General features: G+C 57.1%; 47 protein-coding genes and 2 tRNA genes (1 of these 49 running past the window's edge). 22 read left to right on the top strand and 27 right to left on the bottom strand.

Translation table 11 applies throughout. The annotated features are described in order from the left end of the window. The 6 genes from dnaE to G502_RS0101480 all read right to left on the bottom strand — a co-directional run. Positions 1–407: the start of a DNA polymerase III subunit alpha gene (gene dnaE, locus G502_RS0101505; RefSeq protein WP_022726892.1), read on the bottom strand. 3,067 nt of this gene lie to the left of the window's left edge; the window shows 407 of its 3,474 coding nt (coding positions 1–407); the start codon lies at positions 405–407; its stop codon lies beyond the left edge, outside the window. A gap of 66 nt (positions 408–473) precedes the next feature. Further along, complete coding sequence (locus G502_RS0101500; RefSeq protein WP_022726891.1) at positions 474–1,163, bottom strand: ABC transporter ATP-binding protein; 690 nt, start codon at positions 1,161–1,163, stop codon at positions 474–476. Next, positions 1,156–2,403 carry a lipoprotein-releasing ABC transporter permease subunit gene (locus G502_RS0101495; RefSeq protein ID WP_022726890.1) on the bottom strand — a complete coding sequence of 416 codons (1,248 nt, stop codon included), beginning with the start codon at positions 2,401–2,403 and terminating at the stop codon, positions 1,156–1,158. Before G502_RS0101495 ends, G502_RS0101500 begins: the two co-directional genes overlap by 8 nt. A 3-nt stretch (positions 2,404–2,406) precedes the next feature. Next, the gene (proS, locus tag G502_RS0101490) at positions 2,407–3,732 is read right to left on the bottom strand and encodes a proline--tRNA ligase (RefSeq protein ID WP_022726889.1); all 1,326 of its coding nucleotides are present in this window, start codon (positions 3,730–3,732) and stop codon (positions 2,407–2,409) included. Positions 3,733–3,848: 116 nt separating this feature from the next. After that, complete coding sequence (gene mfd / locus G502_RS0101485) at positions 3,849–7,352, bottom strand: transcription-repair coupling factor (RefSeq protein WP_022726888.1); 3,504 nt, start codon at positions 7,350–7,352, stop codon at positions 3,849–3,851. Next, entirely contained in the window at positions 7,349–7,627 is a 279-nt protein-coding gene (locus G502_RS0101480; RefSeq protein WP_022726887.1) for an FAD assembly factor SdhE, read from the bottom strand. The genes mfd and G502_RS0101480 overlap by 4 nt, the downstream gene beginning before the upstream one ends. A gap of 82 nt (positions 7,628–7,709) precedes the next feature. Between G502_RS0101480 and recG the strand changes: the two genes are divergently transcribed. After that, positions 7,710–9,791, top strand: coding sequence for an ATP-dependent DNA helicase RecG (gene recG, locus G502_RS0101475; RefSeq protein ID WP_022726886.1), 2,082 nt, complete (start codon positions 7,710–7,712; stop codon positions 9,789–9,791). A 5-nt stretch (positions 9,792–9,796) separates the two neighbouring features. On the opposite strand, the gene G502_RS22605 is transcribed toward recG, so the two are convergent. The 3 genes from G502_RS22605 to G502_RS0101455 form a co-directional block, all read right to left on the bottom strand. After that, a complete protein-coding gene (locus tag G502_RS22605) occupies positions 9,797–11,227 on the bottom strand; it encodes a DUF502 domain-containing protein (RefSeq protein WP_022726885.1) in 1,431 nt (476 codons plus the stop codon). Between the two features lie 268 nt (positions 11,228–11,495). Then, positions 11,496–11,582 (bottom strand) — tRNA-Leu (locus G502_RS0101460). 118 nt (positions 11,583–11,700) lie between these two features. Then, positions 11,701–11,787 (bottom strand) — tRNA-Leu (locus G502_RS0101455). Positions 11,788–11,933: 146 nt separating this feature from the next. On the opposite strand from G502_RS0101455, the gene G502_RS18130 reads away from it, so the two are divergent. The 4 genes from G502_RS18130 (at position 11,934) to G502_RS18125 (ending at position 16,097) form a co-directional block, all read left to right on the top strand. Next, positions 11,934–12,215: a hypothetical protein gene (locus G502_RS18130; protein WP_211217783.1), complete on the top strand. Its 282-nt coding sequence runs from the start codon at positions 11,934–11,936 to the stop codon at positions 12,213–12,215. A gap of 279 nt (positions 12,216–12,494) precedes the next feature. Next, positions 12,495–13,892, top strand: a complete 1,398-nt coding sequence (locus G502_RS0101445) for a hypothetical protein (RefSeq protein WP_022726883.1) — start codon at positions 12,495–12,497, stop codon at positions 13,890–13,892. Positions 13,893–13,920: 28 nt separating this feature from the next. Beyond that, positions 13,921–14,880, top strand: a complete 960-nt coding sequence (locus G502_RS0101440) for a ketopantoate reductase family protein (RefSeq protein WP_022726882.1) — start codon at positions 13,921–13,923, stop codon at positions 14,878–14,880. A gap of 14 nt (positions 14,881–14,894) precedes the next feature. Then, positions 14,895–16,097, top strand: coding sequence for an MFS transporter (locus tag G502_RS18125; RefSeq protein ID WP_022726881.1), 1,203 nt, complete (start codon positions 14,895–14,897; stop codon positions 16,095–16,097). Between the two features lie 81 nt (positions 16,098–16,178). Here G502_RS18125 and G502_RS0101430 read toward each other — a convergent pair whose 3' ends face one another. Next, positions 16,179–17,264 (bottom strand): class I SAM-dependent methyltransferase, encoded by a 1,086-nt coding sequence (locus G502_RS0101430; protein WP_026988942.1) that lies wholly within the window; start codon positions 17,262–17,264, stop codon positions 16,179–16,181. Positions 17,265–17,355: 91 nt separating this feature from the next. Between G502_RS0101430 and G502_RS0101425 the strand changes: the two genes are divergently transcribed. The 4 genes from G502_RS0101425 to G502_RS0101410 all read left to right on the top strand — a co-directional run bounded on the left by G502_RS0101425 (position 17,356) and on the right by G502_RS0101410 (position 24,511). Continuing rightward, complete coding sequence (locus tag G502_RS0101425) at positions 17,356–18,408, top strand: GlxA family transcriptional regulator (RefSeq protein ID WP_211217782.1); 1,053 nt, start codon at positions 17,356–17,358, stop codon at positions 18,406–18,408. A gap of 99 nt (positions 18,409–18,507) precedes the next feature. After that, a complete protein-coding gene (locus G502_RS18120) occupies positions 18,508–19,971 on the top strand; it encodes a glycosyltransferase (protein ID WP_022726878.1) in 1,464 nt (487 codons plus the stop codon). Then, positions 19,968–23,417 (top strand): tetratricopeptide repeat protein, encoded by a 3,450-nt coding sequence (locus tag G502_RS0101415; RefSeq protein WP_022726877.1) that lies wholly within the window; start codon positions 19,968–19,970, stop codon positions 23,415–23,417. The genes G502_RS18120 and G502_RS0101415 overlap by 4 nt, the downstream gene beginning before the upstream one ends. Beyond that, positions 23,417–24,511 (top strand): DUF4434 domain-containing protein, encoded by a 1,095-nt coding sequence (locus tag G502_RS0101410; protein ID WP_022726876.1) that lies wholly within the window; start codon positions 23,417–23,419, stop codon positions 24,509–24,511. Before G502_RS0101415 ends, G502_RS0101410 begins: the two co-directional genes overlap by 1 nt. Here G502_RS0101410 and G502_RS0101405 read toward each other — a convergent pair. After that, the gene (locus G502_RS0101405; RefSeq protein WP_022726875.1) at positions 24,426–25,808 is read right to left on the bottom strand and encodes an ABC1 kinase family protein; all 1,383 of its coding nucleotides are present in this window, start codon (positions 25,806–25,808) and stop codon (positions 24,426–24,428) included. The two genes, G502_RS0101410 and G502_RS0101405, sit on opposite strands and share 86 nt — an antisense overlap. A gap of 54 nt (positions 25,809–25,862) precedes the next feature. Next, entirely contained in the window at positions 25,863–27,671 is a 1,809-nt protein-coding gene (locus G502_RS0101400) for a M3 family oligoendopeptidase (protein ID WP_022726874.1), read from the bottom strand. Between the two features lie 161 nt (positions 27,672–27,832). Between G502_RS0101400 and G502_RS0101395 the strand changes: the two genes are divergently transcribed. Beyond that, the gene (locus G502_RS0101395; protein ID WP_022726873.1) at positions 27,833–29,593 is read left to right on the top strand and encodes an AMP-dependent synthetase/ligase; all 1,761 of its coding nucleotides are present in this window, start codon (positions 27,833–27,835) and stop codon (positions 29,591–29,593) included. 84 nt (positions 29,594–29,677) lie between these two features. Here the strand turns inward: G502_RS0101395 and G502_RS18115 are convergent, their stop codons facing one another. The 4 genes from G502_RS18115 to G502_RS18110 all read right to left on the bottom strand — a co-directional run bounded on the left by G502_RS18115 (position 29,678) and on the right by G502_RS18110 (position 33,307). Then, positions 29,678–31,288, bottom strand: a complete 1,611-nt coding sequence (locus G502_RS18115; RefSeq protein WP_022726872.1) for a BCCT family transporter — start codon at positions 31,286–31,288, stop codon at positions 29,678–29,680. 349 nt (positions 31,289–31,637) lie between these two features. Continuing rightward, on the bottom strand, positions 31,638–31,886 hold the full coding sequence (locus tag G502_RS0101385; protein WP_022726871.1) for a DUF2312 domain-containing protein: 249 nt from the start codon (positions 31,884–31,886) through the stop codon (positions 31,638–31,640). A 141-nt stretch (positions 31,887–32,027) separates the two neighbouring features. Beyond that, on the bottom strand, positions 32,028–32,336 hold the full coding sequence (locus G502_RS0101380) for a DUF1244 domain-containing protein (protein ID WP_022726870.1): 309 nt from the start codon (positions 32,334–32,336) through the stop codon (positions 32,028–32,030). A gap of 92 nt (positions 32,337–32,428) precedes the next feature. Further along, entirely contained in the window at positions 32,429–33,307 is an 879-nt protein-coding gene (locus tag G502_RS18110) for an N-formylglutamate amidohydrolase (RefSeq protein ID WP_081649633.1), read from the bottom strand. A 78-nt stretch (positions 33,308–33,385) separates the two neighbouring features. On the opposite strand from G502_RS18110, the gene G502_RS0101370 reads away from it, so the two are divergent. Together G502_RS0101370 and G502_RS0101365 are read left to right on the top strand one after the other, a co-directional pair. Then, positions 33,386–34,396, top strand: a complete 1,011-nt coding sequence (locus tag G502_RS0101370) for a 4-hydroxyproline epimerase (RefSeq protein ID WP_022726868.1) — start codon at positions 33,386–33,388, stop codon at positions 34,394–34,396. A 93-nt stretch (positions 34,397–34,489) separates the two neighbouring features. Beyond that, positions 34,490–35,647 carry a GNAT family N-acetyltransferase gene (locus G502_RS0101365; protein ID WP_022726867.1) on the top strand — a complete coding sequence of 386 codons (1,158 nt, stop codon included), beginning with the start codon at positions 34,490–34,492 and terminating at the stop codon, positions 35,645–35,647. 21 nt (positions 35,648–35,668) lie between these two features. Here the strand turns inward: G502_RS0101365 and G502_RS0101360 are convergent, their stop codons facing one another. Together G502_RS0101360 and G502_RS18105 are read right to left on the bottom strand one after the other, a co-directional pair. Further along, positions 35,669–36,547, bottom strand: coding sequence for a 50S ribosomal protein L11 methyltransferase (locus G502_RS0101360; protein ID WP_022726866.1), 879 nt, complete (start codon positions 36,545–36,547; stop codon positions 35,669–35,671). Between the two features lie 52 nt (positions 36,548–36,599). Then, positions 36,600–38,897, bottom strand: coding sequence for an ATP-dependent helicase (locus tag G502_RS18105; protein ID WP_022726865.1), 2,298 nt, complete (start codon positions 38,895–38,897; stop codon positions 36,600–36,602). 129 nt (positions 38,898–39,026) lie between these two features. Between G502_RS18105 and G502_RS0101350 the strand changes: the two genes are divergently transcribed. The 3 genes from G502_RS0101350 to G502_RS0101340 are packed head-to-tail and all read left to right on the top strand — an operon-like array spanning position 39,027 to position 41,180. After that, complete coding sequence (locus tag G502_RS0101350; protein WP_022726864.1) at positions 39,027–40,169, top strand: succinylglutamate desuccinylase/aspartoacylase family protein; 1,143 nt, start codon at positions 39,027–39,029, stop codon at positions 40,167–40,169. Further along, positions 40,162–40,674 carry a GNAT family N-acetyltransferase gene (locus G502_RS0101345; protein ID WP_162140931.1) on the top strand — a complete coding sequence of 171 codons (513 nt, stop codon included), beginning with the start codon at positions 40,162–40,164 and terminating at the stop codon, positions 40,672–40,674. Before G502_RS0101350 ends, G502_RS0101345 begins: the two co-directional genes overlap by 8 nt. Next, positions 40,671–41,180 carry a GNAT family N-acetyltransferase gene (locus tag G502_RS0101340; protein WP_022726862.1) on the top strand — a complete coding sequence of 170 codons (510 nt, stop codon included), beginning with the start codon at positions 40,671–40,673 and terminating at the stop codon, positions 41,178–41,180. Before G502_RS0101345 ends, G502_RS0101340 begins: the two co-directional genes overlap by 4 nt. 4 nt (positions 41,181–41,184) lie before the next feature. Here G502_RS0101340 and G502_RS22940 read toward each other — a convergent pair whose 3' ends face one another. Then, on the bottom strand, positions 41,185–41,421 hold the full coding sequence (locus tag G502_RS22940) for a metallothionein (protein WP_026988939.1): 237 nt from the start codon (positions 41,419–41,421) through the stop codon (positions 41,185–41,187). A gap of 292 nt (positions 41,422–41,713) precedes the next feature. Here G502_RS22940 and G502_RS0101330 point away from each other — a divergent pair, with 292 nt between their 5' ends. Then, the gene (locus G502_RS0101330; protein ID WP_022726860.1) at positions 41,714–42,232 is read left to right on the top strand and encodes a superoxide dismutase family protein; all 519 of its coding nucleotides are present in this window, start codon (positions 41,714–41,716) and stop codon (positions 42,230–42,232) included. Between the two features lie 67 nt (positions 42,233–42,299). Here the strand turns inward: G502_RS0101330 and G502_RS0101325 are convergent, their stop codons facing one another. Beyond that, the gene (locus tag G502_RS0101325; RefSeq protein WP_022726859.1) at positions 42,300–42,800 is read right to left on the bottom strand and encodes a pentapeptide repeat-containing protein; all 501 of its coding nucleotides are present in this window, start codon (positions 42,798–42,800) and stop codon (positions 42,300–42,302) included. A gap of 215 nt (positions 42,801–43,015) precedes the next feature. Between G502_RS0101325 and G502_RS0101320 the strand changes: the two genes are divergently transcribed. The 3 genes from G502_RS0101320 (at position 43,016) to G502_RS0101310 (ending at position 45,795) form a co-directional block, all read left to right on the top strand. Beyond that, positions 43,016–43,960, top strand: a complete 945-nt coding sequence (locus G502_RS0101320) for a hypothetical protein (protein WP_026988938.1) — start codon at positions 43,016–43,018, stop codon at positions 43,958–43,960. A gap of 411 nt (positions 43,961–44,371) precedes the next feature. Beyond that, a complete protein-coding gene (locus tag G502_RS18100) occupies positions 44,372–45,115 on the top strand; it encodes an MlaA family lipoprotein (protein ID WP_022726857.1) in 744 nt (247 codons plus the stop codon). A 65-nt stretch (positions 45,116–45,180) separates the two neighbouring features. Beyond that, complete coding sequence (locus G502_RS0101310; protein WP_081649630.1) at positions 45,181–45,795, top strand: MlaC/ttg2D family ABC transporter substrate-binding protein; 615 nt, start codon at positions 45,181–45,183, stop codon at positions 45,793–45,795. A 50-nt stretch (positions 45,796–45,845) separates the two neighbouring features. Here the strand turns inward: G502_RS0101310 and G502_RS0101305 are convergent, their stop codons facing one another. After that, positions 45,846–46,160 carry a Rieske (2Fe-2S) protein gene (locus tag G502_RS0101305; RefSeq protein ID WP_022726855.1) on the bottom strand — a complete coding sequence of 105 codons (315 nt, stop codon included), beginning with the start codon at positions 46,158–46,160 and terminating at the stop codon, positions 45,846–45,848. A 375-nt stretch (positions 46,161–46,535) separates the two neighbouring features. Between G502_RS0101305 and G502_RS22850 the strand changes: the two genes are divergently transcribed. Beyond that, positions 46,536–46,754: a CAP domain-containing protein gene (locus G502_RS22850; RefSeq protein WP_367401673.1), complete on the top strand. Its 219-nt coding sequence runs from the start codon at positions 46,536–46,538 to the stop codon at positions 46,752–46,754. A 17-nt stretch (positions 46,755–46,771) separates the two neighbouring features. Here G502_RS22850 and G502_RS0101295 read toward each other — a convergent pair whose 3' ends face one another. Together G502_RS0101295 and G502_RS0101290 are read right to left on the bottom strand one after the other, a co-directional pair. Then, entirely contained in the window at positions 46,772–48,121 is a 1,350-nt protein-coding gene (locus tag G502_RS0101295) for a dihydroorotase (RefSeq protein ID WP_022726853.1), read from the bottom strand. A 23-nt stretch (positions 48,122–48,144) separates the two neighbouring features. Next, a complete protein-coding gene (locus G502_RS0101290) occupies positions 48,145–49,254 on the bottom strand; it encodes a glycosyltransferase (protein WP_026988937.1) in 1,110 nt (369 codons plus the stop codon). Positions 49,255–49,351: 97 nt separating this feature from the next. Here G502_RS0101290 and ygfZ point away from each other — a divergent pair, with 97 nt between their 5' ends. Then, on the top strand, positions 49,352–50,260 hold the full coding sequence (gene ygfZ / locus G502_RS0101285; RefSeq protein ID WP_022726851.1) for a CAF17-like 4Fe-4S cluster assembly/insertion protein YgfZ: 909 nt from the start codon (positions 49,352–49,354) through the stop codon (positions 50,258–50,260). Here the strand turns inward: ygfZ and G502_RS0101280 are convergent. From G502_RS0101280 to G502_RS18095, 4 genes are all read right to left on the bottom strand, one after another. Next, on the bottom strand, positions 50,211–51,158 hold the full coding sequence (locus G502_RS0101280) for an ArgK/MeaB family GTPase (RefSeq protein ID WP_022726850.1): 948 nt from the start codon (positions 51,156–51,158) through the stop codon (positions 50,211–50,213). The genes ygfZ and G502_RS0101280 overlap by 50 nt on opposite strands. A gap of 187 nt (positions 51,159–51,345) precedes the next feature. After that, positions 51,346–54,018 carry a pyruvate, phosphate dikinase gene (ppdK, locus tag G502_RS0101275; protein ID WP_026988936.1) on the bottom strand — a complete coding sequence of 891 codons (2,673 nt, stop codon included), beginning with the start codon at positions 54,016–54,018 and terminating at the stop codon, positions 51,346–51,348. Positions 54,019–54,061: 43 nt separating this feature from the next. Continuing rightward, positions 54,062–56,149: a glycine--tRNA ligase subunit beta gene (gene glyS, locus G502_RS0101270; RefSeq protein WP_022726848.1), complete on the bottom strand. Its 2,088-nt coding sequence runs from the start codon at positions 56,147–56,149 to the stop codon at positions 54,062–54,064. After that, entirely contained in the window at positions 56,142–57,065 is a 924-nt protein-coding gene (locus G502_RS18095) for a glycine--tRNA ligase subunit alpha (RefSeq protein ID WP_022726847.1), read from the bottom strand. Before G502_RS18095 ends, glyS begins: the two co-directional genes overlap by 8 nt. A 345-nt stretch (positions 57,066–57,410) precedes the next feature. On the opposite strand from G502_RS18095, the gene G502_RS0101260 reads away from it, so the two are divergent. Further along, a partial coding sequence (locus tag G502_RS0101260) for a transposase (RefSeq protein ID WP_155957766.1) occupies positions 57,411–57,671 on the top strand: 261 nt, incomplete at its 3' end.

Genomic DNA, 57,671 nt, shown 5'->3' with positions numbered 1-57,671 from the left:
AGGATCAGCCCGGAATTATGCTTTATCAGGGTATCAAGCAGAACGTGCGGATGGTCACCATCCGGTGTTTCCAGGAAAGACTTGCTGATCAGCTTGAGAAGATTGCGATACCCCTGCTCGTCACGGACAAGCAGCACAACTTTATAGGGCGCACCACTCGGCTCGCCAAAGGGGCCAGCGGCTTCAAGCCTTACGCCCATGACGGTTCCCACGATAGGCTGCACACCCTGATCGGTTGCCGCCATGGAGAACTCGAGGGCACCAAACAGGTTGCCGGTATCAGTCATGGCAACGGCAGGCATGGCATGATCTCGACAAAGCGAGATCAATTGCTTCAGCCGAATGGCACCTTCAGAAAGGGAATAGGCGCTGTGAACGCGCAGGTGTACAAAATCTGAATGAGCCATGCTACCTGGACTCCGTTCATGGGCAGTAGGATCCGCAGTTTATTCCTGCCGATCTTTGATAATAAGTCAGCCTTCGACCAGCTGACCGTCCTCGACAAGCAATATCCTGTCCATGCTTCGGGCCAACTCCAGATTGTGGGTGGCTATCATGGCAGCGACACCCGTGCCCCGAACCAGTTTCTGAAGCAGGTCGAATACGCTGTCGGCGGTTTCCGGATCAAGATTGCCTGTGGGTTCATCAGCCAGCACAAGCGATGGACGATTGATTATTGCCCGTGCCAGTGCCACACGCTGCTGCTCACCTCCGGACAGCCGCGCTGGTCTGTGTTCGATACGCTCGCCCAGGCCAACCAGCTTCAGCAGCTCCCGCGCGTGCTCGGCTGCCTTGCGTTTGTTCAGTCCAGCAATCATCTGGGGAACAATCAGGTTTTCCAGGGCCGTGAACTCCGGCAGCAAATGATGATACTGATAGACAAACCCGATACGGCGTCGACGAATCGCCGTTCGTTCACGATCCGAAAGTGTCTGTGTTTCCTGACCGGCAATCTCTATACGGCCCTCGTCAGGCTTTTCCAGGAGACCGGCGATGTGCAGGAGTGTCGATTTTCCAGACCCAGACGGTCCGACCAAGGCGACGATCTCGCCGCTGTACAGGGTCATTGACGCACCCTTCAGCACTTCAAGGCCGCGGTCACCTTGCTTGTAGCGTTTGACGACCTTATCCAGCTTCAGGCGTTCAATCGTTTGCTCACTCATAGCGCAGCGCCTCCACGGGATCCAGGCGGGCGGCCTGCCATGCCGGCAACAATGGCGCCAGGAAGGATATGCCAAGCGCCATGAGCACCACCTGCAGAACTTCCGCCGGATCCCGTTCAGCCGGCAACTTGCTCAGGAAATAGACTTCCGGATTGAACACAGCAGTTCCGAACAGCTGCTCAACCCAACTCTGTATCGCCTGAATATTGTCCGTGAACAGAATGCCTATGATGACTCCGGCTAGAGTACCGAGTAGACCGATGGAAGCACCAGACATGAAGAAAATGCGCAATATCATGCCACTTGTCGCACCCATGGTACGCAGTATGGCAATATCGCGCCCCTTGCCTTTCACGAGCATGTACTGACCGGACAGGATGTTGAAGGCAGCCACCAGGATAATCAGGGACAGGATGATGAACATTACATTTCGTTCAACCTGGATGGCGTTGAAAAAGCTGGAGTTGGCCTGCTGCCAATCCACATAGCGATAGTCGTTGCCCAGCACAGAGGCGATCTCTTGACGCACCTTCCAGACTTGGTCTGGATCATTCACGAACACCTCTATGGCATTCACGGCATCAGGATGGCGAAAGAATGTCTGTGCCAGCTCCAGCGGCATGTAGATGAAACTGCTGTCATATTCGTACATCCCCACCTCGAAGGTACCCGATATCGGATAACCCTTCATGCGCGGCACGGTCCCCACAACAGTCTCGGACCCTTGAGGGGACAGCAGGGTAAGCGTATCTCCAGGCTGCTTGTGAAGATTCTGCGCCATCCTGCTGCCAACCAGAATCCCTGACTGCTCGCTGTACTGCTCCATCGAGCCCTGCATAACATTGTCGGCTATAACGCTGCGTTCTTGCAGATCCTCGGTGGACAAACCGCGGACGGCGGCCCCTATGGCACGATCTCCTGACGTGACGATGACCTGTCCCTGTATCTGCGGTGTGACGAGTTCCACCCCTTCCACACTGCGGATTTTATCGGCCAGGGACTCATAATCGGTCATCTGCTCCTGGTTGCTATAGACTGTCAGGTGGCCATTGACCCCAAGAATGCGGCTAAGCAGTTCTTCGCGGAAACCATTCATGACCGCCATGACAATGATCAGGGTTGCCACCCCCAGAGCGATACCCAACAGGGAGAAGACGGCAATGACCGATATGAACCCCTCCTGCCGCCTGGACCGCAGATAGCGCAGGGCAAGAAGGCGCTCGAAGGATCCGAATACCATGGATCAGCCCGCTAGCTGCGCAAGCGCTGAATCGAGTGAAAGCTCCTGACGCTCGCCAGTTGCCCGGTTCTTCAACTCCACGACACCCTTCTTCACCCCCCTGGGCCCCACGGTCAGTTGCCATGGCAAGCCAATCAGGTCCATGTCCGCAAACTTGGCGCCTGCCCGTTCGTCACGGTCATCGTAAAGAACATCCAGTCCCGCATCATTCAGGCGTGCATAGGCGTCTTCACAAGCTTTCGTGCAATCCTCGTTATCCACTTGCAGGTTGATCAACCCGACATCAAAGGGAGCGACAGATGCCGGCCAGATTATGCCATCATCGTCGTGGCTAGCCTCGATGATACCGCCAACCAGGCGTGAGACTCCGATGCCGTATGAGCCCATGTGAACAGGGGCTTCCTCCCCGTCGCGCGTGGTGTAAAAGGCTCCCAGTGGCTCGGAATACTTTGTCCCGAAATAGAATATATGTCCCACCTCGATACCCCGTCCTTCATAACGGCGTTCCGCGGGAACGTCCGCTTCAAAGGCGGCGACATCGTGCTTTTCGTCCGTGCGTGCATAAAGGCGTGTGAAATAATCCACCACTTCGGCCGCCTGCTTGGCACTTCCGGCATCAACGTCGGTGCCGAGGACATCATAATCCACAAAGTTCCTGTCACAGAAAACCTGGCTTTCACCGGTATCGGCCAGGATGATGAACTCGTGACTGAGGTTGCCGCCAATCGGCCCCGTATCCGCTTCCATGGGAATGGCCTTAAGGCCCATACGCGCAAATGTCCTGAGATAGGCGACGAAAAACCTGTTATAAGATTCCGATGCAGCTTCATGGTCCACGTCAAAGGAATAGGCGTCCTTCATCAGGAACTCCCGACCGCGCATCACTCCAAATCGCGGACGCACCTCGTCTCGGAATTTCCACTGGATGTGATAAAGTAGTTTTGGCAGTTCACGATAGCTGCGAACCGAATGCGCAAAGATATCGGTGATCAATTCCTCGTTGGTCGGGCCATAGAGCATATCCCGATCGTGGCGATCACGAATGCGCAGCATTTCGGGGCCATAATCATCGTAGCGCCCCGACTTGACCCAGAGATCGGAAGACTGAATGGTCGGCATTAGCATTTCCTGGCAGCCTGCGCGATCCTGCTCCTCGCGGACGATCTTCTCAATATTTCGCAGAACACGATACCCAAGCGGCAACCATGAATAGATACCAGCAGCGGATTGCCGGATCATGCCGGCACGAAGCATCAGCCGGTGGGAGACAACCTCCGCTTCCTTGGGAGTATCTTTCATTGTCGGCAGAAAATAAGCTGAACGGCGCATGAATTGCCTCGGTAAGAAGTGAGCCGGAGTTTGGAGATCATGGACTGATTGCAGCGGAGAGTAGGCAAAGCCCAAGGCCTTGTCCATGACTTCGCCGGGTCAGGAAAGTAACAAATTCAGGCTGCTTGCTTCATCGCGGCTTGCGCCAACTTGTCGAGTAATTGGCGCACACCTTTCATCCTGTCTCTGGGCTGATCCCAAACGCGTCGGTAGACGAGCTTGTGATCCGGGCGCAACTGAATCTTTCCAGGATTGCGTTCGATGAAATTCACCAATGCACCTGGGTTGGCAAAGCTGTCCCCGCGAAACGAAAGAACGGCCCCCTTGGGTCCTGCATCCAGTTTCTCGACCCCGGCATCACGACAAAGCTGCTTGATGGCTATGATTTCAAGCAGGTTCTCCACTTCTTCGGGTAGAGGTCCGAAGCGATCGATCAACTCGGCTGCAAAGGATTCTATTTCACTGCGGTCCACAAGGGTCGATAGTCTGCGATAAAGCCCCATACGCACATGCAGGTCGCTGACGTAGCTCTCGGGTATCAGGACCGACGTGCCCAGATTGATCTGTGGTGTCCAACTGTCCCCCTCCGCTGTGTCCGGCTGTATATCTTCCTGCCGTGACCTTGCTGTCGCCACCGCTTCTTCCAGAAGCTGCTGATACAGTTCGACCCCAACTTCACGCACATGCCCGGACTGCTCTTCCCCCAAAAGGTTGCCGGCGCCCCGGATGTCCATATCGTGACTGGCAAGTGTGAAACCCGCCCCCAGGGTATTCAGAGTTTGCATCACCTCCAGGCGCTTTTCCGCGCTCTTGGTCAAAATCCGACCCTGCGGCAATGTCAGGTAGGCATAGCCGCGCTGTTTCGAGCGACCGACGCGCCCCCGAAGCTGATAAAGCTGCGCCAGACCGAACATGTCTGCCCTGTGAATGATCAAGGTATTCGCTGCCGGTATATCCAGGCCAGATTCCACAATGTTGGTCGACAGCAAAACGTCATACCGGTGATCGACAAAGGCGGACATCACCTCTTCCAGTTGCGTGCCCGGCAACTGCCCATGAGCAACTCCGATACGTACCTCGGGCACCAGCTTCCTCAGCTTTTCCTCGACCCCAGCTATGTCCTCAAGTCGGGGACAGACATAGAAACTCTGCCCCCCACGGAAGTGCTCACGCAGTATGGCCTCTCGAATGACAACGGAATCATAGGGCAGAACAAAGGTTCTCACCGCCAGACGATCGACCGGCGGAGTAGCGATCAGGCTCATCTCCTTCACACCAGACATGGCCAGCTGCAGGGTTCGTGGGATTGGAGTAGCTGTCAGGGTGAGAACGTGAACCTCGGCCCTCAACTCCTTCAGGCGTTCTTTCTGTTTCACGCCGAAATGCTGCTCCTCATCGATGATCAGCAGCCCCAGATCCTTGAACCCGACGGATTTGCCCAGTAAGGCATGTGTCCCAACAACGATATCCAGGGTGCCGTCCTTCAGATTCTGGCGGACCTGCGCTGCCTCCTTGCTGCTGGTCAGCCGTGAGAGCTGGCCAATTCGTATCGGCAAACCTGCGAAGCGCTCCTTCAGAGTTTCATAATGCTGTCGCGCCAAAAGCGTCGTTGGAACGACAACAGCCACCTGCTTGCCCGACATGGCAACAATGAAGGCGGCGCGCAGTGCAACCTCGGTCTTGCCGAACCCCACATCACCACAAATCAGACGATCCATGGGCTTGCCGCTGCCCAGATCGTTCAACAGGTCTTCGATAGCACGCAACTGGTCATCTGTTTCAGGATAGGGAAAACGGGCACAGAATTCCTCATAGAGGCCTTCGGGTGGATTCAAGCTTTCTGACTGCTTCAATTCCCTTTCGGCAGCCACTGCAATGAGATGATCCGCGGTTTCCTTCAGGCGCTCCTTGACCTTGGCTTTGCGCGCTTGCCAGTTGCCATGTCCCAGGCGATCCAACTCGGCCACAGTGTCAGCCGAACCATAACGGGAAAGCACCTCGATCGATTCAACAGGGACAAACAGCTTGTCGCCACCGTGATAGATGACTTTCACGCAGTCGTGCGGCGCTCCGCCCACATCCAGTGTTTCCAAGCCCTCATACCGGCCTATACCGTGATCCACGTGCACCACGAAATCGTCAGCATGCAGGGTTGAAACTTCGGTCAGGAAATTGTCGGAACGCCGTTTGCGCGCTTTCGATCGCACAATCCGCTCGCCCAGGATATCGGCTTCGGAGATAATCGTCAGGTCCCCAAAACCGAACCCCTTTTCCACCCCCAAGGCAACAAGACCGGCCTGCTGCGATGGCAGTGCCTGGGCATCCTGCCAATCAGAGACGGGCGCCACACGTGTCAGCCCGTGTTCCTTGAGAACCGTATGCAGACGATCCCGGGAGCCCTCGCTGAAACCAGCGATGAGAACCTTTCGACCTGCCTTCTGCTCCTGGCTGATGAACTGAGCCAAGGCCTTGTAGAGAGTCCCCTCTGAATCCTTGCGTTCGCTTGTGAAATCAGCTGGCCGCCGCCCCCCTGCATCAGCAACCCGCCGGCCTTCATCGGATGGCTGGTCAAAAGGCGTAAAGAACAGGCTGGGCCGCGCTTCGACCATCTGGTCCCATTCAGTGGCGGTCAGGTAGAGCCTGTCAGGCAGCAAGGGATGGTAGGGTGCACCATCCAGTTGCTCCTGGCCTTCCATCTGCCGGCGTGCATCGTAGAAATCCTGTATGGATTCAAGGCGCGCGTCCCGCGCTTCCTCCGCCTGGTGGTCAAAGGACAGTGGAGCATCCGACAAGTAGTCCGTCAGGCATGCCAGCTTTTCATAAAAAAGAGGCAGCCAATGCTCCATGCCAGGATGACGGCGTTGCGCGCTGATTGCCTGATAGAGAGGATCCTCGCTGACTCTTGCGCCAAAGGCGGCCCGGTAGCCGCTGCGAAAACGCTCGGCCGTCTCCTCGTCAAGAACAACCTCGTTGACCGGCAACAGTGTCAGAAGTTCAGCCTTACCTGTTGTCCGCTGGGACAGCGGATCGAATACACGAATGCTTTCCAGTTCATCGCCAAAGAAATCCAGGCGCAGTGGATTTTCCTCTCCGGCCGGATACAGGTCGATGATGCCGCCGCGCATGGCATATTCACCGGGCTCCGCCACGGTTTCGACGCGCTGAAAACCGTTTTCGTTGAGGAAGGCTGTCAATTGCTCGGGAGGCAGAGTTTCACTGGGCCGCGCCGACAGAGTGCGGCCTGCGAACAACTCACGCGGCGGAAGCCGCTGCAGCAGCGCGTTGACTGTCGTCAGCACGATTGCAGGAGGCTTGTCAGAGATCAAACGGCTCAAACCGGCTATTCTCTGGGAAACGATGTCCCTGTGAGGGCTGACTCTGTCATAAGGCAGGCAATCCCATGCGGGCATAGACAGGATATCCAGGTTGGGCGCGAAGAAGGAAAGCACTTCGGCCAAACGCGCCATCCGCGCATCATCCCTGCAGACATGAACCAGCGGCACCTGCTTGCTTACGGCATTGTCCAAAAGCTGAAGCAGAACACAGGCGTCCACGCCTTCGGGCACATTGCCCAGCGTACTGCGCCCGGGCGTTTTCAGAAGATCGTCTCTCAATTTCAATCCAGTTGCGGCTTGTACTCGAATTGGCGCATCATCTGCATGACATCGTGGTTCAGTTCCTCCGGAGGCTCGGCGCGGCCGGTCATCCAGGCATAGAGGTCCGGATCACTTTCCAGCAACAACTCTTCGTAACGTGAAAGCTGCTCTGCATCCAGTTCCGCAAGTCGACTATCCGCAAAGCTTCCAACCAGCAGGTCCATTTCACGGATGCCGCGATGCCAGCTGCGAAATCGCAAACGCTTGCGCTTCGCTTCAAGGTCCTCAGTGTCTTTCATTTTGCGCTTCCCTTTGCTCCGGCTAGGATATAGGCCGTCAGAACCGCAATGTCAGTGATCAATCAAGCACCATATCAGCATCGTGCGCCCGGATATCCTCAATCCCCTCTTCGCGGAAACGGAAACGCTGCCCGGTGTTGGCAGCCGACTGGCCAAGCTTTTCTCCAAACTGGCCGGTCACAAACTGATCGATCTCTGCTGGCTTTTGCCGGTCAATGTCATCGACCGTCGCTATCGCCCTAAGCTCAATCAAGCCGAGCCCGGGCACGTTGCAACCCTGAAGGTTACCGTTGCAGCCCATCGTCCCGGTGCCAATTCCAGACACCCCTATCGCATCGACTGCCATGACGATTCAGGTGAGCTGGAACTGGTCTTTTTCCATGCCAGGGAAGATTATCTCAAGCGCATCCTGCCGCCCGGAGAAATCCGGCTTATCAGCGGCAGTCTGGACAGCTTCCATGGACGCCTGCAAATGGCTCATCCGGATTTCATCCTGCCACCCTCTGATGAGGCGCGCTTGCCCCTCGTCGAGGCAATCTATCCCCTGACTGCAGGCTTGAAGCCGCGTGTTGCGGCCAATGCCATCCGGGAGGCCATTCAGCGAGCCCCGGATCTTCCGGAATGGCAAGATCCCGCCTATCTGCAACGTCAGGGCTGGAAAACCTGGAAAGCTTCACTGGAAAAGGCACATAATCCGGAGAGCAAAGATGATCTCTCTCCGCTGTCACTTGAACGATCCAGGCTGGCCTATGATGAACTGCTTTCAAACCAATTGGCGCTAGGCATTATTCGCCTGAATCAGCGGAAATTGGCTGGTGTCAGTAGAAAGGTGCCAGGCCGATTGGCTGAACTGGCGGTTTCAAGTTTGCCGTTTTCCCTGACTCAAAGCCAACAGACGGCTCTCGCGGAGATTCGCACAGACCTGGCTGACGAAAGCCGCATGCTTCGCCTGCTCCAGGGCGATGTGGGAAGCGGTAAGACCCTTGTGGCCCTGTTGGCTATGCTGGACGTTATCGAATCTGGCCACCAGGCCGCTCTTATGGCCCCAACGGAAATACTGGCGCGACAGCATTACAAGACCATACAGCCTTTGGCAGATGTCATGGGAATCTCGACAGTCATTCTGACGGGACGTGACAAGGGCAAGACCCGCACCGCACTGCTTGAACAGATCGAGCACGGGGAAGCACAGCTTGTGATTGGTACGCACGCCCTGTTCCAGGAGTCGATCAAATTCCACCGTCTGGGGGTGGCGGTCATCGATGAACAGCATCGTTTCGGGGTGCACCAACGTCTGTCCCTGGCAAGCAAGGGGAAGGCCATCGATACCCTGGTCATGACAGCAACGCCCATACCCCGCACATTGCTGCTGACCAGCTATGGCGACATGGAATCCTCGCGGCTGACAGAAAAGCCGCCCGGACGCCAAGCGGTGGATACGCGCACATTGCCCCTGGAACGCCTGCCCGAGGTGGTACAGGCCGTTGGGCGGGCATTGAGCAATGGCGCGCGCGTTTACTGGCTTTGCCCCCTTGTAGAAGAATCCGAGAACAGTGATCTGGCCGCAGCCGAACAGCGATTCCAAGCACTGGACCAGGCATTCCCCGGCAAGGTAGGGCTGGTTCACGGGAAAATGAAAGCCACAGCAAAAGACGACGTCATGCAGGCTTTTGCAGAGGGGCGCCTTCTCGTCCTTGTCGCCACGACCGTAATCGAGGTTGGCGTTGACGTACCCGAAGCCACGGTAATGGTGATAGAACATGCGGAACGTTTTGGCTTGGCCCAATTGCATCAGCTAAGGGGGCGTGTGGGACGCGGCTCCGGGAAATCCGCGTGCCTCCTGCTGTATCAAACACCCTTGGGCGAAGTTGCCAGCGAACGATTGCGCGTCTTGCGAGAGAGTGACGACGGCTTCCGCATAGCAGAAGAAGATTTGAAGCTTCGAGGTTCAGGCGAACTTCTTGGCACGCGCCAAAGCGGCTTCCCCGAATTTCGCCTGGCTGACCCGGTTGCTCATTCAGATTTTTTGCTGGCAGCACGCGACGATGCCAGCTTGATACTTCAACGCGACCCACAGCTAGAGACTGAACGGGGCAAGGCTCTGCGTGTGCTTCTTTATCTTTTCGAACGCGACAGCGCCGTACGCTATCTTCGATCAGGCTAGCTGCATCAGCTTGCTGCCTGCGGGCTGCCTTCCGTAAGCTCCTCTTCCGTTTCGGCGGCACCACGATCCGGCGGCACCACCAAACCGCCAGACACCACCATCTTCAATCCTTCTTCCACCGTCATGGTCAATGGCCTAACCTCATCCTTCGGCACGAACATGAGAAAGCCTGAAGTGGGATTCGGCGTTGTCGGCATGAAAACATTTACGACGTTGGCATCGGTCAGTCCCTGCACCTGCCCTTCCGTCTTGCCCGTCAGGAACCCGATGACCCAGGACCCTCGGCGAGGGTACTGGAACAATACGCATTCGCGGAAAGCATCCGATTGGCTGGCCAGAATGGTTTCAACAATCTGACGCAATGCCCCATAAATACTGCGTATTACAGGAAGACGCCCGAACACCCATGAAGAGGTTCGCAGCACCGCACGCCCGATGATTCCTGCCCCGAACATGCCGATGACGATCAGCCCGGCAATAGCCACCACAAGACCGATGCCAGGTATTTCGGGAAATCCTACAGGCAGGTAATGGGTTGGTTGTAACTCCAAAGGAATCATCGGCTTTACCCTGCCGTCGACAAAGGTGATGATTTCCCAAACCAGCCAGAAGGTGATCACGACAGGCGAAGTCACAAGCACGCCTGTCAGGAAGTAATTTCGCAAGCGAGACGTAAAGCCCAGTCCCCCGCTCTTGACTGTCTTCTGTTGCCTGAACATTTCCGGCAAAGAGCGTGGCTCTCCCCGAGGAGGAACAACAATTCCGCCGGAAATCACGAGCTTGAGGCCCTGCTCGACCGTCATGTCCAGGTGATGCACCTCGTCTTTCGGAAGGAACAGCAGAAAACCTGTTGTCGGATTGGGCGTGGCCGGCACGAATACGGAAACGACCCTGCCCTCCGTCAAACGCTGAACCTCACCTGTCGTTTCGGAGGTGACAAACCCGATGGCCCAAACCCCCTGATAGGGATACTCCACCAGAACGACATCCCGAAATGCGCGAGAATTCTGCGCAAGAACTGTCTCGAAAACCTGCTTCAGGGAGCCGTAGATGCTGCGAACGACAGGAACCCTGGCCAACAGTCGCTCGCCACTGTCCATCAGGGCACGCCCAACCAGGCCCGCAGTGAACATTCCGATAAACGTCAAGAACACCAGGACCAGCAAGAGTCCCAGTCCAGGCACCGAGAAAGGCAGATAGGTTTCGGGATTCCAATCCGCAGGCACAAGCGGGCGCACACGGGTGTCAAAGAAGTCTATAACGCCCCAGGCAATCCATATCGTAATTGCGATTGGAGCCGTAATGAGGACTCCGACCAGAAAATAATTGCGCAACCGCCCTACGAATCCGCTATGAGGCGCAATCTTGGACAGTGGGTCATCTTCAGTATGGGAATCGGACTTGTGAGATTCTTTTGGACCGGGCTTTTGCGCCATTCTTCTTCCCAGTTCAAAGCAGATGCCTAGCTCCCTGAGCTATCGCAGGGAAACTGAAAGTGTTACAGGAAATCCTTGCCTGTGTCTTCCTTTTCGCAAGACACACGAGAAGCTAAGCCCGTGTTTCCAACTCCAGGAAACCAAGGAAGAATTCATTAATTAGCTAGGCTGACATTAAGGCAGGGGAATGGCAACCTGGCTAAGCAGTGTATGCGTGTCAGGCAGCCTTACTAAACATGGATCCTTGCAAATGCTGCCTCGCAAGGATTGGTGCGGCTGAGTGGACTCGAACCACCACGGTGTCTCCACCACAGGTACCTGAAACCTGCGCGTCTACCAATTCCGCCACAGCCGCGACGATCAAGGCTCCGAGCAAAGGCTCGGAGGGTAGGTCCTTCTTTCACTCCATCGACCCCGGCTCTGTCAAACCCTTTTTGCGGGGTTGGAACAAAACCTGTACCGAGGCAAATGCTTGGTGCGGCTGAGAGGATTTGAACCTCCACGGGGTCTCCCCCACAGCGACCTCAACGCTGCGCGTCTACCAGTTCCGCCACAGCCGCACGCTCATTTTTCATCAACCGGCAAGCCGTTCGATGGTGGCGCCTAATTAGCGATCTTGGCGCCAAAGTACAAGAGCAAGAAAAGCTTTTTTGCATCCGGAAAGGAGTGTCTGGCTGCATCTCCCTTCAGATGCTATTCAAACATCATGAAGAACATCCTTCTCTATCTTGTCCTGGGCTTCATACTGGTTCTGGCCTGCATTGGCGGCATAACCACATGGAGCAATCTGGGAGACGTGAGCTTGGGCGCCCACGGGTGGATCGCGCTTTCAGGCGGTGTTATCCTGACGCTCCTAGTTGGCGGCGGTCTCATGGCTCTGGTGTTCTACAGCAATCGCAGCGGGCATGATACGCGTCATCATGAACAGGCGCGCGAGAACAATCCCGAACCCGAGCCGGAACCGGATGGCAAGCGCCACAACGACTAGTAGCGCCAAGTCTATAATCTCCAGGGTCAAGCAAACCTGACAGAGCGCCCCGCGTTGCGCGAAGATCCGTTATGCAAGCTTGTGTGGGCTCAGGCAATTGCAGACAAGCGGCTACCTCTCTAGCAATAGGAGGCGCAAAAGGGTTCCTAAACCACTATAACAAGGCAGTTGACTGCCTCATTACGGGAAAGACCGATCGTCAACCCAAACACACCAGCCATCGGAAGGCTTCGCCGCGTCGTTCTCAGCGCTGCTGGCCTTTCCTGCGTACTGGCAACCGTGGCGGATGGTCTCTTCAACCTAGCCAACGCCGAAACCCTGGCGGCTATCTCCTTCTTGGTTTTTGTAGTGACGGCCTTGCCCGGCAGTCGCAAAGCCCCGTACATCTATATTGTTGCCAGCGGTTGCCTGATTGCCTTTGGCTGGCTGCAGGATCAGGACTTTTGGACCTGGGCCATTGAAGCTGGAGCGCGCGGAGCACTTATTGCCTCGCTGTTTGCTGTCATGGCCCTGCTGAGTGCCGTGGCCGAGTATTCCCGACTGATCGCGAACTGCGGAGATGTCATTGTTCATCAGCCGCCAGGGCGGCGATACATCGTGCTTTCCGCCGGCGGCCATCTGATTTCCCTGCTCCTCAGCATCGGAGCCATGAGCCTGCTGGGAGAACTGGTTCATCGAGCCCTGGCATCACATGAGGATAAAGGCACTCCGGAGGAAATTGAGCGACGCCGCCTCATCCGGAGGCGGCGCATGATTACGGCGGTCCAACGCGGCTTCGCCACAATCTCCATCTGGTCCCCGCTTTCGGTTTCCTTCGCCGTGGTCATGGCAAGCTTGCCGCAAACCGATACCACAGCTTTCATCCTGGCCGGCTTTGGCTTGGCCATGCTGACCTTGCTTTGGGGCTGGGTCCTGGACCGCCTGACCAGTCCTCGCCCTCGGCCCGGTTCCCGGCCCGGCGCACCTAAAGAAGGGCGCTGGATCGATTTCCTGCCCCTACTGGGTCTTGTTGCAGCGATTTTCATTATGGCCTTCGGCCTATCAGAAATCTTCAACTCCGCAATCATCGTGGGCGTTATCTCTTCTATTCCCTTCCTGGCTCTGGCCTGGCTTATACGACAGTCGCGCGCCAAAACCCATATATCCTTGAAACGGCAAGAAGATCCCGAGCACTCCCATAATTATACGCTCAGTACCCTGCACCGCTATCTGGCCCGCATCCTGCCAAGTCAGCGGTCCGAGATCGGCGTCAGCGGCAACACGGCTGCACTAGGCGTGCTCTTGGCTTTTGCCATTCCAAACGACTGGCTCGTAAGTGTTGTCGATCTGCTGCCTCGCCCCCTCACTCTGTCCGCTTCGATCTGGCTGGTGATCCTCATGGGACAGTTAGGACTGAATCCCATTATCACGACGACTCTTATCGGTACGGCCCTGGCCGAAACCACACTGCCTGGCGCCAGCACCCTGCCCGCCGCCCTGGCCCTGTCATCCGGCTGGTGCATGGCCGTTGCCAGTTCCCCTTTTACCGCAGGAGTACTGGTCGCCGCACGCTATGGAAACGTTGGCCCCTGGGTCATTGGACATCGCTGGAATCTATTGTTCTGGATTACGGCTGGCACTGGTCTTGGCCTGATCGTCGGGGTGCTGGAGATGGCCATAAATGGGAACACTCCATAAAGCGAAACAAGGGATAGGAGGCAGTAGCATGAAAATCGCCATACTTGGCGCAGGTGCCATGGGATCCATTTACGGAGCATTGTTGGCCCGCAATGGAAACGATATCTGGCTTATCGATAGATGGGCTGAGCATATGGATGCTGTGCGTAACTCCGGGTTGCGGGTCTCCGGCGCCACAGGCAACTGGATTGCGCACCCACAGGCGACAACGACGACAGCAGAGGTTGGCCCCTGTGATCTCGTGATAGTCGCCACGAAAACGCGCGACCTGGCCTCGGCCCTGGAGGTTATTGATCCCTTGCTGGACGACGATACGGCGGTGCTTTGCGTGCAGAATGGTCTCAATGCACCGCGCATCGCTGAAGAAATGGTTGGACGCGACCGTGTGCTTCTGGGGATTGCAGGGGGATTTGGAGCTTCCATTCCAGCGCCTGGGTATGTCGATCACACCGGCTGGGAGATCGTGCGCGTAGCGGCGCGGAATTCAGAGAAGTTCGCATTGGCCCAAAAGGTGGCCGAAGTCTGGAGGGACGCAGATTTCAATGCCGAAGCAGCTCCCGACGCAGATCACATGATCTGGACCAAACTGGTCTGCAATTCCGCTTACAGTGCTGTCTGTTGCGTGACGGGCCTACTAATAGGTGAAGTCGCCGAAGACCCCCATGCCCGGCAGATCTCGGCTGCCTGCGCAGAGGAAGCCTGGCAGGTTGCGCAGGCTTCGGGCGTGAAACTCGACTTTGACGACCCGGCTGAATATGTGCGCGCCTTCGGCCGCAAGATTCCCGGTGCCCGCCCCTCCATGCTTCTGGACCGTCTGGCAGGTAAGCCCAGCGAAGTGGACGATATCAATGGCTCTGTCGTTGAGGAAGGCAAGCGCCTAGGCGTTGCCACGCCTGTGAATGCGACCCTGGTAAACAGCATCCATGCCATGGAAACACATGACCTTCGTCCGTCCCGCCAGGTTAAACAGCCCGTATTCCAGGGCTGAAGGCACGACCTGATATGCGCGGGCTCGGCGTGATAGCTGGAACCATTGGGGTCCAGACCATCAGCACCATGGCAACAATGATCCTTCCTGCCATCGCGCCCCTGGCCGCACGCGCACTGGATGTGGATGCTGCCCTGATTGGGCTGCAGGTCAGTCTCGTCTATGGCATTGCCATGATCGCAAGCCTGTACGGAGGTCCGATGGTGCGAAGTCTCGGTGCCTGCCGCACCAGCCAGATTGGCCTTCTATTGGTAACTTTGGGCTGCCTTGCTGCTTTCCTGGCAACCATTCCCTCCTTTACCCTGCCTGCCTTGGCTATTGCCTCTATTCTGCTGGGCATGGCCTACGGTTTGCCGAACCCTGCAGCGGCACACCTGCTGATGCGTTTTACGGATCCGGAAAAACGCAACATGATTTTCTCCCTCAAACAGACTGGAGTCCCACTGGGGGGCATGCTGGCCGGTCTGATCGGACCTGGCATGGCCGAGTGGATGGGCTGGCAGGCGCCCGTCCTTCTCAGTGCTCTGCTGGCATTTGTCCTGGCTGTCGCACTCCAGCCCTGGCGCAGCTCATGGGACAGCGACCGAGCAAGCACGGGCAAGGCCCCCAAACTGCCTGTCGAGGCCATCCGCCTGGTCTTCGGACAACCCGCCTTGCGCCTGCTATCGCTCTCTGCCTTCCTGCTTGCGGGCATTCAACTCTGTATCGTTACCTTTCTGGTCGTAATCCTGGTCGAGGATTTGGGGTTCAGCCCGATTCTTGCCGGTATCCTGCTGGCTTCGGTGCAGGTGACAGGTGCCATCGGCCGCATCGGTTGGGGTATGCTGGCAGACCGCATCGGAAATGGGGCCGGAACCCTGTTGATCCTGCTGACCATACTGGCCGTAACGGCCCTTGCCGTAACCCAGATCACGCTAGACACGCCAATCAGCCTAACGACAGGTATCTTCCTGCTGCTAGGCGCAACGGGGATCAGCTGGAACGGAATTTTCCTGGCAGAGGTTGCCCGGCGCGCTCCGGAAGGACGCGCCGGGGACGTGACCTCTGCCGCCCTCTTTCTGACCTACATGGGTGTGCTGGTTGGGCCTGCACTTTTCTCGGCTGCTGGCCGCCAACTCGACAGTTTCCTGCCCCTGTATGGTGCGCTCGCCTGTGCCGCCGTCCTCGCCCTCGCAATGGTCCACTCCGCTCAACGGAGAGGCGCGGGAAAGAACTGAGCTACCGTCCTTGTGCTGCTTGAGGCAGGCTGATCCCTATCCATTCATCATGGACCGCAGCAGACTTTTCCCGGCCGCACATCATGCACGGCTGACGAACCAAACGTTCATTGGGTCATGCGGCAGGACATGGCGCTGAACTTCGCGGAATCCGGCAGCTTTCAACATCGCTTCTGCGGTTTCCCACCCCCACATGGTGCCCAGCCCCTTGCCACCCTGCCCCAGCGAGACCGGCATGCAGTGCACACAGGAAACCGCATAGAGCAGCGAGGCCATCGGAAAATCCAGGTTATTCTCCAACCGGGCCGATCCGCCAATGTCCTGCATCAGGTAGATACCGCCAGGTTTGAGCGCATCATGCAGGCTCTGGATCAGGGCTTGCGGATCTTTCTGGTCGTGCACAGCATCGAAGGAAGTGATGAAGTCAAATCTGTTCTTTTCGTCATACCCTGTCAGGTCGCGAACTTCGAAGCGAATGTTCGCCAACCCCTCTTGCTCCACTACGAAGCTGGCATGGTCAATGGCATCCGGGCAGAGGTCGTAGCCCAGGAAACGACTGCGGGGGAACTGTCTTGCCATGGCGATCAGGGCCGAGCCGCGGCCACAGCCGGCATCCAAGACGTCGATTCCTTCTTCCAGGCGCGCGTCCACACCTTCGGCCAGCGGCAGAATCGTATCGAACAGCTGCCCCGTAACGGTCTGGTTGCTGTCCTCTGCCATGATCTGATGAAAGCAGGGGTAATCCCCATAGACCGCACCTTCACCGCTGTGGAACCTGTCTAGGATTTCCTCCTGCATTGCGCCCATGATGGCCACATGCTGCCCATAGACCGCCAGATTGCCCAGAATTGCATCCCGCGTCAGGCAAGCGGCATGCTCTGGTGGCAGGTGATAGTACTGGATTTTGGTATCATAGGCTACCAAGCCGCCGGTCACCATGACCGCCAACCATTCGCGAACATAGCGTTCGGCCAGGCCGGCACGTTCTGCGATTACCGCGCTGCTTGTTGGCGGCAAGCCGGCCATGACATCGAACAGGCTGGCGCGATGACCAATCGAGATCATGACGGACACAGCCCCTGCGTTGAGCAGGCCCATGACCTGTTCGGCAAAAGCCTCTGCCTGCGCCTGGTCCGGTGCAATGGAGTGAAGTTCTGCGGAAGACATTCTCTTTCCTTTCGTTTCATGAAGACAGCGCGTGACATACGCCCGATGTCCTCCATGCACGAGGGGCTCAATGGACAGGAACAGGGCCTTTGTGCCACTATTTTCCATGCATGCGCGCAAGACTCTTCCACCGCTGAGCGTCAGTCTTCTGGCTCTGCCGGAGACGACACCAACTGTCCTCTACAGCCTCTATGAGGTCTTTCTATCGGTGGGTGTCACCTGGAGCGAACTGACAGGCGAGCGAAATGACGTGCGACGCATGGCGCCCCGGATCGTGGCCGCCACGAAAGAACCCTTCACCTCTGCCATTGGCCTACCGGTTACTCCTCAGGCAACGCTCGACGAGATTGGCGTGAGCGACCTTGTCGTCGTGACAGATCTGGTGATCCCGCCAGGACAGTCACCCATGGGTCGCTGGCCGCTGGAAACGGCGTGGGTCCGAGATCAGTTCCGGAATGATGCCATGGTGACTTCCGTATGTACTGGTTCCCTCTTCCTAGCCGAGAGCGGCCTTCTGGACGGGCAACCGGCAACCACGCACTGGAGTGCCGTGGAAACATTTCGCGCGTGCTATCCCGACGTAGGACTGACGGCCGAACGCATTCTCTGCCCGGCTGGCACGGAACATCGCCTCGTCACCAGTGGAGGGGCGGCTGCCTGGGAGGATCTGGCACTCTACCTGATCGCACGCTTCTGCGGTGAGGCAGAAGCCTTGCATATCGCCAAGATTTTCCTTTTTGGCGACCGCAGCGAAGGTCAACTCTCCTATGCGGCAATGACCCAGCCACGCAAGCATTCGGATGCCGTGATTGCCCACTGCCAATCCTGGATCGCGCAGAACTATGCGGAATCACATCCCGTCAGCTGCATGATTGAACGTTCCGGTTTGGCACAGCGCACCTTCAAGCGCCGCTTCCAGGCGGCCACAGGCTATTCTCCGGTAGACTACGTTCAGGCCCTGCGGATCGAAGAGGCAAAGCAGTTACTGGAGACCGGCAACCTCTCAACCGAGGAAGTTGCACACGCTGTTGGGTATGAAGATCCCGTCTATTTTCGCCGCCTCTTCAAGCGGCGAACTTGTACAACGCCGGCCAGATATCGGAAACGATTCCAAAGGCTTGTACGCGGTAATGGTTCTGCCTGATATGATTTAAAGATTTTTATTGATTTTTTCCTTAAATTGCATGCTACTAATAACTGTATAGTTATTATCTCGCTATGAAAAGCTGTTCAGGGCTGCGCCATGGACCCCTTCTTGAGCTATGATCTCTATTTCACGGCGCAGGCCTGGATACTCGCGCTCTTTGTGCTGGCCGCCCTGATCCAGTTGATTTCAGCCATCGATGATCTCATGATGGACCTGATGGCACTGGCCTGCAAAGCAGGCTTGAAGCCTGCAGAGAATTGCCGCAGGTACAACCTGCACAAGCTTCTTTCCCAGAGCACCTCTGAAAAACCCCTGGCGATAATGATGCCGGCCTGGAAGGAAGCGCCGGTTATCCGGAAGTCCGTGACCCGGCTCTTGAGTGTTGTTTCCTATCGCAACTACAAGATCTTCATCGGTTGTTATCCCAACGATTCCGATACTGTCAGTGAAGCCATAGATCTGGCTGAGACATATCCGAATGTGGAGATGATTCTCCTCCCGCATGATGGGGGGACGAACAAGGCTGACTGCCTGAACCATATTTACAGCGCCATAAAGTCCCGTGCCACCGTGGTTGAGCAGCCTTTCGAGGCCTTCATCCTGCAGGATGCAGAAGACGTTGTGCACCCTTATGCATTTCGCGTCTGCAATTACTTTCTGGATCAGTATGACGTTGTGCAGTTGCCAGTCGTTGCCTTGCCACGCAGCTGGTTCGACCTGACCACCGGGCACTACCAGGATGAATTCGCTGAAATGCACGCCAAGGAGCTGGTTGCTCGCGCCGCGTTCAGCGGGCTGGTGCCAGGTGCAGGAGTGGGAACGGCTTATGCGGCCGCCACCTTGTCTCGACTTGGCGACGAAGTGGACATTTTCCGCAATGGCGCTCTGACAGAGGACTACGACCTCTCTTTCAGGCTGCACCAGGCCGGAGCCCGCTTTTGCTTCCCGCGTGTATACGACAGGCAACGGAAAGGCATTGGTACACGTCACGACCTTGTGGCCACACGAGAATACTTCCCCGACAGTTTTTACCGCGCGGTACGCCAGAAATCCCGATGGACCATCGGCATAGGATTGCAGGGCTGGTCACAACTTGGTTGGACAGGTTCCTTCTGGCTTCGCCATCAGCTTTGGCGAGATCGCAAGGCACTTCTCTGCGCTCATGCAGCACCTGCCTCATACGCCGCTCTGCTTCTCCTGCTATGGCAAAAGCACATGGAAACGCAACTTGGCTATACGCCGCATGCGTTTCTCCCTTCCAGTCAGTTCATCTGGATACTGCTCCTCTCCAACCTGGGCCTGATGATCTATCGGCTTGTGTTGCGCGGCTATTGGACCTGGAGCCTCTATGGTTGGGGGGCCTTGGTCACACTTCCCCTGCGCTATGGCTGGAGTGTAGCCATCAACTACTCCGCACTGCTTTGGGCCAATGGGCAGTACTGGTGGTCTCGCCTTCGGGGCAAGCCCCTCACCTGGGTCAAGACAGATCACAACTTTCCGGATGAATCGGTCCTGAAAGACAAGCCTCCACCACCCCGACCTGGAAAGAAGCAGCCATGAAAACCATGACTGTGGCATTCGCGTCTGCCGTGGGCAGAAGTCTGTTACTTGGCTTTATCCTGCTGGTTTTCTATGGACTGCTGACATTGGAGTTCAGCAAGGCGTCATCCCAGACGGAAACCAAGCGTTACCTGCGCATGCATGGCGCGGACGTCCAGGAAATGGAGCTGGAGACACGCCCTGGTGCCAATAGTGACGATAGTCTCCTACGGCACCTTTCCGGGCACCGCCCAGCCTCTTCACGATGGAAGGAGATGCTTTATCTTTACCAGGCAAAACGTACCGATGGCCTGGCAGAGACACTGCAGGAACAAGACCAGGCGCAGCTCATAGCAGCAAGCTATGAACATAATCCAGCCAATCCTCTTCTGCTCTACCGGAACCTTCTGCGTTCAATCGCCCATAAAGAAAACAGGACTGCTATAGAACAAAGCCAGCAGCTTTTGGCGATGGTGCCGCAATTCGGTCCCGCAGCCCGGATTTCGGCAAGACTGCTGTTGGAGACTGGCGACAGGAATCATCAGGTTGTCACCGATCTTTACCACCAATCTCTTTCAGCATGGCAAAGCTCCAAGGACTTCAACGACAGTCTACTGGAACTGTTCCGCATCCTGCGTTCACAGCAGAGGGAGAGCGATGTCGTCAGAATCCATGTTCAGGTACGTGATGAAGTTTTCCTGTCTCCAGCACATGAACTGGTCGTAGCCTACAGTCATCTGGCCCTCGGCCAGCGGGAACAGTCCCTTAAGCTCTTCAAGACTGTGGCACAGTCCGAGAGAACGGCAGACAAGACGGCTAGACAAGCCCTCTTCATGCAGGCCGTCATCCGCGAACAACAAGAGCGCTTCACAGACGCACTTCTGATCCTGACCGGCAGCACTGCGGAAGCACGTTTTCATTCAGCCTTGCCATACGAGCTCCATCGGAAAGCCAGCATGGTTGGCCACCTTGCGGGCAAGCTGGATGCCAAGGATGTTGCTCCAGCCTATTTCACCAAGGCAATGGGGATTCTGCCCGGACCTTCAAGTTCAGGGACACTTGTGACTTCGCTTGCCAGAAGAAATGAAGCCAACCGGGCATTGGAAATTCTGCTTTCGAGAACTGGCCGCCAGACCTGCTGGAAACAAGCCTCTGACATTCAAGACTGCATGGTGCAGCTTGTCTCCAGCCCGGCAGCAGAGGCTGCTCAACCGGCTTTCGAGCAGCTTCTGCTGTCCCCTGAAGGACGCAAGCAACTCCTCGATATTGCCCATGGGTTGCGACGCAGCAATGATTTCCAGACAGCCCTGTCCCTTTACGATCAACTGGCCACCACAGCTCCAAATCGTGAAGAACGCCGCGCCCATCTACAGGATAAGGCTGTAACCCATGCGCAGGCTGGCCAACACGACAGTGCTGCACGTTCCTATCTTGAGGCGCACCAGATTTCACCCGATGAACAAAGCTGGATGAAAGCCCTTCGGGCCAGTCACCGTATTCGGGATTGGAAGGCACTTGAAAACCTCTTTGCGCAGGAATCAAAACCACACAAAGTTTCGCAACAGATCCAGGCGTTGGCCTGCAGAACCCAGGCCGAACTTGGAAAACTCGACTCTGCCTTTGCCTGTTATCACGGCTTTGCAAAACAGAACCCTCGCGCCGATCGCCTTATTCGCGAAGGTGTAAGTCTTGCTGACCGACATGAGCGTCCGGAAACGGCAATATCTCTGCTAGAGCTTATCAAGGTACGGAAGAGTCCGGAGGAACTGCTGGATCTTGGCTATAGGTATGCCGCCATCAAGTTCACCGAGAAGGCCGAGACCAACTTTCAACTGTCCTATCAGAGAGGTCACCTTGCCGAAGCCGGCCTAGCTTTCGCCCTGTCGGCACTGAAACGCGGTCGTATTGCCCTTGCGGACTTCTACCTGCAGGAAATCCAGGATGCGCGCTCTCTGTCACGAACGGACCAAAGGCTTGTCAATGCCAGTCTTGCGCATATCCACGCCGAAAGCGAAAACCACCGCAAGGCCGCCCAATACTGGCAAGAAGCGCTCGCTTATGGCGACAGCCCAGAATTCAGGGTCAAGCTTTCCAACTCACTTCTGCAAGTTGGAGAATTCGAAGATAGCTGGAAGAACCTGGAACTTGTTGCATCAAACGAGATTACTGGACGGTTCAGTGGACTTTACCATGACCTGCATGCCGAGCATGCGCTTCACAGAGGCCATAAGAAGCTGGGGCTGATTCATCGCAAATACGCCCTCGACGTTGACCCCACAGCAGCACGCTATCTTTCACTGGTAACAGCACTGAAACAGGCGGGAGAGCTCGATGAAGCTCTCCATTATCTCGGCAAGGCCGAAAAAGCTTTTCCGGAGAAAACCGACTTCAAGGTTGAGCAGGCCTATTTGCACAGCCAACAGAAGAACGATGAGGAGGCCGCCAAACTCCTTTACGAGGCCCTCGAACAAGACCCCGATTATCCCGGTGCCAGAGCAAACCTGGCCTTTACCTATCTGCGCCTCGGTCACACGGAGCAGGCAGGCAAAGCTTTCCGCCGCGCCATGGATGAAGGAAACTACGCCGTCATTTCGACGAAGGATGCTGACGGGGCTTCGCCTCGAAACGTACTGCAGAACCAGCACAGGGAATTGGACCGCCCCTACTCTCTAAGCCTTACGAACAGTTTCTGTTTTCCCAAAGGTATGGCCTGCCAACGGCTTCTCAATCCGTTCGGCGACAGTCACGATCTTTCCTACGGACAGCTAGCCATGAGTTGGCGTCCCATGGGCGGGGGCTCCCTGCATCGCTGGTCTCATCTAGTCGAACTCACGGCACGCCTGTTCTGGAGCAACGCCCCGGGCTTCAACATGATGAATTCGGAATCCGCCCAGGCGGCATTGGGCCTCCGGGCCTATCCTTTCCGGGGCAGGAATTATTGGCTGGGAGCAGAACGGATACTGCCAATCGGTGACTCCGCAATAAGCGGTTGGCTGCTCCGGGTCGGCTTCTCCGAAAGCTTGGGTGACAACTGGAAGCGCCCGGACCATCCTTTCCGATTCTACGCGCACACGCATAGCGAAGCTTCACGCCTTTTCTCCAAGGACGATCAGACATCAGCCTTTTCTGAGGGACGGGCCGGCCTGGCCTGGCAGCCAAACCGGAAACTCATGTTTCTCCCTTTCGGTTATGTCCGGGGCGGCGGACAGATCACGCAATCCTCTGAACGGCGCCGTGAGGAATATGAACGGGATAACACACGCACTGTTGTCCTTTACCCTGATACGACCGGCGACGTTTGGATCGAAGGCGGTATGGGGCTGTCTGCGCGTTGGCGTTTCAATCATGACCGCTACAATGGCTATCTTTCGCAGGGCAAAACACTTCTGCGCCTGGGCCGCGACCTCCACACCACCTGGAGTGATCCCGCAACCCGATTCTCGCTGCTTTTCCAGGTCAGCTTCTGATGAAGGGCATATCCAGTTTCCTCTTGCTCTGCATCGTTGGTTTCAACGCATGCATGGCCCACGCCCATGACTGCCCTCCCTTCTTTCGGGAAACCTTCCTGCAACCGACCACAAGCCAATCAGAGTGGGATGAAACACGCTGGAACAAGCTCTTCCATGACTGGCGCCGCCTTGGCATTGAACGCATCGTCCTGCAGTGGTCGCGCTATGGAGATATCAGTTTTCACGCTGCCCCTGTACCAAAAGGGCCGGAAACACTGGTTGGCAGACTCTTCAAGGCTGCGGAAAACAATGACATCAAACTTGTCCTCGGGTTGAAGTATGATCCGAATTTCTGGGAACGGATCTCAGGTGGGCCGCATCATCGATCCGTCTACTTCGAGCAACGCAACGTCGAGCGGCGCCTTCTGCTGGATGAACTTTCCGAGCTGTCAAAGCAGGACAGCTTTGAGGGATGGTACATAGCGGACGAGATCGACGACCTGAACTGGCGCGGAGAGGCGCGGCAGGAACAACTGATCGCATACCTCTCTCGTGCCTACAGACAGATCAGGCAGCATTCTGATGCACCGATCAGCATCTCGGCTTTCTCCAACGGCAAAATGCCAAGTGGACAGTGGGGACACTTCTGGAAGAAAGTTCTCGATACCAGCGGTATCGAGAAACTCTACTTTCAAGATGGACTGGGTGTAGAGAAACTCAATCGCGAGGAACTGACCCTCTACCTTGAGGCGCTCAAGTCTACGCTGTCAGCAAGCCAAAAGAAGCTTGCAGTCATCTCTGAACTGTTCCGAACAAAGGGAGACTCGGGCTTTCAATCAGCAGAGTGGGGTTGGATTAAAGACAATCTCTCGCTGGTTCGGGAAAACGATCTTGAGGCCTCTGCCTTTGCCTTTCATCCCTACCTCGACCCCAAGGAAGGGGACGCGGCAAAACAGCTGTATGAGCAATACCGAAAAGCGCAATGGCTCTGTACTGACGCCAGGCCGCAGCTGGATTCCGCTGATCTCAGGGAATCTCCTCGGGAAGTCCGACAGCCTGGAGCAGACCTTTCTGGCGCCGATCCAGAGCTGAAGAATCAAAATCCTGAATGATTTCATGGAATAACTGATACCAGTTGATCTCGGCATTCAAGTGCATGAAAACCGATCCCAAGCCAATGGCGGCACGATCCATCAGGACGAATTCCCGTGGTGGCTTCACACCACCCAGCCGGCGCAATTCCTTGTGTACCTGTCCGACTGTTTCCGCACCCTTGGCTCCACCGGGATCATCCAGGATTGTCTGGGTTCTATCCTCCAACAGCGGTCTGTAGACGAATCTAGCCCAGATGTTCAGCGCCTCCAGAAGATCGGGGCGATCCCCCACGTCCTGGAAACCCCAGGTCTGATAGGCAGAAATCGCCAGATCCCGGTCGTTGTCATGCAGGGCATGATAGAGATCGATAACCCCCTTCACGAAGGAAGCATCGAAGACACGGATGCATCCGAAATCCAGCAGGTTGATGCTGCCGTCCTCGCGAACCGTGTAGTTGCCCAGGTGCGGGTCCCCATGGATTACGCCATAGTAATAGAAGGGCGTGTACCAGGCGCGAAACATGTTGTAGGCAACCTTGTTGCGCAGTTCCTGGTCTTGATGTGTCCCGATGAAATCCATCAGGGACTGCCCTTCGAGCCAGGTCATGGTCAGCAGGCGCCGGGTTGTCAGGTCCAGCAGCGGCTCCGGCACATGGACGGTCTTTTCTTCCGCCAGCATGCGCCGATAGAGTTCCATGTGCTTGGCTTCGCGCTCGTAATCCAATTCCTCGCGCAAGCGCGCCGTCAGTTCGTGATAGATATCCGAGGTATCAATGGCCTTGTCATACTGACGATAGACGCGAAAGGCCCATTTCAGTTGGGCCACATCCGCTTCCACGGCCGAGGCCATGTCCGGATACTGTAACTTGCAGGCCAGCTGGCGCCCATCCTTCTCGGCGCGATGCACCTGTCCAAGCGAGGCGGCCGCCGCCGCTTCCTTCCCGAAACTGTCGAAGCGCTTCTGCCAGTCAGCACCCAGTTCTGTGCGCATACGCCGGCGTACGAAGGGCCAGCCCATGGGAGGTGCATGGGACTGCAGCTGTCGCAGTTCCTCGGCATACTCGCGTGGCAGCGCTTCAGGTATGGTCGCCAGGATCTGCGCTGCCTTCATGAGCGGACCTTTCAGGCCGCCCAACGCAGTCTTGAGGCCTTCGGAATGCTGCTGGCGATCGAGCGGCCGCTTGAAGACCCGTGCACCAGCCAACTGGGCGGCCAGCATACCCACTTCCCCGCCGACCTGGGCATAGCGCCGCCATCGCCGGGAAAAGCGAGGGTCCTCGTCCTCGAAAGACTTGTCGTCTTCCTCATATGTCATATCAGGGAAGCTTCCGTTGAACTTGAGATTGCTGGAACCTTGCGATCAAAGCCGTCAGCCATCGAGCGCTTCCAGTTCATCAATCATGCTCTCAATCACCGACAGGCCCTTGTGCCAAAAAGCCGGATCCGAGGCATCCAGGCCGAACGGCGCCAGAAGCTCCTGATGCCGTTTGGTGCCTCCCGCGCGCAACATGTCCAGGTATTTCTCCGCAAAGCCCTCGTCAGCCTGCTGGTAGACGGCATAGAGCGAGTTCACCAAACAATCGCCGAAGGCATAGGCGTAAACATAGAAAGGCGTGTGTATGAAATGCGGTATATAGGACCAGTAGATACGATAGTCGTCGTCCAGATCAAATGCCGGCCCAAGGGCTTCGCGCTGCGTCTCCATCCAGATGTCGGCCAGATCCTGCTGTGACAGCTCGCCTTCACGTCTCCGGTCATGGACACGTGTTTCGAAGTTGTGGAAGGCGATCTGGCGCACAACGGTGTTCAGCATGTCCTCCACCTTGGAGGCCAGCATGGCCTTGCGTTTTGCCGGATCCCGGGTGGAGGCCAGCAGCGAGCGGAAGGTCAGCATCTCGCCGAACACACTGGCCGTTTCCGCCAGGGTCAGGGGCGTATCAGCCATCAGTGGGCCCTGCGGCCCAGCCAGCACCTGGTGCACGCCGTGGCCCAGCTCGTGGGCCAAAGTCATGACATCCCGTACATGCCCCTGATAGTTCAGCAACAGGTAAGGGTGGGCAGCCGGCACGGTGGGATGGGCAAAGGCCCCCGAGGCCTTGCCCGGGCGAGCCGGCGCATCGATCCAATCCCGTTCAAAGAAACGCTTTCCGACCTTGGCAAGGTCATCCGAGAAAGCTGAATAGGCGTTCAGGACGGTGTCCTGAGCTTCTTCCCAGGGAATGATCCGCTCGTCGTTTTCCGGCAGCGGCGCATTGCGATCCCAGAAGGACAGCTTGTCCAGTCCCAGCCACTTTGCCTTCATGGCATAGTAGCGATGGGACAGGCGGGGAAAGCTCTCGGTGGCTGCAGACACCAGAGCATCCACCACCTCGTCCTCGACGAAGTTGGCCAGATTGCGCGAAGAAACAGGGCGCGTAAAACCGCGCCAGTGATCCTCGATCTGCTTGTCCTTGGCCAGCGTGTTGGTGACCAGCGCAAAGCTGCGCTCATTCGCCTTCAACCCTGTCGCGAAGGATCTCGCTGCCCGTTCGCGAAGTGCCCGGTCCGGGGAACTCAGCTTGTCGAGAATCTCCGTACTGGTCAGCGCCTTGCCATCAAGATCGAAGCGCAGATCGGCAAAGGTCTCGTCGAACAGCCGTGTCCAGGCGGCACGCCCCGTTATATGCTTCTCGTGCAACGTGCGCTCGACTTCGTCATTCAGCTGATAGGGCTGGTAGGCACGAAGATCGCGCAGCCAGGGAGTGTACCGGTCCAGCCGCTCAGAGGAGTCGAGCATCGCCTGAAGCTGGGATTCTGCAAGGCGGTTCAGCTCCAGTTCGAAGAAGAGCAGATGGCTGGATATATCCGTCGCCTGCTCTTGCATCGACTGATAGAAACGGCCGTTTTCCCCATTCGACATGTCTGCTGCATACACGAGCTGGGCATAGCTCATGATGCGCCCAAGCGTTTCCTGGATTTCTTCATAGGTTTCGATCGCACGGCCCAATTGGTCACCGTCCAGGCTTGCAAGCCGCCCGGCATGATCTGCCTCGAAACTGCGAGCCTTTTCGTCTGAGGCCGAAAGATCACGCTTCAGTTCCGCGCTGTCCTTTCCGGGATAGAGGTCATTCAAATCCCAGACCGGCAATTGTCCCAGGTCCTGCTGGCTGTCGAGTGATGTAGTCTGTGCTTCGCTCATGAAGGTTGTTCTTTTCCTGCCTTGAAACTGTCTGATCCTTGTTACGCCATATAGACTTGGCAAGGCCTTGTACCAATAGCCATGCAGATCATTTCCGGACTCTGTGATATGGCTGCGCGCAAGGCTACGGCCACAGACAAGAACCGATAACGGGGGAGGAGATGGATTACGACAGGCTTGCGAACCTACCGAGCGCCTTTTTCGAGAAGGCGCTTGAAATGGGCGAGCGCCCTTTTCTCTGGGCCAAGAGCGATGGAAGTTACAAGCCCTGGACATGGCAGGAGGTACGCAATCAGGTCCTAGCCTTGGCCGGCGCCTTGCAAGCCATGGGGATCAGCAAGGGGGACCGGGTTCTGCTGGTCTCCGAGAACAGGCCCGAGTGGTTCATTGCCGATTTTGCCATCATGACGACTGGTGGAATCACCGTACCTGCCTATACGACAAACACCAGTGATGACCACGAATACCTGCTGAAAGACAGCGGTGCCGACCTGGCCATCGTCTCGACAGCCACACTGGCCAAGCCGCTGTTGAAAGCCATCACGCAAACCAACCTCTGCCGGCAAGTCATCACCATCGAGCCGCTTGAGAGGGGCACCACCAACGCCCCCGAAGCACTTTACGTTTGGAAAGAACTCGTGAGTGAAAGCGCCCCTGGCGTGCAGCTTGAGAAACTTCTCCAGGACATCAAGCGCGACGACACCGCCTGTTTCATCTACACGTCCGGAACCGGTGGGGCTCCCAAGGGTGTGATGCTGAGCCATGGAAACATCCTGGCCAACTGCGTGGGCGCCTATGACCTGTTGGCCGAATACGGACTGGGCCAGGAGAGATTTCTATCCTTCCTGCCGCTCTCCCACTCCTACGAACACACCGTGGGTGAAGTCTTTGCCATGACCATCGGAGCGGAAATCTATTACGCCGAGGCCGTGGAAACCCTGCTGGCCAATATTTCCGAAAGCCAACCCACCATCATGACTGCCGTTCCTCGCCTCTACGAAATGCTCTATCAGCGCATCAACCGCAGGATGGAGAAGGAAGGCCAGCTCAAGAAGTACCTGTTCCGGCAGGCAGAACGGCTTGGCCGCAAGAAATACCATCAGGGTGTGCTGCCCTTATGGGAACGTCCCCTGGACCTTCTAGCTGAACGGACCGTACGTAAAGGAGTGCGCGCGCGATTTGGTGGCCACTTGAAGGCGATGGTCTCGGGTGGTGCTGCCCTGAACACGGATCTGGGTCTCTTCTTCCATGCTCTGGGTTTGCCGATCCTGCAGGGTTACGGACAGACTGAAGCCTCGCCGGTCGTCTCGGTCAATCGCCCCCACTGCATCAAGATGGACAGTGTGGGACCACCCCTCAGAGGCGTGGAAGTCAGGACCGCCGAGGATGGCGAGATCCTGGTGCGCGGCGAACTCGTCATGAAAGGTTACTGGAACCGCCCGGAGGAAACGCAAGAGGCCATTCAGGGGGGTTGGCTGCATACGGGAGACATCGGGGACATTGATGCCGACGGCTACATCCGCATCACCGATCGGAAGAAGGATATCATCGTACTCTCAGGCGGCGACAATATCTCGCCCAGTCGGATCGAGACGCTTCTCAACCTACAGCCCGAGGTTTCGCAAGCCATGGTCTATGGAGACAAACGCCCTCATCTTGTGGCCCTGATCGTACCGGACCTCGAATGGTTGAAGAATCGGCAGGATGGAACGGAAGAAACTGGGCAAGAAGCCATGAATCAGGCGGTCAAGAAGGCCCTGGACCGTGTGAACCAGGGTCTGTCAGTGGTGGAAAAGGTTCGGCGATTCATCATTACGCTCACTCCCTTCACCGTCGAAAACGACATGCTGACGCCGACAATGAAGATCCGACGACACATTATACTCGAGCACCACAGGAAGGCACTGGAGTCCCTCTATTGAAGGGTGCCTACAAAAGGCAGGCAGCCAGGTTGATGGCGCGGCTCCTGGCACCCATTATACCATTCGGCCCGGCATTTAGAGCCGTCAGTCGTTCAGGCCTCCCTTGACCGTACGCCCCCTGCCCGCATAGCCAGGACCCGGCACCTCTTCACGCAAGGCGCGCATGAGGCCGATAATCATGAAGATCATGATAACCGAAAATGGCAGTGCGGCCGTTATGGAGGCCGTCTGCAGGGCGGAGAGTCCCCCAGCAGCCAGCAGGACTGCAGCCACCGCGCCTTCACTGAGCCCCCAGATGACACGATGCACCATTGGCGGCTCCGGGTCGCCCATGGAGAGTAGCGTGTTCACCACCAAGGTTCCGGAATCCGAAGAAGTGATGAAGTAGGTCGCGATCAGCAGGGTTACCACAGTGGACGCAATGGTCGTGAGGATGCCGAGGTCGAGCGCATTGAGCGTCGCATAGAGCGCAAGAGTCACATCCTCATTCACGGCCTCTGCAATGCCGGCATTCTCGAAAAGCTGAAGGTAGATTGCCGTATTCCCAAAGATCGTCAGCCAGATGAAGGCCAGAACTGTCGGAACGAGCAGCACGCCCAGGATGAACTCGCGAATGGTGCGTCCCCGGGAAATGCGTGCAATGAACATACCCACGAAAGGCGCCCAGGCGATCCACCATCCCCAATAAAAGGCGGTCCAGCCGTCCTGCCAGCCTTCATCCTGATGCGCATTCGACCAGAGACTGAGGGGGAGCACATGCCCGACATAGTCGCCGACATTCTGGATGAAGGAGTTCAGGATATAGCGCGTTGGACCGAAGGCGAACAGGAACACAAGAATGGCAATGGACAGCCAGAGGTTAAGCTCCGAGAGAATCCTGACCCCCTTGCCGACACCCGACATGACAGAGACTGTGGCAATCGCGGAAATGACTGCAATCAACACCATCATGGCCAGAATGCTCGGGGCCTGCCCGTCATCCGTCTGGGTCACGAAAAACGACATGCCCGTCAATTCGTGCATGCCGGTCGCAATCTGCTGCACCCCCAAGCCAAGGGAGGTGGCAACACCGAAGACCGTCCCGAAAACAGCAAGAATATCAGCTGCGTGTCCGATCGGGCCGTATATGCGTTCTCCGATCAGGGGATAGAACGCCGAGCGTATGGTCAGCGGCAGCTTTCTGCGATAGGCAAAGTACGACAGGGTCAGTGCCACGATCGCATAGATTGCCCAAGGGTGCAGACCCCAGTGGTAGAATGTCAGACGCATGGCGGTCTGAGCTGCATCCGGCGACATCGGGTCTATGCTTGTACCTTCGCCGATAAAGGGATTTGCCTGGAAATGATAGATCGGCTCGGCAATAGACCAGAAGACCAGACCAATGCCCATTCCGGCCCCGAATAACATGGAAAACCATGAGAAATAGCTGAATTCAGGGCGATCATGATCGTCACCCAACCGGATATTCCCGTAACGGCTGAACAGCAGGTAGATGCTAAAAAGCAGAAAACCTGCAACAACTGCGAGATAGTACCACTTTAGAGCGAGCAGAATGGCATCCTGGATTGCCTGGAAGACTCCTCCAGCCGTTTCGGTCCAAACTGCGGCGAAAACCACCAGCGCAAAGACGATGAACTTGGACCAGATGGCAACTGTCGGATTCAGTCCCTTCAAGGGACCGCTTTTTGCAATCATCTACCAACCCTTGCTTTGATTGTTGTGCAAGTGCCCCTCCCCGTCTGTGACAGGGCGCCACTCACATCTCCCCCAATGGAACGTTTCCAGTATCAGTTACATTCATATGCAAGGAAGAAAAGTCCTCGTCGCCTCTGCGGATTTCCTTTCAATCCCTTTGCGACGAATGCACGATAAGTCAGTGGAAATATGCCAAAGGCCCTTAAAGCAGTCTTCATGCTTTTGGATTGTCATGGCACTTCCCAGCCATGATAGCCAACCACTCCGCCCCGATTTTTCATGGCCGAACCTGGACCTGAAAGGCTGCCGGGCTGGCACCAAGTGCTCCAGCCCGGAAATCACATGCTGACTATACTGTCATCCCCAAAGCCTGCTTGTAGACCTCGAGAATGGTTTCCTGTTCCTCACGATCGGACTGGTCCATTTTGCGCAGGCGCACGACCTGGCGCATGATCTTGGTATCAAAGCCAGCCGACTTGGCTTCAGAATAGACTTCGCGGATATCGTTGGTGAGACCAGCTTTTTCTTCTTCCAACCGTTCGATTCTTTCGATGAAGGATTTCAGACGATCCCCCGCAACGCCGCCGACATCGCTCATGTCCCAGGCTCCTGAAATGATGGTGTAGTGAAAGACGTGACAGACCCGCCCACGCCGGGCGGACCGGCCGCGAACCTACTCCGTCACACTCCTGCGGACAACGGAATAGGAAGCGGGTTCCGGCCATGAATGCGACAGCCCTCAGTGGCCTCCACCTCCGGCCTGGAAGGCTTCCTTCTGCGCATCTGTCACCTCGTTCTGATACTTTTCCTTCCATTCGCTATAGGGCATGCCATAGACGATTTCCCTCGCCGTTTCCTTGTCCAGGTCGATGCCCTTCTCCTGGGCGGATTCCTGATACCAGCGAGAAAGGCAATTGCGGCAAAAACCGGCCAGGTTCATCAGGTCGATATTCTGCACATCCTTGCGCTCATCCAGATGGGCCAACAGCTTGCGAAATGCGGCGGCTTCCAGCTCGGTGCGCGTCTGGGAATCGAGATCATGTTTCATTTCCTTGCCTCCATTCGAAAATTTCAGGCGGTGATTCGCCGTAGTCTACAGTGTTGCTCTTCATTCCTATGAAGACCCGAACCAAGCTTGTTTCAAGCCTTCAGCGGTGTCTCAAGCCGTGACCTATCACTGCCGGATTGCAAGTGATCTGCCTGAGCGACCAGCGGATTCAAGGCTTGCGCTATGATTCGGGCCCATTGCTCGGCCCCCTCGCGATTGTCGATCAGGTCCTGGCGTATCTCGAGCAATACAGGCGCAAGCCCGCGCCCTTCGCCATGCTTGTGCAAGCTGTAATCCTCGGGCGAGGCTCCTGAATAGGGTTCGTTCTCACCCACATTATATCCCAATGAACGAAATGCCTCGATGACCGGGCGCGCCAGTCGATCGTCCTCATTCCACAGAACTCCCACCTCCCAGGGACGCTGGGCTCCTCCTATGACCGGCGTGAAGCTGTGCAGGAAGACCAGAAGCGGACGCACACCCTTGGCCATCTGCGCCTCGATCAGTCGTGCCACGGCTGCATGATAGGGCTTGAAGAATGCCTGTATGCGCTGCTCCCTCTCAGCTTCGTCAAGATTCTGGTTCCCAGGGACAGAAGATTCATCACTGATCTCGGGAATGGACCCTCTTGAAGCAAGGTGACGGTTCGGGTCTATGACCAAACGCGAAAAGCCGGCCAGAAGTGTCGGCGCATCCAGCAAGCGCGACAAGGGCCCTGCCACGTCCTTCACACCAATGTCCCACGCAATATGGCGCAACAGATCATCCCCTTTCAGGCCAAGACCGGAAAGGGCTTGAGGTACATGGCGGGACGCATGATCACAGAAAATCAGCACAGGGGCCTGTCCTGACAGACGGAGAAAGTGAAACGGCGAATGCAGGGGCACACTCTGCTCGTCTTTTCCAGCAGGGGGATGAACATGCCCCCTGAACAGTTCATGTACAGGCGGCTGCGTTGAATCCTGTTTCATTCTGGCTCCAAAACCCTAAAAGTGCCCGAACCTACGGCATCGATTGACCTTCGAAACGGCATAAGACTAAATCTCGCCATGGAGATAAAGCCCAACACCTTCTTCTGTATTGATGGACACACCTGCGGAAATCCTGTCCGCTTGGTTGCCGGTGGTGCGCCCCTGCTGAACGGGAACAGCATGAGTGCGCGCCGGCAAGACTTCCTGAAGCGCTATGACTGGATTCGCACGGCATTGATGTTCGAGCCGCGCGGACACGACATGATGTCCGGCTCTATTCTGATGCCCCCGACGCACGATGACTGCGACATTGCCATCCTTTTCATCGAAACCAGTGGCTGCCTGCCCATGTGTGGCCATGGAACCATAGGGACTGTCACCTTCGCCCTTGAGCGAGGACTGGTCCAACCCAGCGAATCAGGCCAACTCAAGCTGGATACGCCTGCCGGGCGCGTGGATGCCCAGTATCGACAGGACAGTGAAGGCCGGGTCGAGGCTGTGCGTATCCGCAATGTGAAGAGCTACCTGGCCGTGGCCGATCAGCAGGTCGATTGCCCTGAACTTGGCCCGCTGAAGGTGGATATCGCCTACGGTGGTAATTTCTATGCCATTGTCGAACCACAGCAGAACTACCCGGGGCTGGATAGTTTCACACCCGCCCAGATCTTGCAGGTATCTCCCCTCCTGCGCCAAAAGCTGAATGAAATTGTCGAGGTGGTACATCCTGAGGATCCCACCATCCGCGGCGTCAGCCACATCCTCTGGACGGGTGAACCTCGCACCGAAGGGGCCCAGGCGCGCAATGCCGTCTTCTATGGTGACCGGGCCATCGACCGCAGCCCTTGCGGCACCGGCACTTCGGCACGCATGGCCCAACTTGTCGCACGCGGAGTTCTGAAGCCCGGCGACGACTTCGTGCACGAGAGCATTATCGGCAGCCTTTTCAGAGGCCGTGTCGAAGAAGCCACCCAGATCGCGGACACGCCGGCCATTGTGCCTTCCATCGAAGGCTGGGCACGCATGACCGGACTGAACACCATCTTTGTCGACGCGCGAGACCCCTACGCACACGGCTTTCAGCTGGCCTGATCCCAAAAGGACGCCCTTGTCGTGGCGGGTGAGACGTTACAGTCTTCTTTAGCTATAGAGGGTTCACCAAAACCAGTGAGTGATTCAACGGACATGTCCGAAAGCGACAGCAGTTATCATGCCAGAATCACGCACAGTCTGTCCGATGTTCCCGCTGCCGACTGGGATGCCTGCGCCGGAACCGACAACCCCTTCCTGACACATGCCTTCCTCTCGGCACTCGAGGAGAGCGGTTGCGTGTCACCCGAAACGGGTTGGCAGCCTTTTCACATCCTCCTGTCCGATGAGGACGGGCGCCTTCAGGGAGCAAGCCCTCTTTACCTGAAGAACCATTCCTTCGGGGAGTACGTCTTCGACTGGGGCTGGGCCGACGCCTACGAGCGCGCGGGTGGTCAGTACTACCCCAAGCTCCAGTGCGGTGTGCCTTTCACGCCTGTCACAGGACCAAGACTTCTGACTGCGACAGCCGAACAGCCCCGATACGCTCAACGCCTCCTGATCTCTGCCCTCTCCTCTGTCGCTGAACAAACGGGCGTTTCCTCCCTGCACGTGACCTTCCCACCCCACGACGAATGGGAAGCACTTACCTCGGCCGGCTTCCTGGCGCGCACCGGGCAACAGTATCATTGGTACAATCAGGGCTATGCCGACTTCGACGATTTCCTGGAATCCCTCTCCTCACGCAAGCGCAAGAACATACGTAAGGAACGTGCCCGTGTGCGTGAAAGCGATATAACGCTTAGCACGCTGACGGGTGATGACCTGCGCAGTGAGCATTGGGAAGCCTTTCACCGCTTCTACATGAACACCACGGATCGCAAATGGGGACAGGCCTACCTGTCGCTGGAATTCTTCCTGCAGCTATCCGAGTCAATGTCCAACAGGATTGTGCTGGTCCTTGCCTATCAGGATGACGAGCCCGTGGCCGGCGCCCTGAATCTGCGCAGTGACGATTGCCTCTACGGCCGCAACTGGGGTTGTGCAGCGGATTTCCGTTTCCTGCACTTCGAGGCCTGTTATTACCAAGCAATTGACTATGCCATTGCCAATGGTCTTGCGCGTGTGGAAGCCGGCGCTCAAGGTGAACACAAGATTCAACGCGGCTATCTGCCCGTGGAAACCTATAGTGCCCACCTTATACGGGATCCGGCATTACACGATGCCGTGGAAAACTATCTGAGACGCGAGCGCGAAATGGTCCGGCACACAATCGATCAGTTGCAGTTGGAAAGTCCCTACCGCAAGGTGTAGGTTTCCGTTCCTGGTCTCCCGTTACCGGGCACGCAGCAGCAAGGTGGTCCAATCACCCAGCTTGTAGCGTGCCTCCAGGACAAGTCCGGCAGCTCGATGACGCTGGCGCACCCAGCGCTCCTGATGCCAGAGCAGACCCGACAGTATGACGTGTCCGCCAGGCTTAGCATGGCGTGCTGTATCCGTTGCCATACGGCAAAGTGGTGCGGCCAGGATGTTCGCCACGATCAAGTCATAGGGCCCTTCGCGCTTGATGGCCGGGTGAGCATATCCTTGACTGAAGTAGCTCCGGACCCTGCTGGAAAGCCGGTTGAGCCCGGCATTTTCACGGGCCACTCGAACCGAGCCTGGATCATTATCCGTTGCGAGGATTCTGGCTTTCGGCCACAGATGCGCTGCCCCCATGGCCAGAATTCCCGAACCGCATCCCAAATCCAGAACGCGTGTCTTGCGGCCACGCTTGGCAAGATCGCACAGAGCCAGAAGGCAGCCACGCGTCGTCTCGTGCCGGCCTGTCCCGAAGGCAATATTCGCCTCCACAAGCAAGGGAATGGCCCCCGCTGCCGGCCTTTCCTGGACATGACTGCCGTGGACGAAGAAACGCCCCGCTTGCAAGGGTGGCAATGCCGCCTGGCTTTCCGCAACCCAATCGGTTTCCGGCATCAATTCGTAACGATAGTCCGGGACGTCTATTTCACAGCCCAGCGCGGCGGCTACCAGGCGTCCGAACAGTTCGGTTTCACCATGATCCTCACCCAGATAAACCTGCAGGGGCGTATCACCTTTGCGGTCCGGGCCGCCCACGGCAATCGCCGCACCTAGTCCTTCCAGTGCATCTTCAAAAACAGGTACAGTCTGTGACGGCACCGCAAAGGTCAGGCAATAGATTGGCTGGTTCATGGTCTGTTATCTGATCTTCCATTCAGGTCGATACTGCGAGAGGCGGGCGGCTTCAGTCTGCTTCCTCTGCCGGTACGACAAAGGAGGACATGACCTTTTTCTCCCCGGCATGATCGAAGCGAATGGTCAGGCGATCACCATCCACCACATCCACGGTTCCATAACCGAACTTGCGGTGGAAAACACGCGCCTTTGGCGCAAAACCCGATGTGTCGGAGGTCTGTTTCTGCACCGGCTGAGCTTGGACATCTATGACCTTGTCGGATGAGCGCTCACGGGCGCGCATCATGCCCGGTGATACCCTTGTCTGTCCCCAATCGTCAAAACCACCGAAGCGTCCCCCACCCCAGGCCTGTGCGGAAGCCCCATAGAGACCCTGGTCGCTTTCCTGGACCTTATGCTCCTCGGGAAGCTCATCGATGAAGCGGGAGGGAATGGCTGCTGCCCAGGAGCCGTAGAGACGACGGTTGGCAGCAAAACTGACGATCGCACGAACCTTGGCGCGCGTCAGGCCCACATAGGCAAGGCGTCGTTCCTCCTCCAGCCCTTTCAAGGCCTGCTCGTCGAGCGCCCGTTGGTTGGGGAACAGCCCCTCCTCCCAACCGGGCAAGAAAACGGTCTCGAACTCCAGACCCTTGGCAGCGTGCAAGGTCATGACGGACACCTGGTCCTGGCTGCTGTCCTCAAGATTCTCCATGACCAGGCTGACATGCTCCAGAAACCCGGCCAGGGTCTCGAACTCAGCCAACGCGTCGATAAGCTCCTTCAGGTTCTCCAGCCGCCCTGGCGCCTCAATCGACTTGTCCTGACGCCACATGTCGGTGTAGCCGGACTCTTCCAGCACCGTTTCCGCCAGCTCCGGATGCGGCATCTGCAGCATGTCTTCACGCCATTTGTCACAAAGCCCGATAAAGCTCTTGAGCGCACGCCGTGCCTGGGGACGCAATTCATCGGTTTCCGTCAGGCGGCGGGCGGCCCCAAACAATGACAAACCGCCAGCCCGCGCCGTTTCGTGAAGGGTCTTCAGTGCCGCATCCCCCAGCCCACGTTTCGGCTTGTTGCAGATGCGCTCGAACGCCAGGTCATTGTCCGTGGATGTCAGCAACCGCAGATACGCCAGGGCGTCGCGAACTTCCATGCGCTCATAGAAACGCGGACCACCGACGACGCGGTACGGCAGTCCAAGGGTTACGAAGCGTTCTTCGAACTCGCGAGTCTGTGCACCCGTGCGGACCAGGATGGCAATTTCCGACAAAGCATGCCCTTTGGTCTGCAGTGCCTCGATTTCATCGCCCACAAAACGGGCTTCGGCCTCTCCATCCCAAAGTCCGCGCACACGGATGGGCTCGCCCTGGTCACCATCCGTCCAAAGCGTTTTCCCCAGACGACCCGAATTGTGGGAAATCAGGCCGGAGGCCGCACCCAGGATGTGGGGGGTGGAGCGATAGTTGCGCTCGAGGCGAATGACATGAGCTCCAGGGAAATCCTGCTCAAACCGCAGGATATTTCCCACTTCCGCCCCCCGCCATCCATAGATCGACTGGTCATCGTCGCCGACACAGCAGATATTCTTGTGTTTCTGCGCCAGCAGGCGCAGCCAGAGATACTGGGCAATGTTGGTATCCTGGTATTCATCCACCAGGATGTACTTGAACTGGTCCTGATAGCGTCGCAGGACCTCCTCATTCGTCTGAAACAGGTGAACACAGTGCAACAGCAGGTCGCCAAAATCACAGGCATTCAGTTCTCTCAGCCTGCGTTGATAGAGCGCATAGAGAGTTGGTGCGCGCCCGCCCGCAAATTCCGAGCTGTCTTCTACCGAAACGCGGTCCGGTGTGAGTGCCTTGTCCTTCCATCGTTCGATGATCGACATCAAGGCGCGTGGAGGCCAAGCCTTCTCGTCGATGTTCTCGGCCTGCATGACCTGTTTCAACAAACGCAGCTGGTCATCGCTGTCGAGAATGGTGAAATTTGATTTCAGCCCAACGGCTTCGGCTTCATGACGCAGGATCCGTGCGGCCAGGGCATGAAAAGTTCCTAACCACCAGCCTTCAACAGAGGGGCGCCCTAGCAGCCCGGCCACGCGCTCCTTCATTTCGCGCGCCGCCTTGTTCGTGAAGGTGACCGAAAGGATCTGTCCCGGCGCTGCCTTCCCACTGTAAAGCAGGTGCGCCAAGCGTGTGGTCAAGGCACGCGTCTTTCCCGTACCGGCACCGGCCAGCATGAGCACCGGGCCGTCCAGCTGTTCCACGGCATTCCGCTGGGCATCGTTCAGGCCTTCGGCAACGGCGGCAGGCAGAGCATCCCTGTCATTCTGCGCGGAGGTGGATGGAGGCGACGAGATTGACATGCTTTCCTTCTAGCTCTTTACCAAGTGAAGTGCAGGGAACATGAAGCAGCGTGCTGATTTCCCGGCCTGTATTGACCAGACAGACAGCTCCGGTCATCTATTCATGATATCGAATTCCACGGAAACCATATGTCACATAGCATTGAACGCCAGATCCTTAAAGGCAGTCCACCAGGCACAGAGCATCAGCTGCTGATTCACCGCTTCGGGCCTTCCGACGCGAAGAGGAAAGCCTACATACAGGCCTCCTTACACGCAGATGAAACGCCTGCAATGCTCGTGGCACAACATCTACTGACCTTGCTGCACGCTGCGTCATCGGCAAATCGGATCCAGGGGCAGATCACGCTTGTCCCTTACGCAAACCCGATAGGACTCTCCCAATTCATCAACGGCGTGCACTTGGGCCGTCATGATCTGGGAGAAGGCGGCAACTTCAATCGATCCTGGCCGGATCTTTTCGAGCTGGCCCTGGAGGAACTGAGCGGCAAGCTAGGTCACGATATAGAGCAGAACAGGGATACCATCCGGAAGGCCATGAGGTCGGCCCTCGCCAGCATGGAACCAAGAAGCGAGAGCGGACATCTCAAGCAGCTTCTGGCGCTGGAGGCCTGTGATGCCGATCTTGTCCTGGATCTGCACTGCGATGACGATGCACTGATGCACCTCTACCTCACCCCTCATCATTGGCCGGAGGGCCAGGGTCTGGCAGCGGACCTGGCCTGTGCAGCAGTTCTGCTGGCCGAGGACTCCGGAGGCGGATCGTTTGACGAAGCTTTCTCCACGCCCTGGCCGCGACTGGCCGAGGTCTTTCCTGACGTGCCGATCCCGAGAGATGGCTGTTTTTCCGCAACTATCGAACTGCGTGGCCAGGCAGACGTCGACGACCACCTTGCTGCAAAAGACGCCCAGGCCATATTCAGGGAATTGCAAAGATCGGGACTGGTGGAAGGCCAAGCGGAAGACATACCAGCCTTGCAATGCGAGGCAACCGCGTTGGAGGCCTGTGAAATTCTCAGGGCACCTGCCACGGGTATCGTGGTCTATCAGGCTGAACTGGGTCAGCAGGTAACCTCCGATACCGTCATAGCAGAGTTGGTTGATCCTGAAGCTGAAGACGATACGACAAATAGGCAATCCATCCGGGCCGGAACCTCCGGGCTGCTGTTGTGCCGGCGCCTTAGAAAATATGTTCAAGCTGGTGAAAGCATTGCCAAGATTGCCGGACGAGATCCATTGCCCGAACGTAAAGGCTTACTGCTTGATGACTAGCGCATTCGACCCGACAGCCCGAACAGAGATCCAGTTGGCAGGCCCACAGGATGCAGACGATCTTTCCGAACTGATCCGGGAACTGGCCGCCAGTGAAGGAAAAACGGCATTGGAGCACCTGAATCCTGACAGGGTTGAAAGCTGGCTGAGGCAGACGCCGCCGCCCTTCGGTGCTCTCCTTGCAGGACCATATGGAGCAAGGCTTGGTTATATCGCCTTCTACAAGGTCTTCTCGCTTTTCCTGGGTGGCCCCGTGCTATTGGTGGAAAACCTTTACGTAAGGCCCTCGGCGCGTGGACTGGGCCTTGGGCGCTTGCTGCTTAGGCAGGCCAGTAGTAGGGCCGTCGAGCAAGGCATTGCTCGCGTGGAACTGAACGTCCGCAGTGACAATCCGGAAACCGTAGCCTTTTATCAGCGCTGCGGATTCCAGCACCCTGGCGAAGATGTTTATCGGATCGAGGGCCCAGCCCTGATGAACTTCACCAAAATGGAGAGTGGCTCTTGATCAGCATACGACCTGCTTGCAAGGAGGACTGTGCCCAGATCCTGCAGCTGATAAAGGAACTGGCTGCTTTTGAAGGACTTTCGGATCAGGTGCACGCAAGTGAAGAAGACTTGCTACGAGATGGCTTCGGCCCCTCCCCCCGTTTCGAATGCCTTTTTGCCGAAGACGACCATGAAGTCGCCGAATCACCGCCAACTGCATTGGGCTTCGCCCTGTTCTTTCACAGCTACTCGACCTTCGCCGGGCGCCCTGGATTGTATCTCGAGGACATCTATGTTCGCGAAAGTGCGCGTGGCCTTGGGGTGGGCAGACAATTACTCACCCGGCTGGCCATCATCGCTCGACAGAGAGGCTGCCCGCGCCTCGACCTCTCGGTCCTTCATTGGAATCCTGCCCGCAGTTTCTATGAAAAACTGGGATTCCGTCACCAGTCCGACTGGTTGCCTTATCGTCTCGAGGGGGACAGCCTACAGGAACTGGCTACTACCTCCCGGGAAACGTCCTGAGCCTTCAGTTCCTGTCTGCGAGTCCACTCCCCGCACCAGCTTCCTTAGCGCAGTGAACGCAGCAGAAAACCTTGCCATCGCTCTCGACACCGTGCCCGATTACCCGGCAATCGCACTGGGGACAGACAGGCGCCAAGGCGCGGATGGCACACTCAAAGCTGTCGAAGGTAGAGCTCTGTCCCTGCATGGTGACTTGGAATGCCTTGTCATAGTCATTGCCACATTGATCGCATCTGGCCATTTCCAGGTCCTCCTGTACGTGTAGTAGAACACTTTCCATTTCGTGAACCAGAGCTTCGTATCAAAGGATAAGCTTGTGACCTTTCTCTGGCTTCTACAGGAAATATTTTCCCGAAAGTAGTGATCATTCTCCGAAATCGTGATGCCCAACAGACAAAACGTCGTTTCTACATGATGATCGAAAAATAACACTGGCCAGAATTCATATAGCTATTAGCCTCATTGACTGGGAAACATATTTTTTCCTTATGCAGGCTGTTCAGAACAGTCTGCCAGCATCAGGGAGTTTGACGATGAAGAAACAATTCCCGAGTCTTCTTCTTTCCGGCATGGGGCTTTTGGTCACCTCAATTGCAGTGGCAGAAGAATCGTCTACCGCAACCGCAATCTTCTTGAATGTGAACGGCACCGAAATCGGAAACGCCACGGCCGAGGAGACCCCTTCGGGCATATTGCTTGATCTCAGCGTTGACGGGCTGCCTGAAGCGACTTGGGTCGCAGTCCATATTCATGAGAACGGAGAGTGCGACCCGGCCGGTGTCTTTGACTCAGCTGGCGGTCACTTCAATCCCGACAATCGTTCTCACGGCTATTATTCCCCTGATGGCCCCCATGCCGGCGACTTGCCCAATCAACAGGTTCAGCCCGATGGAAAACTTCGTGCCGAGATCTTCAACCATCTCGTTACTCTTGATGACACGGACAACGGTATACGAGGTCGTGCCTTGGTCATTCACGCTGATGCCGATGATTACGAGAGCCAACCTTCGGGCGACGCGGGCCGTCGCATTGCCTGTGCCGTGATCGAATAGGGCAAGGAAGCCACTCAGTCTCGCTATCAAGACTTCTTTTGCTGAAAAGCAAGTCCCACGCCTCCTGTCAATTGCAGCGGCCAACGGACCCTTCCCGGCATACATACTCACCATCGGTCCAGGTCGCACCCGACAGATCGGCAAAGGAAAAGTCTGTATTGTCCAAGGTGGCGCCACTGAGGTCCGCATTCCGCAGATTGGCTCTGTAGAAGCGGGCATCCCGCAAATTGGCCCCTGAAAGACTTGCCCCTTTCAAATCCGCATTCGTGAAATCGGCATTCACCAGATCAGCATCTGTCAGATTCACAGCCTGCAGATTCGCACTGACAAATTTCACCTTGTAGCCATCTATACCCGACAGGTCGGCTTCAGAAAAATCGGCACGAAAGAAGCTGGCCTCTCGCAATCGGGAGTCCGGCATGTTCACACCGGAATAGTCGAGCCCGTCAAACGAGCATCTCTGCCAATCCGCCCCCTCGACAGGCGGATCGCTGCAACCGGCTTGGCTTAGAGAGGGATTTGCCAGAGATAACATCAATGCCAGCGCTGCCAGGAACGGAATTCGCATCAGGAAAAAAGAGCCTTTTGATCCAACAGGATGATACATCACACTAAGAGCAGACCTCCATCAAGGCCACCGTTTATCCCATTCCAGCCAAATGGCCGGGAAAGCATTGCAGTCTGAGAACGCCTGCCTTCGTGGAAAAGCGTGCCTGGTGCAATGGCCGTGCCCAGGAAAAGAAGATAGCGTTCATGAGCAAATGATAAAGTGGGGGGTACGTCTTGATACGTTCCGTGTTGAGTTTTTGCGGAGGCCACGGACCCAAGGTCCTGTTTATTGGTGTTTTCCTGGGGCTTGCCGCTCCCGACCTGGCTGCCTTGCTGCGCCCGCATATTGGCCCGATTGTCGGTATCCTTCTGTTTTTCTCACTGCTACGCATCGAGTGGCAAACGATGAGCAGCTACTTCAGGCATCCTTTCAGCCTGGTAGCCCTGCTGGTCTGGCTTCTGGTGATCTCTCCCGCCCTGATCATGCTCTTGCTCTTGCCATTCCCCCTGCCTGAGGCATTGGAAACCGCCTTGATCCTGATGGCAGCTGCCCCTCCTATCCTGGGAGCCAGCGCCATAGCCTTGCTCGTCGGCCTGGATGCGGCGCTCGCCATCGTCGTGGGGTTGATAGCAACCCTCTTGGCGCCGCTCACCGTGCCGCCAGTCTCTTTCTGGCTGCTGGGTGTGGAACTGGACGTCAGCACCTACGAGTTCATGTTACGTATGGGCATGGTCGTTGGAGGCGCATTCCTGGCCTCGCTTGTAGTGCGCAAGCTTGCTGGCAATTATCGGCTACGTACTGCAGCAAGAGAAATCGACGGCGCGATCGTTCTGGTCATGCTTGTCTTTGCCATTGGCATCATGGACGGGGTAACGGCTACACTCTTCCAGAGACCCTATACCGTAGCCCTTTGGGTGGCCGCGGCTTTCATCGCCAATCCCTTGCTTCAGGTTTCCGCTTTCCTGGTCTTTTTCAAACTCGGGCGCAGCCGGGCACTGACGGCTGGACTCATGAGCGGAAACTGTAACATGGGACTATTGCTTGCATCCCTGCCAGAGACCACGGATTACGATGTTGCGTTGTTCTTTGCCCTTGCGCAGCTTCCCATGTACATGCTGCCCGCCCTCTGTGTCCCACTTTACCGTCACCTTTTGCCAGCAAGCGAGGACTCGCCTTGATAAGGCCGGTGCAATCGAGACACACAGCCATAACCTGTTGCCCAAAGCGCGCACGATAACTAGCGTTTAACCTTTCCATATGATACTTGGGCACTAGTTCTTACTCACATTCATTCAAGTCATTATAATGCGGGGGGATGATGTGAGCAGGGGTGCGGCTTGCCAGTCGCATGCACATCCACCTGCAGACATTGAAACTGGATTGAAGCAATCGTGCTGTGGCCAGCTGGCAACATGGGGCAAATAATGGAATCTGAGATCACTCTAGAACAAGCAAAGGGTTGTTCATCAGCCCCTTGCAGTATCCGCAGGATACGGATCACAGCGTCAGCCGTCCTGGTGAGTGTCACGATGCTCCTCTCCGCTTGTGGCCAAATTCCGGATGGTCACAGACAGGTCAGCGGTCAGCCCATGGACCTTCTTTCTCCCGGCTCTGTCCAGTATGCACAGAACAGCGACGATGACGGATATCTGAGTGACGAGGACGCATCTGCAATTTACGGTACAGATACCCAGGTCATCAGTGACGACCCCCTGGAACTCCTCAATCGCTTCGTATTTGCCTTCAACGAGGCCCTGGACGTGATCCTGATCCGCCCCATAGCGGTAACCTACCGGGACCTCTTCCCGGATCCGGTCAAGGATTCGGTTCGCAATTTCCTGAGAAATCTCAGCACGCCGGTTGTGCTGGCAAACGACTTCCTACAGGGCAACCCGGATCGCGCCAGCGACACGGCCGCTCGATTCTTCATCAACACTGCATTCGGACTTGGTTTCTTCGACCCGGCAAGCGAGCTCGGTCACCCCTATCATGACGAGGATTTCGGGCAGACCATGGCAAGCTATGGCGTCGGAGAAGGCGCATACCTTGTTCTTCCGGTCCTTGGACCGTCTTCCCTGCGTGACACCGGTGGGCGTGTCGTGGACATGTTCTTTGATCCGCTGACCTATCTACTGAACGGAGATGAAGCAAGAAAAGTCAGCATTGCGCGCAGTGGGTTGCGCGGTATTGATTTCAGGGCGCGCAATATCGAGAACTTCGATGAAATCGCCGAGGATTCCGTTGACCCATACGCACGTTTCCGTTCGCTCTGGCGACAGAACAGGCAATATCAGATCGAGAACCGAGACAATCAGATCGAAGGTATCGATTGACCCAGCTTATATGAGCGCTGCTACAATCACACCTCTGTGCAACCGATTTTGCCCGCGGGGAGCCCATGAAATCAGTGACCAGATATTTTTCCGTCGTATTCTTGCTTCTGGGCCTTTGTGCTCCGGCGGCCGCACAGGATAATGCTGAGCAGTTCATAAAGGACTTCGGCACAAAAGCCCTGGAAGAACTGACGGATCAATCCATCTCCTCGGACGAGCGGGAAAAGAGGTTCCGCAGCTTGCTACAGGAAGGTTTTGATCTGCGCTCCATTAGCCAGTTCATCATCGCCCGCCACTGGCGCAGTGCCAGCGATGAGGAGCGAAAGGAATTCATCCAGGTTTTCGAGGATTATCTGATCCAGCGTTTCCTTCCCCTTTTTGAGAAATATCAGGGGGAAACCTTTCATACCAACGGCAGCCGTACGGATGCCCAGAACGAGAGCCTTTCCTGGGTCAGGGTCAACTTTGATCGGCAACAAGGCGATACGGTGAACACTGAGTGGCGTGTCCGCAACCAGGATGGCACATTCAGCATTCTTGACGTTCGTGCCGAGGGGGCCAGTATGGCGCTCACCCTGCGCGACGAGTATGGGTCAGTGATGAATCAGCGCGGCGGGCTTTCCGGCCTGATCGAGGCCCTGAAACAGAAGCTCGACCAGGGTGCTTTTCGACCCGACTGAACAAACAGCCGGCATGCAAGCAGTCCATGCATGCCGGCAGCTTTGCGAAGTTATTCTTCAGGAACTTCAATATAGATGTCGTCACCTTCACGCTTGACGTCATAGGTTGCGACAGGCTCCTCCACCGGGCCTTCCAGAGCTTCGCCTGTGCGGATATCAAACACTGCCTGATGTAGCGGACATTCGATGGTTTCACCATCGACATAGCCTTCATGCAGGCAGGCATAGGCGTGTGTGCAGATGTTGTGCGTTGCGTAGAATTCACCATCGAGGTTGTAGAGTGCGATGGGCATTTCTCCCACCTTTACCTCGATCGCCTTGCCGTCCTCTACATCGTGACTGGACGCAACCTTATGCCAGGTCATTCAACTCTCCTTGAAACAGTCTCTGATATGGGCTCAGTCTGAAACAGCTTGTCCAGACACTGTGCCGAATCATGAATATTGTCTCCCTCACATATCCTGCATGGAATGGGAATTCCACCCCTCGCCGACGGCAGGGCTGGTCTGGTTGGATCGGTGTGATTCTCGCGCTGAGCCTGGTTTTCCCAGCGCCTACTGCTGGTGAACCTCTGGATACCCTCCATCAACTGATCAATGCCTATCGTCAGCAGGTAGGTTTGCCATTCCTGGAAAGGGTCGACAAACTGGACCGTGTCGCAGCGCGGCACAACAACGACATGGCAGTGGATGGGTTCTTTGCGCATTGCTCGCCGGATGACATTTGCCTGAAAGGCCCGCCTGCAATCCGAAGGCTACGCAGCACGCCTTTGGGCTGAAAACCTGGCAGCGGGGCAAGCGACACCCCCTCAAGTCCTGCAAGCCTGGGATCAAAGCCCCGATCACCGCAGGAATCTTCGCCTGGAGCAGGCAACGCAGATCGGTCTTTCAATTCTCGCCCACGACAACAGCGCTATACCGAGCCCCCTGTGGACCGTTGTCCTTGGCCACCCGAGATAAAGTTTGATCGCGAGGGATCACTCAGACGGCCGCGGCGGTATCGTTTCCTGAAAGCGAATGGCCTGTCCGCATGGCTGCTTGAGAAGTTCACCATCCTGCATAACCGTTTCACCACGAATGATGGTCATCACAGGCCACCCTTTTACCTTCATTCCCTCAAAGGGGGACCAACCACATTTGGATGCGAGCCATTTCGACTCAATGGTTTCGACGCGGTCCATATCGACGACCGTGAAGTCGGCATCATAGCCGCGCGCAATACGTCCTTTTCCCGCGATTGCGAATATCCGTTGCGGCCCGGCACTGGTCATATCCACCAGTCTCTGCAAGGTCAGGCGGCCGGCATTCACATGATCGAGCATCAGGGGCAGCAGGGTCTGAACACCGGGCATGCCAGAGGGAATCCGCGGATAGGTTCCCTCTTTTTCCTCTCGCGTATGAGGCGCATGATCCGACCCCAGGACGTCAAACACACCCTGGCGCACACCTTCCCACAGAGCTTCGCGGTGCTCTGCATCGCGGATCGGGGGATTCATCTGGGCCAGGGCCCCTAGGCGTTCATAACATTCAGGGGCAGAAAGGGTCAGGTGCTGGGGCGTGACCTCGCAGGTCACCAGTTCCTTCTGCTCGGCCAGCAAGGCCACTTCCTCACCCGTGGTGATATGCAGGACATGAACACGCCGTCCCGTCTCCCGCGACAAGGCCAGCAGGCGCTTTGTCGCCCGGACCGCCGTTTCCACATCGCGCCAAACCGGATGCATCTCGGAACCACTTCCCTCCTCGATCACGGACAACCGCTCGCGCAATCGCGCCTCGTCCTCGGCATGGACGGCAACGCGGCGGCGCCCGGAGGCGAGGACACGCCGCAGCGAGTCATCATCCTCGACCAGAAGACTACCCGTTGAAGATCCCATGAAGACCTTCACGCCTGAACAGCCCTGGAGCATCTCCAGTTCTGCAAGCTTGTCTGCGTTTTCCTCGGCCGAACCCATATAGAATGCAAAGTCCGTCCAGGCCCGGCCTTCTGCACGCGCCAGCTTGTCGTTCAAGGCCTCTGCCGTCAGGGTCGAGGGGTTGGTATTGGGCATCTCGAACAGGGCGGTGACCCCACCCAACACGGCTGCACGGGTCCCGCTTTCTAAATCTTCCTTGTGCTCCAAGCCAGGTTCCCGGAAATGCACCTGGCTGTCTATCACGCCCGGAAGCACCGTCAGTCCTTTCAGGTCATGAACTTCCCTGGCGGAGCGCGGCTCGAAGGAGCCAAGTGCCGCAATGCGCCCATCTGAAACCGCAACATCACATTCTGCTGGTCCGTTTGGCGTGAAGACGGTTCCCCCCTTGAGGAGCAAATCGAATGTAGATGTCATTATAAATTCTCCGGTTCACATACTCAGGCGGTAATGTCGGCATGCTTGCCTTGATCATCCGCCGTTCGTGTCGTCGAACTCACGGGAACAGCCTGTCCCAGTGCACGGTAGAAACAGGCAAGCCAACCGTCCGTTGCCAGACTTTCCTGATGGTGGGTCTCATAGACCCGCCTGCCGCCCGCGGCAAGGCGATCGTACAGGATGGGATCCTGCAGGATCCGACGCAAGGTGCGTTGCAGGGCTTTGTCATCTCCGCTGCTGCTCAGCATGCCGCTGTCGCCATGCCGTATCAAACAGGCCGGACCAATCGCTCCAGCGCCGACAATCGGGCAACTCTGGCTCCAGGCTTCGATGACGCTGTAGCCAATGGTATCCTTCGTGCTGGCAGCGACCACCACATCCGCCGCTGCGTAGTATGCCCTGTGGTCGAGTCGCGGCTCGAGCAACCGCAATCGGCTGGTCGTTTCCATTCGATCGGCAAAGGCCATCAGTTTCTTGTGATCCCGCCTGGGTGCAATCATCCACAGGAATATGTCCTTCATCTCGGCAAGCATCCGGATCAGGCCGTAGCCGCCGGTATCTCCAGTCTTCAAAGGCGTACTGACCACAAGATCAGCTTCAAAGGGCGTGTGAAGGCCCTTGCGCGGAAAAGGCTGAACGATCTCGTTGCTGACAGGCATGCTCGGAAGATCGATATGATCATCGGACCAGCCCTGCTCCCGAACGGCCTCTCCCAAATCCTCGTTCAGGGCAATCAATCGGCGACAGGCCCGCCAGCGAGAAACTGGCCCGTAATCACTTGCGATTCCAATGAGACAACGGTGAGTCTCCAGCCTGAGCGCACCCATGGCTTCCGCTCGCCAGACAAGCACAATATCCGGACGATAGACCTGCAGACTATCGGCTACCCGCGTAGGCGTGGAAAAATCCAGCCAACGACGAAATGGCAGGCTTTCCAGGTTCAACCCCATGGTCTCCAGGTCGGATGTAGGCATTGCATTTTTGCGAATCAGGATCTGCTGGCTGACCTCGTCACGCCACACGGGGTCGTGAAAGGTGGTACAAATCCTGGCAAAAAGTGCGCACAATTCCGGTTCATCACGGCCGAAATCGGCGATGTGCATTATGCGCATGCAACGCCCCCACTGAGAACCGGGTCTTTTCACCAGGAACCTTCTTGTTCCGACTCGCCCGGCCACTTACCTAGGTCAGCGGAAGAAGGATAACAGCATGAGCAGAATTTTCGCCGTAAAACTTGAAGAACGTGGCCTCCTGGCCCTGAACGGCCCGGATTTGAGGGATTTCCTTCAGGGAATTGTCTCCAATGATGTCAACCGTGTCAGCCCGAACCAGTCCATTTGGGCCGCTTTCCTGACCCCCCAGGGTAAGTACCTGTACGATTTCTTCATCGCCCAGCCCGCGGAAGACACCTTTTGGATGGACGTGGAAGCGGCACGCCGTGCAGACCTCATGAAGCGTCTGCGCATGTACAAGCTCCGCTCCAAAGTCGAGATGGCGGATCTGAGTGAGGCGTTCGAGGTCCATGCCCTTTACGGAGAACTGCCTGAAAATCTGGACCTGCCCACGCAAGCAGGCGCCAGCCTGTCCTATGGCGATGGTATCCTGATGCGCGATCCCCGCCACCCTGCTGCCGGCCTGCGTCTCGTTGCCCCGGCGAACCAGGCCACCCAGTTGCTGTCGTCACTCAATGCAAAAACCGGCACGCGGGAGGACTATGACAGCCAGCGCATAGACCTGGGCCTTCCCGATGGCAGCCGTGACATGGAGGCCGAGCGTGCAACCCTGCTCGAGAACGGATTCGACGAGCTTGGCGGCGTGGATTGGCAGAAAGGCTGTTACATGGGACAGGAACTGACAGCGCGCACCAAGTACCGTGGATTGGTGAAAAAACGCCTGATGCCTGTTGAGGTGGAAGGTTCTCTGCCTGAAATCGGCACTGCCGTTACACTGGATGGGAAACAGGTGGGCGAAGTTCGCTCTTCTGCCAACGGGCGTGCGCTTGCTCTGCTGCGACTGGATATTTTCAAGAAGGAGGACAACCCACTCCTTGAAGCCGGCGATGCCAAGCTCAAGCCCCGTCAACCTGATTGGGCCAATTTCTGGCAAGACTCGCGCTGAGCTCCGCCAAGCGATCGAAAGGCACCTCTTCCTCACTCAATTCCAGGTTCACGCAGCGCTTCACGCCCTCACGGCCAAAGCGGTTGCGCAGAGCGTCTTCCAGCCAGTGCTCAGCCTGATTCAACCGCTTGATGGCCAGCCTGTCGGGCCTGGAGCATAGAGTCGCCCAGCGGTTTTCCAATGCCATCCGCAAGGGCTCGATACCATCGGGTTCCTGCAAGGCCAGGCGCAGAATGGAGACCTCACTGCCATCTCTTGATCGGGGTGGAAGGGCTTCTCGTAAATCCATTTCGGTCTTGTGAGCTGCAGAGCCCATGTCCGCCTTGGTAACCACCGCCAGATGCGGGGTTTCCGCAATTCCTGCTTTCATGAATTGAAGTACGTCCCCGCTTCCAGGCTGTACACAGAAGACCACGCTATCAGCCAGATTGGCCACGTCGGTTTCCGATTGCCCGACGCCAACGGTCTCCACGAGGATCCGTTCATAATGTGCCCGCAGCAAGACTGTTGCAGCCCAGGTCACATCCGCCAATCCGCCCAGACGGTCCCGGGCCGCCATGGAACGTATGAACAGACCGGAATCCTCCGGATTTCCGCCCAGACGCACGCGGTCACCCAGCAAGGCACCTCCGCTTTGACGAGACGAGGGATCCACGGCGACCACCGCCACGCTCAGCCCTTCCTGTCGGAAGGATTCGATCAGACCTCTTATCAATGTGGATTTACCGACCCCAGGGGGGCCCGTGATACCGATCACATGCCCCTTGGGCGCACGATATGCTTCGGCAAGCATCTGCCGAGTTTCCACAGCATCGGCATGGCGCTCGACGGCGGCCAAGGCCTGCGCGATAGCGGCCTTTCCTCTTATCTGGCTGTGGTCCCTATAACCTTTAGTCATTCAGATCATCTTTCCGGGCCAAGCTGGTTGATAAACCCTTGTTGCAGCAGCCTACTGCCCGAACACGGAAGTTCCAAGATATCGCTCCAGCCTTGTTGTCGGCCGGTCAGGGGATCCCGAATCAGAAAACGCCCGAAGCAGTGCTCCGGGCGTTTTCCGGCCCAAGGCCCCTTGACCTTTCATCCAATCATACGTCGCGTTCGGCTTCTTTCAGGGCTGCCTGTGCTGCTGCAAGGCGCGCAATCGGAACACGGAATGGGGAACAACTGACATATTCCAGTCCGGTCTCGTGACAAAAACGAATCGAGGCCGGATCCCCACCATGCTCACCGCAGATACCAAGCTTGATATCCGGATGGGCACCGCGGCCACGTTCCGTCGCAATACCAACCAGTTCGCCGACACCTTCACGGTCCAGGGAGATGAAGGGATCCTGCTCCAGGATTCCCTGAGCCTGATAGGCCGGCAGGAAATTGCCGGAATCGTCACGGGACAGGCCAAATGTCGTCTGGGTCAGATCGTTCGTACCGAACGAGAAGAAATCGGCCTCTTCGGCAATCTCCGCCGCACGCAGGGCTGCACGCGGCAACTCGATCATCGTGCCAATCAGGTATTCGATTTTCTGCCCATGACTGTCCATGACTTCCTGGGCCACCCGTTTGACCAGGGCGCGCAAGATCTCCAGTTCCTTCTTCACGGACACAAGAGGAATCATGACTTCCGGCACGATGGTATCGCCATCCTGCTTGTGAACCTCAACCGCAGCCTCGAAGATGGCGCGGGCCTGCATTTCGTATATCTCGGGATAGGTGATCCCCAGGCGGCATCCGCGATGTCCCAGCATCGGATTGACCTCATGCAGTTTCAGCATGCGCGCCCGTGTCTGCTCTACCGGCACGCCGGCCGAACGAGCCACTTCTTCCAGTTCCGCCTCACCGTTCGGCAGAAATTCATGGAGCGGTGGATCCAGGAGGCGAATGGTGACCGGCAGACCCTTCATGATCCGGAAGATGTCGATGAAGTCCTGACGCTGCATCGGCAGGATTTTCTCGAGTGCTTTTCTGCGCCCCGCTTCGCTTTCAGCCAGGATCATCTCACGCACGGCGATGATGCGATCGGCCTCAAAGAACATGTGTTCGGTCCGGCACAGGCCGATCCCCTCAGCCCCGAACTGAACTGCAGTCCGGCAATCGGTGGGCGTTTCCGCATTGGTGCGGACCTTCAAGGTGCGCGTGCGATCGGCCCATTCCATCAGGCGTGCAAAGTCACCGCTCAGCTCGGGCTGAACCGTAGGTACGTCGCCCTGGATGATCTCGCCGGAAGCCCCATCGATGGTGATCCGATCACCTTCCTTCAACTCGACGGACCCGGCACGCATGACTCCCCCCTTGTAGTCGATGCGCAGCTCACCGGCACCGGCAACACAGGGACGCCCCATGCCGCGCGCCACAACGGCCGCATGACTGGTCATGCCCCCACGCGTGGTCAGGATGCCCTGCGCCGCATGCATGCCGTGAATATCCTCAGGGCTGGTCTCGATGCGGCACAGAATGACCTTTTGCCCGTCATTGGCCAGCTTCTCGGCTTGATCGGCGGTGAAGACGATGGTTCCTGAGGCCGCGCCCGGGGATGCCGGCAAACCGCGGCCAATGACCTTGCGTTCGGCCTTTGGATCCAGCGTCGGATGCAGCAACTGATCCAGAGAAGCCGGATCTATGCGCTGAACGGCCTCCTCCTCGCTGATCAAACCATCTTTCACCATGTCCACGGCAATCTTGAGAGCGGCCTTGGCCGTGCGCTTACCGGCCCTGGTCTGCAGCATGTACAGCTTGTCGCCCTGAACGGTGAATTCGATGTCCTGCATGTCGCGGTAATGGCGTTCCAGCAGGCCCCGCACCTCCAGCAGCTGGCGGAAGACGTCCGGCATGACCTCTTCCATGGCCGGCATGTCCGAGCCCTGCTTTTCCTTGCTACGCACGGTGATATTCTGCGGCGTGCGGATACCGGCGACCACGTCCTCACCCTGGGCGTTCACGAGATACTCGCCATAGAATTCGTTCTCGCCGGTGGAGGGGTCGCGCGTGAAGGCCACGCCGGTCGCACAGTCATCGCCCATGTTGCCGAAGACCATGGCCTGGATATTCACGGCGGTGCCCCAGGCTTCGGGAATCTGGTGCAGGCGCCGGTAGGTCACGGCACGCTGGTTGGTCCAGGACTGGAAGACAGCGGCGATGGCCGCCCAGAGCTGGTCCTTGGGATCCTGCGGGAAAGGCGTGCCGATCTCATCGGCGATCTTCGCCTTGTATTGCTCGATGACTCCTTTCCAGTCCTCGGCCGTCAGCTCCGTATCCAGGTGGGCGCCCCGGTCCTCCTTGGCCAGTTCCAGGATTTCCTCGAAGTGATAGTGGTCCACGCCCAGAACCACATCCCCGAACATCTGGATAAAGCGGCGATAGCTGTCATAGGCGAAACGTTCATCGTTGGAGTGACGGGCCAGCCCCTCCACCGTGCTGTCGTTCAGGCCAAGGTTCAGAACCGTGTCCATCATGCCGGGCATGGAAACCCGCGCACCCGAACGAACAGAGACCAGCAAGGGATTGTCTGGCGCGCCAAACTTCGCACCGGTGATCTTTTCAATGTGCTTCAGTCCCTCTTCGACCTGAGTGGTCAGCTCGTTCGGGTACTCGGATGTTTGCGTGAAGTGAGCACAGACTTCCGTCGTGATGGTAAAACCGGGCGGCACGGGCAAGCCGATGGACGCCATCTCGGCAAGATTGGCCCCCTTGCCGCCGAGAAGGTTGCGCATATCCGAACGGCCTTCGGAGTCTCCGCCGCCAAAGTTGTAAACCCACTTGGACATCTTGACACTTTCTCCCGATAGTCGGCGCACAGCTGCGCCGCGTCTATCCTTCAATCTTCGAAAAATCAGCCACTTCGGACAGCGTCAGGCCAATACGGGCCAGCAGGTTCAAGCGGTTTTCCCTCATCCCACTGGCCTCTGCATTCACCGTCACGCTGTCGAAAAAGGCGTCCACCGGACGACGCAAGGCCGCCATGGCCGCCATAGCTTCTGCGAAATCTTCCCTCCCCAGAGCCGTTCTGGCATCGGCCGACGCTTTTTCCAGCGCCTTGTAAAGACTGGCCTCTGCCTCTTCTTCAAGGCGTGATTCTGTCACCTCGCCTTCAAAAACACGTGCATCCTTCTTGGATTCGATTCGAACGATATTCGCTGCCCGCCGCCAGGCGGTCAGCAGGTTTGCCCCGTCCTCGCTTTGCAGGAAAGTCTCCAGGGCCTCGACCCGAGCCAGCAGGCGAACCAGGTCATCCTCATCCCCCAGTGAAAAGACCGCTGATATCAGGTCATGACGCACACCACGGTCACGCAGGGTTACCTTCAGGCGGTCTGCCAGGAATTCAAGCAGGGATTCTTCCACCTGCTCGGTTTTCAGTTCCTTGAAAGTTGCCTCAGCTTCCCTGAAGACCTCAAGCAAGGGGAGGCGCTGGTTGTTCTCGACGATCAGGCGAATAACACCCAAAGCCGCTCGACGCAGTGCATAGGGGTCCTTGGAGCCTGTCGGCTTCTCGTCGATAGCCCAGAAGCCGACCAGTGTATCGATCTTGTCGGCCAGCGCGACGGCCACGGAAACACCGGCCGAAGGACAGGCGTCATTGGGCCCCAAAGGAGAATAGTGTTCGGCTATGGCCTGGGCCACCTCCTCATGCTCACCGTCCTGGTCCGCATAGTAGCGCCCCATGATGCCCTGCAGCTCAGGGAATTCCCCGACCATCTCGGTGGTCAGGTCGGCCTTGCACAACCGTGCCGCCGAGCGCACACGATCAACATCCACGTCATCCATGCGATGTGCAAGCCCGACGGCCAGCGCTTCAATACGCCCAACCTTGTCAGCCAGACTACCCAATCGGGCATGGAAGACCATGTCGGACAGCGCCTGTACCCGGCTTTCCAGGCTGTCCCTGCGATCCTGGTCCCAGAAGAAACGCGCATCATCCAGGCGAGCACGCAGTACGCGTGCATTGCCGGAGACAATGTTATCCCGGATTTGCGAGCCTTCGGGCGCCTCCATGTTGGTCACCAGGAGGAAACGATCCGCCAGCGCCCCATCCGGTTTGACCAACGCAAAATACTTCTGATGACTGCGCATCGCTGTAATGAGGACCTCAGGAGGCAGTTCCATCAGGTCCCGGGGAATGGGGACAATCAGGGTTTCCGGCCATTCCACAAGTCCCGCCACCTCATCGACAAGGCCAGGATCCGGACGCACCGCCAATCCAGCGGAATGCGCAAGCGAGGCGCTCTGTTCTACGATGATGCGCCGGCGTTCATCCTGATCCAGGATGACATAGGCCTTGCGCAACTTGTCCCGGTATTCCTCGAAGGAGCCGACCTCAAAGGGCTCGGGGCTCAGGAAACGGTGCCCCAAGACACTGCTGTGGGAAACGTCAAACCCGCGATCAGCCAGCTGTATCGCGTCACCAAGTGGCTCTCCTTCGAAGATTGCCATAACCCTGTGCAGGGGGCGAACCCAACGCCCCTGCCCGCTGGCCCAGCGCATAGACTTAGGCCAGGACATTCCCAGAAGTGCCGCAGCAATTGCACTGGGCAGCACCGTACGCGTGGAGCGCCCTTCGATATGGCGAACGGCAAAATAGAAATCGCCCTTGGCTGTTTGCCGGACTTCAGCCTGGGAAATGTCTTCAAGGCCATTGGCCTTCAGGAAGCCTTCAACGGCCTTGTCGGGTGCGCCAACCTTGGGCCCCTTGCGCTCTTCTGTCACATCCGGCTGCTGTTCCGGCAAGCCGCGCACCACGGCGGCAAGGCGGCGTGGAGTCACGAAACATTCGATCTCTTCATACGCCAGGCCCGCTTCGTTTAGCTTGTCGGACAGCAATCGCTGCATGTCATCTCGGGCCCGCGCTTGCATGCGGGCCGGTATTTCCTCGCCGAATAATTCAAGCAGCAACTCAGGCACCTGTCGCCTCCTGCGCCTGTTCCACGCTGGAAAAGCTTCCAACCCAGACCTCGCAACAGCCTTTGGCCAAGGCCCGGACCTTGCCGATATAAGCCTGCCTTTCGGTAACGGAGATGACCCCCCTGGCATCCAGCAGGTTAAAGAGATGACTTGCCTTCATGCACTGATCATAGGCTGGCAAAGCGAGCTTCTGCTTCAGCAACAGGGCGCATTCAGCCTCGGCATCTGAAAAATGCTGAAACAGGCGCTCGGTGTCGGCATGCTCGAAATTGTAGGCCGAGAACTCGCGCTCGGCCTGCAGAAAGACATCGCCATAGCACTTACCTCCCCGGCTTTCCGACAAGCCATCCCAGTCCAAGTTATAGACATTGTCCACGCCCTGGACATACATGGCCAGGCGCTCGAGACCATAGGTCAATTCAACAGGAACAGGGTCACAGTCGATGCCACCTACCTGCTGGAAATAGGTGAACTGCGTGACCTCCATACCGTCGCACCAAACTTCCCAACCCAGACCCCAGGCCCCCAGGGTCGGACTTTCCCAGTCGTCCTCGACGAAGCGAATGTCATGTTCCAGTGGATTGATCCCCATGGCCTCCAGGCTGCCAAGATAGAGATCCTGGATATTTGCTGGGGAGGGCTTCATCAGTACCTGGAACTGGTAGTAATGCTGCAACCTGTTGGGATTCTCGCCATAGCGGCCATCAGTCGGACGCCGCGAAGGCTGGACATAGGCACAATTCCAGTCCCGCTCAGGGCCGAGCGAGCGCAAGGTCGTGGCCGGATGAAAAGTTCCGGCTCCCACCTCCATGTCGTAAGGCTGCAGGAGGACACACCCCTGTTCAGCCCAATAGCTTTGCAGCTTGAGGATCAGACTCTGAAAACAGGTCGTCGGGTCGGCGGCGATCTTGGGCATGAAAACAATCGGAATTGCGCGTCTGAAGGCGAGCGCACCCTATAGAGAGCAGGTCGCCAAATCAAGCCGTACACAGGTTCCCTGCACCCCTGTCAGATATGCAGTTCATGGTGGTGGCAAAGAACCACTCAATTCAGTGATTCCACATGGGCATAAGGGCATAACATATTGAAAATTATAGTTACTGAAATTTTCGCACAGCCCAACTCATCCAATTGAGCCCGTACTCCGTATCAATTCTCGCAGCAGGGATAACGACGTAAGCGGTGCGAGAGCCCCATACTCCAGTAGCGGGTTTGTATAGGTTACTGTTGGTCCCAGTGTTATCGAAATACGGGATACCAAATGGACCAACATTTGTTAGTGGAGGAGTTCGACCATAGTGTCGAGCGCCTTGATGTGCTGGAGGGCCCGACGGGCCGGCGGCGTTGGACGGAGGAGGCCAAGGCGCGGATTGTCGCGGAATCGTTTGAGCCGGATGCGCGCGTTGCCGAGGTGGCGCGGCGCCACGGCCTGCGCCCGCAGCACCTCTCGAGCTGGCGCCGCCAGGCGCGCGCAGGACAGCTGCCGGGCCTGGAACCGAACCTGCCCGAGTTTGCCCGGGTG

It is taken from the genome of Fodinicurvata sediminis DSM 21159 (assembly GCF_000420625.1).
GTDB classification, from domain to species: Bacteria; Pseudomonadota; Alphaproteobacteria; order Kiloniellales; family DSM-21159; genus Fodinicurvata; species Fodinicurvata sediminis.
Note: the sequence above shows the minus strand (reverse complement) of the source record. Positions and strands in the feature narration are given on the sequence as shown.

Bases quoted from the DNA above. Each gene is read 5' to 3' on its own strand.
- G502_RS0101500 (WP_022726891.1), bottom strand. From the start codon at position 1,163: ATGAGTGAGCAAACGATTGAACGCCTGAAGCTGGATAAGGTCGTCAAA.
- G502_RS0101495 (WP_022726890.1), bottom strand. From the start codon at position 2,403: ATGGTATTCGGATCCTTCGAGCGCCTTCTTGCCCTGCGCTATCTGCGG.
- proS (WP_022726889.1), bottom strand. From the start codon at position 3,732: ATGCGCCGTTCAGCTTATTTTCTGCCGACAATGAAAGATACTCCCAAG.
- G502_RS0101480 (WP_022726887.1), bottom strand. From the start codon at position 7,627: ATGAAAGACACTGAGGACCTTGAAGCGAAGCGCAAGCGTTTGCGATTT.
- G502_RS22605 (WP_022726885.1), bottom strand. From the start codon at position 11,227: ATGGCGCAAAAGCCCGGTCCAAAAGAATCTCACAAGTCCGATTCCCAT.
- G502_RS18130 (WP_211217783.1), top strand. From the start codon at position 11,934: ATGAAGAACATCCTTCTCTATCTTGTCCTGGGCTTCATACTGGTTCTG.
- G502_RS0101440 (WP_022726882.1), top strand. From the start codon at position 13,921: ATGAAAATCGCCATACTTGGCGCAGGTGCCATGGGATCCATTTACGGA.
- G502_RS18125 (WP_022726881.1), top strand. From the start codon at position 14,895: ATGCGCGGGCTCGGCGTGATAGCTGGAACCATTGGGGTCCAGACCATC.
- G502_RS0101430 (WP_026988942.1), bottom strand. From the start codon at position 17,264: ATGTCTTCCGCAGAACTTCACTCCATTGCACCGGACCAGGCGCAGGCA.
- G502_RS18120 (WP_022726878.1), top strand. From the start codon at position 18,508: ATGGACCCCTTCTTGAGCTATGATCTCTATTTCACGGCGCAGGCCTGG.
- G502_RS0101415 (WP_022726877.1), top strand. From the start codon at position 19,968: ATGAAAACCATGACTGTGGCATTCGCGTCTGCCGTGGGCAGAAGTCTG.
- G502_RS0101410 (WP_022726876.1), top strand. From the start codon at position 23,417: ATGAAGGGCATATCCAGTTTCCTCTTGCTCTGCATCGTTGGTTTCAAC.
- G502_RS0101405 (WP_022726875.1), bottom strand. From the start codon at position 25,808: ATGACATATGAGGAAGACGACAAGTCTTTCGAGGACGAGGACCCTCGC.
- G502_RS0101400 (WP_022726874.1), bottom strand. From the start codon at position 27,671: ATGAGCGAAGCACAGACTACATCACTCGACAGCCAGCAGGACCTGGGA.
- G502_RS0101395 (WP_022726873.1), top strand. From the start codon at position 27,833: ATGGATTACGACAGGCTTGCGAACCTACCGAGCGCCTTTTTCGAGAAG.
- G502_RS18115 (WP_022726872.1), bottom strand. From the start codon at position 31,288: ATGATTGCAAAAAGCGGTCCCTTGAAGGGACTGAATCCGACAGTTGCC.
- G502_RS0101385 (WP_022726871.1), bottom strand. From the start codon at position 31,886: ATGAGCGATGTCGGCGGCGTTGCGGGGGATCGTCTGAAATCCTTCATC.
- G502_RS0101380 (WP_022726870.1), bottom strand. From the start codon at position 32,336: ATGAAACATGATCTCGATTCCCAGACGCGCACCGAGCTGGAAGCCGCC.
- G502_RS18110 (WP_081649633.1), bottom strand. From the start codon at position 33,307: ATGAAACAGGATTCAACGCAGCCGCCTGTACATGAACTGTTCAGGGGG.
- G502_RS0101370 (WP_022726868.1), top strand. From the start codon at position 33,386: ATGGAGATAAAGCCCAACACCTTCTTCTGTATTGATGGACACACCTGC.
- G502_RS0101365 (WP_022726867.1), top strand. From the start codon at position 34,490: ATGTCCGAAAGCGACAGCAGTTATCATGCCAGAATCACGCACAGTCTG.
- G502_RS0101360 (WP_022726866.1), bottom strand. From the start codon at position 36,547: ATGAACCAGCCAATCTATTGCCTGACCTTTGCGGTGCCGTCACAGACT.
- G502_RS18105 (WP_022726865.1), bottom strand. From the start codon at position 38,897: ATGTCAATCTCGTCGCCTCCATCCACCTCCGCGCAGAATGACAGGGAT.
- G502_RS0101350 (WP_022726864.1), top strand. From the start codon at position 39,027: ATGTCACATAGCATTGAACGCCAGATCCTTAAAGGCAGTCCACCAGGC.
- G502_RS0101345 (WP_162140931.1), top strand. From the start codon at position 40,162: ATGACTAGCGCATTCGACCCGACAGCCCGAACAGAGATCCAGTTGGCA.
- G502_RS22940 (WP_026988939.1), bottom strand. From the start codon at position 41,421: ATGGCCAGATGCGATCAATGTGGCAATGACTATGACAAGGCATTCCAA.
- G502_RS0101330 (WP_022726860.1), top strand. From the start codon at position 41,714: ATGAAGAAACAATTCCCGAGTCTTCTTCTTTCCGGCATGGGGCTTTTG.
- G502_RS0101325 (WP_022726859.1), bottom strand. From the start codon at position 42,800: ATGCGAATTCCGTTCCTGGCAGCGCTGGCATTGATGTTATCTCTGGCA.
- G502_RS18100 (WP_022726857.1), top strand. From the start codon at position 44,372: ATGGACCTTCTTTCTCCCGGCTCTGTCCAGTATGCACAGAACAGCGAC.
- G502_RS0101310 (WP_081649630.1), top strand. From the start codon at position 45,181: ATGAAATCAGTGACCAGATATTTTTCCGTCGTATTCTTGCTTCTGGGC.
- G502_RS0101305 (WP_022726855.1), bottom strand. From the start codon at position 46,160: ATGACCTGGCATAAGGTTGCGTCCAGTCACGATGTAGAGGACGGCAAG.
- G502_RS0101295 (WP_022726853.1), bottom strand. From the start codon at position 48,121: ATGACATCTACATTCGATTTGCTCCTCAAGGGGGGAACCGTCTTCACG.
- G502_RS0101290 (WP_026988937.1), bottom strand. From the start codon at position 49,254: ATGCGCATAATGCACATCGCCGATTTCGGCCGTGATGAACCGGAATTG.
- ygfZ (WP_022726851.1), top strand. From the start codon at position 49,352: ATGAGCAGAATTTTCGCCGTAAAACTTGAAGAACGTGGCCTCCTGGCC.
- G502_RS0101280 (WP_022726850.1), bottom strand. From the start codon at position 51,158: ATGACTAAAGGTTATAGGGACCACAGCCAGATAAGAGGAAAGGCCGCT.
- ppdK (WP_026988936.1), bottom strand. From the start codon at position 54,018: ATGTCCAAGTGGGTTTACAACTTTGGCGGCGGAGACTCCGAAGGCCGT.
- G502_RS18095 (WP_022726847.1), bottom strand. From the start codon at position 57,065: ATGCCCAAGATCGCCGCCGACCCGACGACCTGTTTTCAGAGTCTGATC.